This window comes from Novosphingobium sp. 18050 (assembly GCF_902706195.1).
Taxonomy (GTDB): domain Bacteria; phylum Pseudomonadota; class Alphaproteobacteria; order Sphingomonadales; family Sphingomonadaceae; genus Novosphingobium.
In genome coordinates, this window is sequence record NZ_CACSJO010000015.1 from 1 (window position 1) to 57,671 (window position 57,671).

Annotated in this window: 45 protein-coding genes (1 of these 45 running past the window's edge); 22 read left to right on the plus strand and 23 right to left on the minus strand. The window is 65.1% G+C overall.

Annotated elements, in window-relative coordinates:
* The coding region (treF, locus tag GVL61_RS15005) for an alpha,alpha-trehalase TreF (RefSeq protein WP_235037716.1) at positions 1-1,520 on the plus strand (1,520 nt) is incomplete at its 5' end.
* 13 nt (positions 1,521-1,533) lie between these two features.
* Here the strand turns inward: treF and GVL61_RS15010 are convergent.
* The 5 genes from GVL61_RS15010 to GVL61_RS15030 form a co-directional block, all read right to left on the minus strand.
* Complete coding sequence (locus GVL61_RS15010) at positions 1,534-2,397, minus strand: BadF/BadG/BcrA/BcrD ATPase family protein (protein ID WP_159981471.1); 864 nt, start codon at positions 2,395-2,397, stop codon at positions 1,534-1,536.
* The gene (gene dld, locus GVL61_RS15015) at positions 2,394-4,109 is read right to left on the minus strand and encodes a D-lactate dehydrogenase (protein WP_159981472.1); all 1,716 of its coding nucleotides are present in this window, start codon (positions 4,107-4,109) and stop codon (positions 2,394-2,396) included. The genes GVL61_RS15010 and dld overlap by 4 nt, the downstream gene beginning before the upstream one ends.
* 109 nt (positions 4,110-4,218) lie before the next feature.
* On the minus strand, positions 4,219-5,298 hold the full coding sequence (locus GVL61_RS15020) for a beta-N-acetylglucosaminidase domain-containing protein (protein WP_159981473.1): 1,080 nt from the start codon (positions 5,296-5,298) through the stop codon (positions 4,219-4,221).
* On the minus strand, positions 5,295-6,446 hold the full coding sequence (gene nagA / locus GVL61_RS15025) for an N-acetylglucosamine-6-phosphate deacetylase (protein ID WP_159981474.1): 1,152 nt from the start codon (positions 6,444-6,446) through the stop codon (positions 5,295-5,297). Before nagA ends, GVL61_RS15020 begins: the two co-directional genes overlap by 4 nt.
* Positions 6,443-7,480 (minus strand): SIS domain-containing protein, encoded by a 1,038-nt coding sequence (locus GVL61_RS15030; RefSeq protein WP_235037717.1) that lies wholly within the window; start codon positions 7,478-7,480, stop codon positions 6,443-6,445. Before GVL61_RS15030 ends, nagA begins: the two co-directional genes overlap by 4 nt.
* Positions 7,481-7,636: 156 nt before the next feature.
* On the opposite strand from GVL61_RS15030, the gene GVL61_RS15035 reads away from it, so the two are divergent.
* From GVL61_RS15035 to GVL61_RS15060, 6 genes are all read left to right on the plus strand, one after another.
* On the plus strand, positions 7,637-8,494 hold the full coding sequence (locus GVL61_RS15035) for a protein phosphatase 2C domain-containing protein (protein WP_159981476.1): 858 nt from the start codon (positions 7,637-7,639) through the stop codon (positions 8,492-8,494).
* Positions 8,494-9,609, plus strand: a complete 1,116-nt coding sequence (locus GVL61_RS15040) for an anhydro-N-acetylmuramic acid kinase (protein WP_159981477.1) — start codon at positions 8,494-8,496, stop codon at positions 9,607-9,609. Before GVL61_RS15035 ends, GVL61_RS15040 begins: the two co-directional genes overlap by 1 nt.
* Before the next feature lie 133 nt (positions 9,610-9,742).
* Complete coding sequence (locus GVL61_RS15045; protein ID WP_159981478.1) at positions 9,743-12,475, plus strand: TonB-dependent receptor; 2,733 nt, start codon at positions 9,743-9,745, stop codon at positions 12,473-12,475.
* Positions 12,476-12,581: 106 nt separating this feature from the next.
* Positions 12,582-14,159, plus strand: a complete 1,578-nt coding sequence (locus tag GVL61_RS15050) for a sodium:solute symporter (protein ID WP_159981479.1) — start codon at positions 12,582-12,584, stop codon at positions 14,157-14,159.
* Positions 14,160-14,187: 28 nt separating this feature from the next.
* On the plus strand, positions 14,188-15,078 hold the full coding sequence (locus GVL61_RS15055; protein WP_200844803.1) for an N-acetylmuramic acid 6-phosphate etherase: 891 nt from the start codon (positions 14,188-14,190) through the stop codon (positions 15,076-15,078).
* Between the two features lie 6 nt (positions 15,079-15,084).
* The gene (locus tag GVL61_RS15060) at positions 15,085-15,813 is read left to right on the plus strand and encodes a GntR family transcriptional regulator (RefSeq protein ID WP_159981480.1); all 729 of its coding nucleotides are present in this window, start codon (positions 15,085-15,087) and stop codon (positions 15,811-15,813) included.
* A gap of 36 nt (positions 15,814-15,849) precedes the next feature.
* On the opposite strand, the gene GVL61_RS15065 is transcribed toward GVL61_RS15060, so the two are convergent.
* From GVL61_RS15065 to GVL61_RS15085, 5 genes are all read right to left on the minus strand, one after another.
* A complete protein-coding gene (locus tag GVL61_RS15065) occupies positions 15,850-16,545 on the minus strand; it encodes a spermidine synthase (RefSeq protein ID WP_235037718.1) in 696 nt (231 codons plus the stop codon).
* A gap of 25 nt (positions 16,546-16,570) precedes the next feature.
* Complete coding sequence (locus tag GVL61_RS15070; protein ID WP_159981482.1) at positions 16,571-16,906, minus strand: DUF6481 family protein; 336 nt, start codon at positions 16,904-16,906, stop codon at positions 16,571-16,573.
* Positions 16,907-16,988: 82 nt separating this feature from the next.
* Entirely contained in the window at positions 16,989-17,195 is a 207-nt protein-coding gene (locus tag GVL61_RS15075) for a cold-shock protein (RefSeq protein WP_007684000.1), read from the minus strand.
* Positions 17,196-17,438: 243 nt separating this feature from the next.
* Complete coding sequence (locus tag GVL61_RS15080) at positions 17,439-18,464, minus strand: LacI family DNA-binding transcriptional regulator (protein WP_159981483.1); 1,026 nt, start codon at positions 18,462-18,464, stop codon at positions 17,439-17,441.
* Positions 18,461-19,714, minus strand: coding sequence for an MFS transporter (locus GVL61_RS15085; protein ID WP_159981484.1), 1,254 nt, complete (start codon positions 19,712-19,714; stop codon positions 18,461-18,463). Before GVL61_RS15085 ends, GVL61_RS15080 begins: the two co-directional genes overlap by 4 nt.
* Positions 19,715-19,864: 150 nt before the next feature.
* Between GVL61_RS15085 and GVL61_RS15090 the strand changes: the two genes are divergently transcribed.
* From GVL61_RS15090 to GVL61_RS15115, 7 genes are all read left to right on the plus strand, one after another.
* Positions 19,865-22,312, plus strand: coding sequence for a TonB-dependent receptor (locus GVL61_RS15090; protein ID WP_159981485.1), 2,448 nt, complete (start codon positions 19,865-19,867; stop codon positions 22,310-22,312).
* 24 nt (positions 22,313-22,336) lie between these two features.
* Positions 22,337-23,899, plus strand: coding sequence for a tryptophan halogenase family protein (locus GVL61_RS15095; protein WP_159981486.1), 1,563 nt, complete (start codon positions 22,337-22,339; stop codon positions 23,897-23,899).
* Entirely contained in the window at positions 23,896-26,172 is a 2,277-nt protein-coding gene (locus GVL61_RS15100) for a beta-glucosidase (RefSeq protein WP_159981487.1), read from the plus strand. Before GVL61_RS15095 ends, GVL61_RS15100 begins: the two co-directional genes overlap by 4 nt.
* 19 nt (positions 26,173-26,191) lie before the next feature.
* On the plus strand, positions 26,192-27,502 hold the full coding sequence (locus tag GVL61_RS15105) for a cation:proton antiporter (protein ID WP_159981488.1): 1,311 nt from the start codon (positions 26,192-26,194) through the stop codon (positions 27,500-27,502).
* A 53-nt stretch (positions 27,503-27,555) separates the two neighbouring features.
* The gene (locus GVL61_RS15110; RefSeq protein WP_235037726.1) at positions 27,556-29,994 is read left to right on the plus strand and encodes an exo 1,3/1,4-beta-D-glucan glucohydrolase; all 2,439 of its coding nucleotides are present in this window, start codon (positions 27,556-27,558) and stop codon (positions 29,992-29,994) included.
* 44 nt (positions 29,995-30,038) lie between these two features.
* Positions 30,039-30,191, plus strand: coding sequence for a hypothetical protein (locus GVL61_RS25015; protein ID WP_159987286.1), 153 nt, complete (start codon positions 30,039-30,041; stop codon positions 30,189-30,191).
* Positions 30,192-30,276: 85 nt separating this feature from the next.
* Positions 30,277-31,263 carry an aldo/keto reductase gene (locus GVL61_RS15115; RefSeq protein ID WP_159981490.1) on the plus strand — a complete coding sequence of 329 codons (987 nt, stop codon included), beginning with the start codon at positions 30,277-30,279 and terminating at the stop codon, positions 31,261-31,263.
* Positions 31,264-31,328: 65 nt separating this feature from the next.
* Here the strand turns inward: GVL61_RS15115 and GVL61_RS15120 are convergent, their stop codons facing one another.
* The 8 genes from GVL61_RS15120 to GVL61_RS15155 form a co-directional block, all read right to left on the minus strand.
* Positions 31,329-32,540, minus strand: a complete 1,212-nt coding sequence (locus GVL61_RS15120; protein WP_159981491.1) for an NAD(P)/FAD-dependent oxidoreductase — start codon at positions 32,538-32,540, stop codon at positions 31,329-31,331.
* A 149-nt stretch (positions 32,541-32,689) separates the two neighbouring features.
* Complete coding sequence (locus tag GVL61_RS15125) at positions 32,690-33,232, minus strand: Rrf2 family transcriptional regulator (RefSeq protein WP_159981492.1); 543 nt, start codon at positions 33,230-33,232, stop codon at positions 32,690-32,692.
* Positions 33,233-33,309: 77 nt separating this feature from the next.
* Positions 33,310-34,941, minus strand: a complete 1,632-nt coding sequence (locus GVL61_RS15130; protein ID WP_159981493.1) for a Na+/H+ antiporter — start codon at positions 34,939-34,941, stop codon at positions 33,310-33,312.
* A 246-nt stretch (positions 34,942-35,187) separates the two neighbouring features.
* Positions 35,188-36,339: a glycosyltransferase gene (locus tag GVL61_RS15135; RefSeq protein ID WP_159981494.1), complete on the minus strand. Its 1,152-nt coding sequence runs from the start codon at positions 36,337-36,339 to the stop codon at positions 35,188-35,190.
* Positions 36,340-36,346: 7 nt separating this feature from the next.
* Entirely contained in the window at positions 36,347-36,871 is a 525-nt protein-coding gene (locus GVL61_RS15140) for a DUF2141 domain-containing protein (protein WP_200844802.1), read from the minus strand.
* Complete coding sequence (locus GVL61_RS15145; protein WP_159981495.1) at positions 36,868-37,800, minus strand: hypothetical protein; 933 nt, start codon at positions 37,798-37,800, stop codon at positions 36,868-36,870. The genes GVL61_RS15140 and GVL61_RS15145 overlap by 4 nt, the downstream gene beginning before the upstream one ends.
* Positions 37,801-37,817: 17 nt before the next feature.
* Complete coding sequence (locus tag GVL61_RS15150) at positions 37,818-39,023, minus strand: glycosyltransferase (protein WP_159981496.1); 1,206 nt, start codon at positions 39,021-39,023, stop codon at positions 37,818-37,820.
* 169 nt (positions 39,024-39,192) lie between these two features.
* Entirely contained in the window at positions 39,193-39,933 is a 741-nt protein-coding gene (locus GVL61_RS15155) for a DUF2334 domain-containing protein (protein ID WP_159981497.1), read from the minus strand.
* Between the two features lie 189 nt (positions 39,934-40,122).
* On the opposite strand from GVL61_RS15155, the gene GVL61_RS15160 reads away from it, so the two are divergent.
* The 4 genes from GVL61_RS15160 to GVL61_RS15175 all read left to right on the plus strand — a co-directional run bounded on the left by GVL61_RS15160 (position 40,123) and on the right by GVL61_RS15175 (position 45,068).
* The gene (locus GVL61_RS15160) at positions 40,123-42,441 is read left to right on the plus strand and encodes a TonB-dependent receptor (RefSeq protein WP_159981498.1); all 2,319 of its coding nucleotides are present in this window, start codon (positions 40,123-40,125) and stop codon (positions 42,439-42,441) included.
* Positions 42,442-42,779: 338 nt separating this feature from the next.
* Positions 42,780-43,754, plus strand: coding sequence for a DUF6607 family protein (locus tag GVL61_RS15165; protein WP_159981499.1), 975 nt, complete (start codon positions 42,780-42,782; stop codon positions 43,752-43,754).
* Positions 43,755-43,773: 19 nt separating this feature from the next.
* Positions 43,774-44,217: a hypothetical protein gene (locus tag GVL61_RS15170; RefSeq protein WP_159981500.1), complete on the plus strand. Its 444-nt coding sequence runs from the start codon at positions 43,774-43,776 to the stop codon at positions 44,215-44,217.
* Between the two features lie 5 nt (positions 44,218-44,222).
* Complete coding sequence (locus tag GVL61_RS15175) at positions 44,223-45,068, plus strand: ferredoxin--NADP reductase (RefSeq protein ID WP_043970421.1); 846 nt, start codon at positions 44,223-44,225, stop codon at positions 45,066-45,068.
* Positions 45,069-45,139: 71 nt separating this feature from the next.
* Here GVL61_RS15175 and GVL61_RS15180 read toward each other — a convergent pair whose 3' ends face one another.
* On the minus strand, positions 45,140-45,736 hold the full coding sequence (locus GVL61_RS15180; protein ID WP_159981501.1) for an isochorismatase family protein: 597 nt from the start codon (positions 45,734-45,736) through the stop codon (positions 45,140-45,142).
* 83 nt (positions 45,737-45,819) lie between these two features.
* Here GVL61_RS15180 and GVL61_RS15185 point away from each other — a divergent pair, with 83 nt between their 5' ends.
* The 3 genes from GVL61_RS15185 to GVL61_RS15195 all read left to right on the plus strand — a co-directional run bounded on the left by GVL61_RS15185 (position 45,820) and on the right by GVL61_RS15195 (position 49,178).
* On the plus strand, positions 45,820-46,545 hold the full coding sequence (locus GVL61_RS15185) for an NUDIX domain-containing protein (RefSeq protein WP_159981502.1): 726 nt from the start codon (positions 45,820-45,822) through the stop codon (positions 46,543-46,545).
* A gap of 100 nt (positions 46,546-46,645) precedes the next feature.
* Positions 46,646-47,950, plus strand: coding sequence for a nicotinate phosphoribosyltransferase (gene pncB, locus GVL61_RS15190; protein ID WP_159981503.1), 1,305 nt, complete (start codon positions 46,646-46,648; stop codon positions 47,948-47,950).
* 133 nt (positions 47,951-48,083) lie between these two features.
* Positions 48,084-49,178 (plus strand): AI-2E family transporter, encoded by a 1,095-nt coding sequence (locus tag GVL61_RS15195; protein ID WP_159981504.1) that lies wholly within the window; start codon positions 48,084-48,086, stop codon positions 49,176-49,178.
* 86 nt (positions 49,179-49,264) lie between these two features.
* Here the strand turns inward: GVL61_RS15195 and GVL61_RS15200 are convergent, their stop codons facing one another.
* The gene (locus tag GVL61_RS15200; protein ID WP_159981505.1) at positions 49,265-51,661 is read right to left on the minus strand and encodes a TonB-dependent receptor; all 2,397 of its coding nucleotides are present in this window, start codon (positions 51,659-51,661) and stop codon (positions 49,265-49,267) included.
* A gap of 257 nt (positions 51,662-51,918) precedes the next feature.
* Between GVL61_RS15200 and GVL61_RS15205 the strand changes: the two genes are divergently transcribed.
* Positions 51,919-53,613: an arylsulfatase gene (locus GVL61_RS15205; RefSeq protein WP_159981565.1), complete on the plus strand. Its 1,695-nt coding sequence runs from the start codon at positions 51,919-51,921 to the stop codon at positions 53,611-53,613.
* Between the two features lie 129 nt (positions 53,614-53,742).
* On the opposite strand, the gene GVL61_RS15210 is transcribed toward GVL61_RS15205, so the two are convergent.
* The 3 genes from GVL61_RS15210 to GVL61_RS15220 all read right to left on the minus strand — a co-directional run.
* The gene (locus GVL61_RS15210) at positions 53,743-56,076 is read right to left on the minus strand and encodes an arylsulfatase (protein ID WP_159981506.1); all 2,334 of its coding nucleotides are present in this window, start codon (positions 56,074-56,076) and stop codon (positions 53,743-53,745) included.
* Positions 56,073-56,723, minus strand: a complete 651-nt coding sequence (locus GVL61_RS15215; protein ID WP_159981507.1) for a TetR/AcrR family transcriptional regulator — start codon at positions 56,721-56,723, stop codon at positions 56,073-56,075. Before GVL61_RS15215 ends, GVL61_RS15210 begins: the two co-directional genes overlap by 4 nt.
* A 221-nt stretch (positions 56,724-56,944) precedes the next feature.
* Positions 56,945-57,671, minus strand: the 3' portion of a protein-coding gene (locus GVL61_RS15220) for an MFS transporter (protein WP_159981508.1). 572 nt of this gene lie beyond the right edge of the window; 727 of the gene's 1,299 nt are visible here — the last part of the coding sequence; its start codon lies off the right edge, out of view; its stop codon occupies positions 56,945-56,947.

Sequence of the window (57,671 nt, forward strand, 5' to 3'; positions counted from 1 at the left end):
CCCGTGTAGAGACCCCCCCCGGTTCCCCGGTCGAGCCCCAGGATAGCCCGGCCCTACGTTACGGTGCGCTGTTTGAGGCGGTGCAGAGCGGGCACATCTTTACCGATGGCAAAACCTTCGCCGATGCCGTTCCCCGGCGCGATCCAGATGCGATCATGGCGGACTATCTGGCCAAGAAACCTGCTGGCGAGGCGCTGAAGGCCTTCGTTCTTGCCAACTTCACCGTGCGCGGCGAAAACGACCGCGGGAGCCTTCGCGACCATGTCCGACAGCTGTGGCCACAGCTGGTCCGTCAGCCTGAACCGGCGCCCGTGGGCGGCTCCGCCCTTGCGCTGACGGCGCCTTACGTGGTGCCGGGCGGGCGGTTCCAGGAAATCTACTACTGGGACAGCTACTTCACGATGCTGGGCCTGCGGCTCGACGGCCAGCAGCCCCTCGTCGAATCCATGATCGAGAACTTCACCGGCCTGATCGAACGTGTCGGCCATATCCCCAACGGGACGCGCACCTATTACCTCGGCCGCTCGCAGCCGCCGTATTATGCGCTGATGCTGGACTTGTCACAGGACAGCGACCCCATCGTCGCCGCGCGTCGCCTCGCCGCCCTGCGCGCCGAGTACCAGTATTGGATGAAGGGCGCCGGATGCGTGAAGGGCAAGCCAGCGTGCCTGCGCGTTGTGAACATGCCTGACGGCAGCCTGCTCAATCGCTATTACGACGACCGCGACACCCCGCGCGACGAATCCTGGGCCGAAGATGTGGCTACGGCGGCGCAGGCTGCACCCCGCCCCGCTGAGCAAGTATACCGGGATCTGCGCGCAGGGGCGGAAAGCGGCTGGGACTTCTCCTCTCGCTGGCTCGCCAAGCCCGGCACGCTGGCGACGATCCACACCACCGACATCGTACCGGCCGACCTCAACAGCCTGATGTGGGCGATGGAGCGCCGAATTTCGGAGCGATGCGCGATAGCAGGCGACAAGCCCTGCGCCCGCCAGTTCGAAGCGCTGTCCGTGAAGCGAAAGAAGGCGATCAACCGCTACCTGTGGCAGCCCGGCGAATCGCGGTTTGCCGATTGGGATATGACCACCCGCAAGGCCACAGCCGTGACCAGCGCCGCCACATTGCAGCCGCTGTTCGTCGGCCTTGCCTCTCCCGCGCAGGCCAGGGCCGTCGCGGCAACCACGCAGCGCGTGCTGCTGGCTGAAGGCGGCCTGCGCACGACCGTCCTTTCCACCGGCCAGCAGTGGGACGAACCCAATGGCTGGGCGCCACTGCAGTGGGTCGCGATCGAGGGGCTTTCGAAAACCGGCTATGACGATCTGGCCCGCGACATCGCGGGTCGCTGGATCGGCACGGTACGCAGCGCTTACAGCGAAACCGGCAAGATGCTGGAGAAGTACAACATCGAAACCCGCACGCCCGGCGGCGGCGGAGAGTATCCGGTTCAAGACGGCTTCGGATGGACCAACGGCGTCGCCAGCGCCATCCTCGACAAATATCCCGAACTGGATACGCCCTGACGCGCTCGCCGCGTCAGGCGGGCGAGAAACCGGCCAGTCGCATTGCCCCGTCCAGCGAATCGCCCAATGGATCGCTCAGCTTTTCCACCGTGCGCCAGCGCAGCCAGCGGCTCATGCGCGGGGCAAGGCCGCCGACCAGCGTGCAGCGGGTGGCGCCGCGCTCGAAGATCGTCTCGATGAAGCGCTCGATGTGGCCAGCAGCGTGTTCGACGATGGAGCGGGCGATGGCGTCGTCGGCCTCCGCATAATCCATTACCAGCGGCGCGAACGTGCCATAATCGCGCGGGCTGGCATGGTCCATCCAGGCGATGGCGCGGACGGTGTCATGGTCGAAACGTTCTGTCACGGCGGCGCTGAGCGGGGTCTTGCGGGTGCGCCCGTCCAGCGCGCGCAGGGCGTGGCGCATGGCGGAAAGGCCCAGCGCCGCGCCGCTGCCCTCATCGGAAATCGGGAAGCCGTAGCCGCCTATGGTGAAATCCTCGCCGTTCAGGCGGACCTGCGCGGCGCTGCCGGTGCCGATGATGAGGATGGCGCCGTCCTGTCCGCCGTGTGCGCCCAGATTGGCGATCAGCGCATCGGTGGAATAGGCTGCGGATGCGAAGCCGAAGTCCAGCGCCTCCAGCGCCTCGCGCACGCCGGGCCGGGTCATGCCGGCGATGCCCATGCCGGCGTGGATCTGCGCGCGCTGGGCAGTGGTCAGCCCCGCTTCGGCGACGGCCTGGTCAGCGGTGTCCTTCAGCGTTTCGTACAGCGCATCCATGCCGATCCGGGCATTGGCGGTGCCGGACTTGCCATGACCGATCACCGCGCCGGCAGCATTGATCAACCGGGCGCGGCAATTGCTGCCGCCTGCGTCGATGCCGAGGAAATAGGTCATGGATGGTCTCCGGTTGCCGCAGCGGGCGAGGCAGTTTCGGCCCAGTCGCGCTGGCGTGATGTTTGACCGATTCCGGGGTTGAGCTGGTTGTGCGGATCGATGCTGCGGTAGAATTCCTGAAGGCTCGGCCGCGCGACGTAGAGGTGGCCGACATTGTGTTCGGCTGGATACTGCGCGCCGCGTTCGTCGAGCAGCGCCCACAGCGCATGTTCGAAGGCCAGCGGATCGGTCCCCTTCTTCACGACATAGTCCTGATGGAACACCTGGCAGAAGAAGTGGCCGTAATAAAGCGCATGGATCGTCTGCGCTTCGAGCGCGGCTGGCAGTTGCTCTACCCATTCGCGGGTGTTGCGCGGCAAAGCGATGTCGAGCGCGACGATATCCTCCACCTCATCGGCGTGGACGGCGCGGTAGCGCACGGCGGCGCCCGCCGCGACGAAACGGTGAAGGAACGCCTTTGCAGCCTCCTTCGCGGTGCATTCGAAATGGTCGCCCTCTTCGCCGCCGGGGAACAGGCGGCCCAGCAGTTCGCGCGCGGCCTCCACCTGCCCGCGCGGCACTTTGAGGATCAGGTGATGCGCGAAGCGGTCGCGGTAGAGGCGCATCATTTCGGGGAGATGGTCCGGGATGAAACCGCTCGACCATTGCATCAGCCTGTCGCTGAGGCCGCCGCCGATGGCCGCATCGACCCGTGCCTTGGCAGCAAACAGCGCTGGCAGCCGATCGGTGCCGAGGCGCTCGATGGCGAAGAACATATCCCGCCCATAACGGTCAGCCACGTCGAAGGCAGTACGGTGCATGTACTCGCCCGCGATCGGCAGCGTATCGAAATCGCGCAGCATGGTACGGCGCAGTTCGGTCAGGCGGCCGGGCTCGGTGGTGCCGATATAGAACGTGGTGGTTTCGTCCTCGCGCGCGAATGTGTCGAGGCGCACGGCAAAGACGATCAGCTTGCCCGCGCTTCCGGCGGCTTCGAACAGGCAGCGCGGGTCGGCGTTGAAACGGGCGGGCACTTCGCTTTCGATGTCGCGGACGTGATCGGCATAGCTGTGGTCGTGCGCCCATTTGCCTTGGGCGGGGTCTATATCGGCTTCGGTGAACGTGCCGGTGTCCAACCGTGAAAGGATCGTCTCGGGATCGTCCCCCAGCGCGATGCCAAGGTGGTTGACCAGACGCAGTGTGCCATCCGGCAGGACCTCGCCGAACAGCGCAAGCTGGGTATAGGCCGGCCCGCGCCGGATCAGCGAGCCGCCCGAATTGTTGCACACGCCGCCCACCACGGACGCGCCCAGGCAGGACGATCCGATCACCGAATGCGGCTCGCGGCCGTAGGGACGCAGCGCCTGCTCCAGCCGGTGCAGCGTGGTGCCCGGCTGGCACAATACCTGCTCTCCCTCGCGGATGACCTTGAGAGTGCCGAGCCGCGTGGTGCTGATAATGACCAGTCCGCCGGGATAGTCCGCGCCGTCCGGCGTCGATCCGCCAGTCAGGCCCGTGTTCGAGGCCTGCATGATGATCGAGACATCCGCCGCCACGCAGGCGCTCGCCGTGCGCCAAAGCTCGACCAGGCTGCCGGGGCGCACGACTGCGATGGCAGGCCCCTCGCCGGTGCGATAGCCCTTGCGGAACCGCGCTGTGGCGCGCGCAGATGTGAGGACATGGCGCTTTCCCACGGCAGTGCGCAAGGCGGCGAGGAGCTGAGGTTGGGTCATCCGGTAATGCCTTCGGGCGGATCAACGAGGCGGGATGCTCCGCCTGAACGCGTCACTTCGGCCCTGCGCAGCGGGCAGGCTTTGCGCGCACCGATGCGAAGGCGGGGTTTCACTGCGTCTGGACCTCGTCGTCGGTCATCAGGTCTTCGCCGTCCAGCCACGTCATGATCTCGCGCGCGGCGGGGTGGTCGATGCCGCCATAGCGCGCGCGCAGGCGCTCGGTCCGCGTGCCCAATCGCTCGTAGCCCACGTCCTGCAGCGCGGGAAGATCCTGCTGCAGCATCGCGGCGAATTCATCGCCCAGCAGGTGCCGCGCCGCCACGCCGAACGCCTCGCCATAGGCATAGTCGTCACCGTCTGCGTAGAGCATCGGCAGGGTCAGCGCCGGGATGCAGCCGAGATGCGCCTGGATCGCCGGGTTGATCGCATGGCCCGAGACATGCTCCCCGATCCGCGCCGGACGCCCGGTGAAGGCGCGCAGGTGCAGGAAACGCGACATGCGCGCGCCGTCGTTCACCGGGTAGTTGTCCCAAAGGCACACCGGCCGCCCGAGTTCGTCCGCCACCCGCTCAAGGTGAGAAGACCCGATCTCGCGAGAGCACACCTCCTCGCCGGTCCAGTAGACCTGCACGGCGGGATCGAGCGCGCGGCCCAGATCGCCGAGATAGTCCTCGGGCCGGTCGCCGAACACCAGGTCGAGCACAGGATCGTCGGAATAATAGGTCGGGCAGGTGTAGACGCGCGTGGCCCGGGTCAGCCCGGCGCAGAAGTTCACCACTTCCGCCTGCCGCGCCGCAAGCTGCGGCATGTCGCCGCGCAGGTCGTCGAACAGCACGGCAAGGTCGTCGACCCCGATCGCGTCGAGGTCCGCCACCCGGCGCGTCAGGTCGGCGCGGGCTTCGTCGTCGAAGGGGTGGGTCGATCCCACCGGGGTGATCGCCATGCCGAACCGCATTCCCAGCCCCCGGCACTCGGCCGAGAGACGGACCAGCGCATCGGTTTTCGCGGTGTCGTGGCCAGTGCGCCATTCACGGCGCATCGGGCGGTCGGCCTTGGGGCCATAGTGGTAGAAAGCATAGCCCGCCTCAGCGAGCGAGGACACCACATAGCTGCGCTCCGCATCGGTCCAGATGCGGCCGAAACGACCTTCGATCAGCCCGAGTTCGGGCACTTTGAATTCAGAGGTCATTCGCGGGTATCCTCACGCGTGCCGCCGATCCACGTCGCCCGTACCAGCCGGTCGTCCGAGAGGTGGACGAGGTCGGCGCGCAGGCCCGGCGCAATGCTGCCGGTTTCGTCATCGAGCCGCAGGAACGTCGCGGGGTTGCCGCTGGCCATGCGCGAGGCGGTGACGATATCGCAACCCAGCATGTCCATCGCATTGCGCAGCGCCTGCGACATGCTCAGCGCCGATCCGGCCAAAGTGCCGCCCGGCCCGCGGCAGGTGCCGTCGACCACCGCGATATCCTGATCCATCAGCGAGAACCGGCCCATCTGCCCGCCCACCGGCGGCATCGCATCGGTCACCAGCATGGCGCCGTCGATCCCGCGCGCCAGCAGCGCCACGCGCAAGGCGGCGGGGTGGACGTGAAGGCCGTCGACGATCAGGCCGAAGTGGCTCGCCCGGTCCTCCAGCGCCGCGCCGACCATGCCGGGATCGCGGCTGAGGAACTGCGTCATCGCGTTGAACAGGTGGGTGAAGCCGACCAGCCCTTCGGCCAGCGCCGCGCGGGTCTGGTCGTAATCGGCAAGGCTGTGCCCGGCGCAGACCAGCACCCCGGCCTCGGCCAGCGCGCGCACGGTGCCCTCGGGCGCCAGTTCCGGCGCGATAGTGACGATCCGGCGGCCGGTGGTGGGCGCTGTAAGCCGTGCGATGACACCCGCGTCGATCGCCGAAAAGCGCGTCTGGTCGTGGATGCCCTTCTTCGCGGCGTTGAGGTGCGGGCCTTCGATATGCACGCCCAGCACGCCGGGAACCCCGGCCTCCAGCGCCGCCTCGCCCGCTTCGATCGCGGCTTCGACGACCTGCGGATAGTCGCTGATGAGCGTGGGCAGGATGCCGGTGGTGCCATAGCGGCGGTGCGCGGCGGCAATCGCGCGGATGCCCTCGAGATTGGGCATGTCGTTGAACAGCACGTCGCCGCCGCCGTTCACCTGCGTATCGATGAAGCCCGGCAGCAGCCAGCCTCCGCCCAGATCCTGCACTTCGCAGCCCTCGGGCAGCGCGCCTTGCGCGGCGAGGCCGACGATGCGGCCTTGGTCGAAGAGCAGAGCCTGCCCCTCAACCACCCGGTCGGCCAGAACGATGCGCGCGCCGGTAAGAGCCTGAACGGTCATAGGGTGCGCGTTACCTTGTTGAGATGCGGAGGGCTGTCCGGGTTGCGGCCGCGCGCCAGCGAAAGCGCGTTGGCGAGGCCGTAGAAGCTCTGGATCTGGGCGATGGCGCCCAGAACCGGGTGCACGTCGGTGCGCGAAGGCAGCACCAGACCGGCAGGTGCCACGTCCTCGGGCGCACCGGCGGCGATCACATGCGCACCGCGCGCAGCAAAGTCCGCAAGCCGGTCCCGCAGGCCGGTGCGTGCCACGTCGAGCGGCGCCAGCGCCAGCACGGCGCTGCCTTCGCCAACCAGCGTCATCGGGCCATGCGCTACTTCGGCGATGCTGAAGGCTTCCGCGTGCAGGCTCGAGGTCTCCTTCAGCTTGAGCGCGGCTTCACCCGCGATCGGAAGGGTCGGGCCGCGGCCCAGCACCAGCATCTCGCTGGCATCCTGCAACAGTGTGACGGCATCGGTCCAGTCGGCAGTTGCGGCCGCTTCCAGTACTTCGCCGGTGCTTTCCAGCGCCGCGAGCAGGGCTTCGTCCTGGCTCCACTCGGCCACGAGGTGGGTGAGCGCGACGAGCGTGCAGACAAAGCTCTTGGTCGCGGCCACACTGGTTTCGGGTCCGGCGTGGACGGGAATGACGATCTGCGCCAGTTCGGCCAGCGGCGATCCCGCATCGTTGACCACGGCGATGACGATCGCGCCCTGTTCGCGCGCATCCTTCGCGGCGGCCAGCAGGTCGGGGCTGCGGCCGGACTGCGAGATCGCGATCAGCGGAACATTGCGGAAATTCGCCGAAGTCGCATGGTAAAGCGAGCCGATCGAAGGCGCATGGCTGAGCGTCGGCACCTTGGCATGGATTTCCAGCAGGAACTTGGCGAAGGCGGCAGCCTGGTCGGAACTGCCGCGCGCCAGAGTCGCCGCGAAAGGCGGGGCCAGATCGCGCAGTTGCCGGCCGGCATCGCGCACGAGATCAGCATTGAGGCGCAGTTGCTGCGCACAGAGCCCCGGTGCTTCACGGGCTTCGCGGGCCATCTGCGTCTGGTCCATAAGTGCCTCCAAGGTCGCGTTAGGTGTCGTCAATGTCATATCCGAGACAGATACCAGTTTAGGATTTTGGCACAAGTGGCATTAAAGTGGTTTTGTTTTTCGAGCGCATGATGATACCGGTATGGTCGACATCAGGGTCAAACCTTGGGAGCAACCATGCTGAAGATCGAAATCGCCGTGTCCGATGGACAGGGCAGCGTCAACGAGGATGCGGTGGGCCACCACGGCAACGCGGCCTGGGTGATCGACGGCGCCACCGGCATCGGCGCCTCGCTGCTGGATGCACCCTCGGACGCCGCATGGCTGGCACAGACCGCGAGCCGGCTGCTGGGTGAAGTGCTGGCGCAAAGCCCCGATCTGCCGACCGTCGAAGTGCTGCGCACCGTCATGGCGCGCTGCGCCGAGGCGCTGGAACGCGAGCAGGTTCGCCCCGCAGACTGGCCGCACGAACACCCTTCCGCCGCTTTCGCCATGGTGCGCATCATCGATGGCGAGGCCGAGTTCACAACTTTGGCCGACTGCCGGGTCGCCGCGCTGGACGAGGCCGGTAATGCGCAGCTTTTCGGTGTTTCCACGCTCGACGCCATCGAGGCACGCACACTGGCAGCGGCAAAGGCTATCCTCGATGCCAACCCCGCTGTCACGCCTGAGGCCCTCAAGGCGCAGCTTATGCCGGGCCTGCGCGCCAATCGCAGCCTGATGAACCGCGAAGGCGGCTACTGGGTGCTGGGCACCGAGCCCGCCGCCGCCGACCATGTGTGGCAGGTACGGGTTCCGCTGCGCGCGGGGCAGCGCTTCGCCATCGCCAGCGACGGTTTCCTGCGGCTTGTCGAGCTTTTCGGCGCCGCTACGCCTGCCGACATGCTCGCCATTTCCGGCGCCGGGGATGCGGCGGGCTGGATCGAACGGCTGCGCGATCTCGAGCGGCAGCCCGATTCGCTGCGCCGTTTCACGCGGGTGAAGCCGCATGACGATGCCAGCCTCGTCGTCTGCATTTGGGAGGGTACGCACTGATGCTGGTCATGGGTTACATGAGCGGAACCTCGCTCGACGGCGTCGATGTCGCGCTGGTCGAGACCGACGGGGAGCGGATCGAAGCCTTCGGACCGTCGGCGATGATGGCGTTTTCGCCCGCCGAATGCGCCGCGATAGAGCGCGCGACCGCCGATGCACTGGCGTGGAATGGCTACGGCGACAGGCCCGCCTCCTTCGCCTCTGCGGCGCAGGTTATCGAGGGCGCGCATGTCCGCGCCGGGCGCGCGGTGATCGCGCAGGCCGGGCGTGTACCCGACCTCATCGGCTTTCACGGGCAGACCCTGCTGCACCGGCCCGAGCGGCAGATTACCGTGCAGATCGGCGATCCGCAGGTCATTGCCGATGCGCTGGGGGCCTCGGTCGTCGCGCAGATGCGGCAGGACGATCTCATGGCCGGCGGGCAAGGCGCACCGCTGGTTCCGGCCTATCATGCCGCGCTGGCGGAGCGGATCGGGCCAGAGTTGAACGGGGCTGGGCCTGTGGCGTTCCTCAACGTCGGCGGCGTGGCGAACCTCACCTGGATCGGCGTGGACGGCGAACTGGTCGCCTTCGATACCGGCCCCGGCAACGGGCTGATCGACCAGGTCGTGCAGGCCCGCGGCGCCGGGCGCTACGACGACGGCGGGCGCTTCGCGGCGGCGGGAACGGTAGACGCCGGCGTGCTGGCGGACCTGCTTTCCCACCCGCATTTCCGGGGAGAAGGCCCGAAGTCGCTTGACCGCTACGACTTTCCGCTCGAATGGGCCGCCGCAAAGTCGCTGGAGGATGCGGCGGCGACGCTGACGGCGTTCACGGCGGCGGCGGTGGCGCTGACGGCGCAGGCGCTGCCTAGTCCGCCAAAGGTCTGGATCGTCTGCGGCGGCGGAAGCCACAATCCCACGTTGACGCAGGCGCTTCGCGACCTCCTCGGCGATTGCCGCACGGCAGACGACGTCGGCCTGCGCGGCGACTTCATCGAGGCCGAGGCCATGGCCTTCCTCGCAGCGCGCAGCCTGCGCGGACTGCCACTGACCTTCCCCGGCACTACTGGGGTGCCTCGCCCCCTGACCGGCGGGACGGTTTGGCATCCTGCAAAGATTGTTGAATTGGTCTGATACCACCTATTTACAAATCAATGACAGGTCTACATAGGTGTCGACGATAAAAGATCACACCGTCGAGTCTTCGGGTCGCACCGGAACGACGCAGGATCTGGTTCAGGGAATATGGAAAAGTGAGGAGTTCCTAATGGTTAAGTCAAACAGGCAAACCGTGGCATTGGCAGCGCTCGCCTTCGCTCTCGCGCAAGCGCCGGGCGTTGCTTTCGCGCAATCCGATACCGCTTCGGCATCAGCGGACGACGCAGCTCAAGGCGGCGACATCGTCGTCACCGGCACCCGCATCGCGGTTCCGGGCCTCACTTCGAGCAGCCCCGTGGCCTCGACCAGCGAGCAGCAGATCAAGCTCCAGTCGGCGCTGACCGTCGAAGACTTCTCGACCAAGATTCCCCAGCTTTCCGGCGGCGTTCGCCAGGGTTCGCAGGGCAGCGACGCGTTCGGCGCCCAGGTGCTGGAACTGCGCAACTTCGGCCAGAGCCGCTCGCTCGTCCTGATCGACGGCACTCGCGCTGCGCCTTTCAGCTTCCGTAACTCGGTCGACGTGAACGCCATCCCCGCCTCGCTCATCAAGCGCGTCGACGTGCTGACCGGCGGCGCCGCCGCAGTCTACGGCGCAGACGCGGTTGCTGGCGTGGTGAACTTCATCCTCAACGACGATTTCGTAGGCATTCGCGGCAGCGCGACTTCGCGCCTGTCCGAGCATGGCGGCGCGCAGTACGGCGGCTCGCTGATGATGGGCACCGGTCTTGGCGACCGAGGCAACATCGTCATCGCGGCGGACTACACCCAGCGCGACTTGATCCGCGCCGGCAAGCGCGACTGGGCGGCAACCCCGAACCAGACCATCCCCAGCCTCGGCGGCGTCTTCACCGACGTGGCGAGCGGACGCAAGTTCGGCTTCAGCGACAGCGGCGAGTTCAGCACAAACCCTTCGGCGACCTCGAACGTCTCCGACACCTATCCGCTGGTTTCGCCGCTCAAGCGCATCAACGTCGCCGCGCTCTACAAGTACGAGATCACGCCGCAGATCGAAGTCTACGGCCGCGCGATGTACACCAATTCGCGCACCGAAGAGACCGGCACCCCCGGCGCTACCCCGGCTTCGGTCAACCGCACGGTCTCGATCAGCGAGAGCAACCCGTTCCTCACCGACGCGATCCGCAACCAGCTTACGTTCGTCAACGGCGCGGCGCAGGTGAACGTTGCCCGCTCGCTGGGTGAACTGGGCCTCGTCAACTACGAGACCGAGCGCAACACCCTGCAGCTCCAGACCGGCCTGCGCGGTCCGCTGACCAGCGCGATCAAGTGGAACGTCTACGCCCAGTACGGCCGTTCGACCGAGAACACGCTGATCACCGGCGACGGCCTTGTCAGCAACGCGGCGGGCGCGAACAACTTCGCCTCGATCGTAAACACCGTGAACATCTTCGGCCCGAACCCGGCGCTGGGCGATGCGCTGGGCAGCTCGATCAACGGCTTCAACCGCAAGCGCGACCAGTTCGTGACGGCGGCGACCCTGAGCGGCACGCTGGAAGAGCTGTTCTCGCTCCCCGCCGGCCCGATCGGCTTCGCCATCGGCGCCGAGTACCGCCGCGAGACCGCGAGCATCGATCAGGACACCGCGCTGCTGACCGGCAACACCTACCGCCAGGGCGTGCAGGCTGCTTACAGCGGCTCGTTCGACGTCAAGGAACTCTACGGCGAAGTGCTGATCCCGGTCCTTCGCGACCTGCCGCTGATCCGCAAGCTGGACGTGGGCGGCGCCTACCGCCTGTCCGACTACAACCTGTTCGGCACCCACGGCACCTGGAAGGTCGAGGGCAACTGGGAAGTCGACCGCAATCTGCGTCTGCGCGGCACCTACCAGCGCGTGCTGCGTACCCCGAACTTCGGTGAGTTCGCGGCCAGCACTTCGTCGCTGCCGTTCAGCAACCTGGTCACCGTGGACCGCCTGAAGCCCCGTTACGGCGGCGACCCCTGCGTTCTGGGCACCGGCGACGCCGCACAGTGCGCACGCATGGGCGCGCCGGCAGCGGGTTCGGCGAACTCCAACGCTGCCAGCTACCTGACGGGCAACTACTATTACGGCGGCAACCCGGACATCAAGCCGGAGACGGGCTACACCACCACCATCGGCGGCGTACTCACCCCGACGTTCCTGCCCGGCCTGAACATCACGGTCGACTGGTACGAGCTGGACCTCAAGGGCGCCGTCGGCGTGATCCAGCCCATCGCCGCGATCACCAGTTGCTACATCACCAACCCCACCGCCGGTAACCCGCTGTGCGGACTGGTGACGCGCAACTCGGACGGCACCTTCAAGGACGCCTACGTCAACAACCAGAACCTGGGCCGCCTGCTGCAGCGCGGTCTGGACATCGGCGCCAGCTACACGCTGCGCCAGGACTGGCTGCCGGGTGAAGGCCTGCGCCTGAGCTATCAGGGCAACATCGTTACCTCGTACAAGATCCAGGCGAACTCCACCGTCGCCGCGATCCAGTGCAAGGGCACGTTCGGCGCCACCTGCTCGAGCGATGGCACCACGCTGGTCCAGCCCGACTACCGCCACACGGTCGGCGTCGGCATGCTGTTCGACAAGGGCGTGATCCAGTTCGACTGGCAGCGCATCGGCAAGGTCAAGTCGAGCACGGCCGGTTCCACCGAGACGATTTCGGCGCAGAACACCTTCGACCTCTCGGCATCGTATGACTTCACCGACACGGTGACGATGAGCGCGGGCGTCTACAACCTGTTCGACAAGAATCCCCCCCGCGTGTCGACGGGAGGCGTGTTCAACACCTTCCCCGACACGTACGATATCCTTGGACGCACGTTCGGCTTCTCGCTGACCGCGCACATCTAAGGACGTCAAACCTGCGTAGCGCCCGGTCATCCTCCTCCGGCCGGGCGCTCGCTTCTTTATTCGCGGGCCTGATGACGTAGTTCTGGCCTGACCGGAGAATAGTTCGATGATGCTGCCGTTCTCGATGGCGGACTGGCTGGTTATCGCCGCCTATCTCCTGCTGCTCCTTGCCGGGGGCTGGATCTTCACGCCGCGCAAGACCGAAACCGCGAACGACTATTTCCTCGCCGGCGGCAACGTGCCCGCATGGCTGGCGGCGATCTCGGTGCTTTCGGCCACGCAGTCCGCCGCGACGTTCCTGGGCGGCCCGGACTACGGCTACCACGGCGATCTCACCTACCTCAGCGGCAACATCGGCGGCCTGATGGGCGCGATCTTCGTGGCCCATGTGATGATCCCGCGTTTCTACGCGATCAAGGCCACCACCGCCTACGAACTGCTGACGCTGCGCTTCAGCGAGAAGGCTACGCGCTGGGCGGGCGGCATGTTCCTCGTCGGCCGTGTGTTTGCGGGCGGTGCGCGCGTGTATCTTGCCGCGATTGCGCTGGCGATGGTCATCACCGGAACCGTCGAGGCGCAGGGGATCATGATCGCGGCGGCCGTGCTGGTCGTGGCGAGCGTGATGTTCACGTTCGTCGGCGGCCTCAAGTCGGTCCTGTGGAACGACCTCATCCAGTTCGTCGTCTATCTCGGATCGGCGATTGCAGTGCTGGTGTTCCTGCGCATGTCGATCCCGGCTTCGACCGGCGACATCATCGCAGGGCTTTCCAGCACGCCCGAGGGGATCGACAAGCTCAAGGTCTTCGACTTCTCGTTCGACCTGTCGCGTCCGTTCTCGATGCTGGCGATCGTGACCGGCCTCGCGCTGCTTTACATCGCCAATGCCGGCATGGACCAGGACACCACGCAGCGCCTGCTTTCGTGCAAGGACGCGAAGACCGGCGCGCGCAGCCTTTACCTTTCGGTGATCGCGACGGTGCCGGTGGTGGGCATGTTCATTGTGATCGGCCTGCTGCTTTACGTCTTCTACGACCGGCCCGACCTGATGGGCGGCGCCACCGCCGCCGCGGGGAACGAGTTCGGCGGCGAGAAGATCTCGATCTTCATGCACTACATCCTCACCCAGCTTCCCGGCGGCCTGCGCGGTCTGGTGACCGTGGGTATCTGCGCGGCGGCAGTGGCGACCACCAACTCGGCGCTGAACGCGATGTCTTCGGTGCTGGTGCAGGACTTCTACCGCCCCTGGCGCGAGAAGCGCGCTGCCAATGTCGCGCCGGTGGCCGAACACCACTACGTGCAGGCCGGACGCGCCGGCATGGGCGTGATCGGCTTTGCGATGTTCCTGATGGCGATCGTTTCGTTCTACTGGCAGCGCTATTCCGACATGGGCCTGCTGGAATTCGCGCTGCAGGTGATGGTGTTCACCTATGCCGGCCTGCTGGGCGTGTACTTCACCGCGCTGTTCACCAATCGCGGCAACACCGGCTCGGTCATCGCCTCGCTGCTGGTGGGCTTCGTCACCATCCTGCTGCTGCAGCCGGGGATTGCCCATGCGCTGGGCCTGCCGACCATCCTGAACGGACTTTCGTTCCCCTTCCAGCTTTGCATCGGTACGGTCGTGGCCTTCGTGGTCTGCGCCGCGCCTGCGGGCACGGGGCAGCGCGCGCTTACCTCCAAACATTGATGCGCCCCACAGGGACACCAGGAAAATCATGAAGACCGAAACCCTCGACGCCCGCTACCTCGACCTCGACCTCTGGCCGACCGAACTGGCCGTGGAAGCGATGCTCGAAGGCCAGATGGCAGCCATCGCGGCGATCCAGTCGCAGACCGCAGCCATCGCCCGCGCGGCTGAGGAGGCTGCGAAGCGCCTTGGCGAAAACGGCAGGCTCGTCTTCGTCGGCGCCGGCACTTCGGGCCGCCTCGCCGTGCAGGACGGCACCGAATTGTACCCCACGTTCGGCTGGCCTATGGAGCGGATGATCTTCCTCATGGCCGGCGGCGCAGGCGCGCTGACCGAAGCCTATGAAAACGCCGAGGACGATGTCGAGGCGGGGCGCACCGAGATCATCGGTCACGCGATCGGCCCGGCAGACGTGGTGATCGGCGTCGCCGCCAGTGGCCGCACGCCCTACACCGTCGCCGCGATCGAGCAGGCCCGCGCGGCCGGCGCGCTGACCATCGCCATCGCCAACAACGCAGGATCGGTGCTGGGCGAAAAGGCAGAGCATGCGATCGTCGCAGTCACCGGCAGCGAAGTCGTCGCCGGGTCCACCCGCATGAAGGCGGGCACTGCGCAGAAGGCCGTCCTCAACCTGCTCTCCACCGCGATCATGATCCGCCGGGGCCTCGTCTATCAGGGCCGGATGGTCGCCATGCGCATATCCAATGCGAAGCTCTTGCAACGGGGGCGCGGCATGGTTCAGGATATCGCCGGAGTGGATGCCGGTGTGGCGGCCCGCGCACTCGAGACGGCAGGAAGCGAAATCCGGCTCGGCGTGATCGTTGCCATGGGGGTTCCCCTCGAAGACGGACGCGCTCTCCTCGAGGCGCACGGGGGTAGTCTGCGCGAAGTCCTGAAGGTCCTGGAAAGGCGAGATTGACCGAAGATGCGTGACATTGCCTGGACTCGCAGTGACGAAGGGACGCCGCTGTACCTGCAGCTCGCGCGGTCCCTGCGCGAGCACATCAGCAGCGGCGGCATCGATCCGGGCAGCGCCCTTCCCTCCGAACGCGATCTCAGCGAAATGGCGGGGATGTCGCGCGTTACAGTGCGCAAGGGCATCGAACAGCTGATCGACGAAGGTGTTCTGTTCCGCAAACAGGGCTCAGGTACTTTCGTCGCGCGCCGCATCGAGGCACCGGGCGCCAAACTCAGCAGCTTTTCCGACGACACACGATCACGCGGCGAAGACCCCGGCGTGGTATGGATATACAAGTCCTACGCCCAGCCCACGGAAGAAGAAGCCGCCGCGCTCAATGTCTCGACGACGGCAAAGGTCGCTCGTCTGGGCCGAGTGCGCCTGGCCGGCGGTGAGCCGCTGGCGATCGAACATGCGGTGATCCCCGCCACCTTCATGCCCGACCTCGAAAGCCTGGGAGATTCGCTTTACCAAGCTTTGGAAAGTCACGGTTTTCGCCCCACCTCCGGCACCCAGCGCGTGCGCGCTTCGCTGGCGACGCCCACCGAAGCTGGCATTCTTTGCGTAGAGCAGAATTCCGAAGTGCTGCGGATCGAACGCAAGACGCGGATTCCCGACGGGCGCATCGTCGAATTCACCCGATCGGTCTATCGCGGCGACCGCTACGAATTCGTGACCGAACTCAACGAAGTCTGAAGTCTTGCGAGCCGGTTCGCACCGGCTCGTCTATATTCAGGCCTTCCGGGCGAACCAGATTACGTGATCGTGGCCCTTGCCGTTGGTGTAGGCCTTCACTTCCAAAGCCTCCACCTCAAAACCGGCTTCCGCCAGTTCCACGGTGAACTTGGGCTCGGGAGTAGCTGACCAGATGGCAAGGACACCGCCCGGCTTGAGCGCCACCATGGCAGCCTTCAGGCCATGCGGCGAATAAAGATGATCGTTCAGGCGCCGCGTCAGCCCTTCGGGCCCATTGTCAACGTCAAGCAGGATCGCATCGTAAGCGTCCCGCGCCGTGTCGATCAGCATCGCGACATCATCGCTGACGAGCACGACTCGCGGATCTTCCAGGCAATTGCCGGTCAGCTCCCGCATCGGGCCGCGTGCCCATTCGATGATCTCGGGGACGATCTCCACCACCGTCACGCTCGCATCGTCACCCAGGGCGGCGAGCGCAGCGCGCAGGGTGAAGCCCATGCCGTAACCCCCGATCAACAGCTGCGGCGCTGCGCGGTCGCCCAGACGCTCGCACGTCATCGTCGCGAGCGCTTCTTCCGACGCGATGATATCCGTGCTCATCAGCTCGTTACGGTCGAGAAGAATGGCGAAATCATCACCATTGCGCACGAGCTTAAGCTCCACGCCATCGGGCACGCGAGCGGTGCCGATCAGTTCATCTTCGGCCGTTGGCTGCAGCATTGGCTCGATCATCACGGCACCTTTCGGAAGTGTCAGTTTACTTCCGGCGTGCCTTACGCGCAGCATACTTCGCATCGCGAGCCGCCTTGCGTTCGGCTTCGGTAAGTTCGGGGGGCGGAGCAGCCGCAATCGCGTCAAGCTTCGCCTGTTCGGCCTTCGCAGCCTTTTCGGCAATCTTCGCTTCGCGGGCGGCCTTGGAGGCCTCGCGCTTGGCGGCCTGAGCGGCCTCACGTTCGGCGGCCTTCGCCAGACGCTCTGCCTGCACGGCCGGGTCGATCGGGGCCTTCGACTTCAGCAGCTCAAGAGCTTTCGCCCGAGCCTGCGCGGCGGCATTCACCCGGTCCTGAATGCCCGGTTCCTTGTATCCTGCCATCAACTGCTACCTAATTCTCTTCTGATCATCTTGAATCGGAAAAGCGGCGCACCTGAAAGGCGCGCCGCTTCCGTTAAACCGTTCAGGCCGGCTGAAGGTTGACAGCCGAGGTCTTGCCACGGCGATCGGTTTCCAGCTCGTAAGAAACGCGCTGTTCCTTGTCGAGCGTGCGCATGCCAGCGCGCTCAACGGCCGAGATGTGCACGAAAGCGTCGTCACCGCCGCCCTCAGGCGCGATAAAACCATAACCCTTGTCGGCGTTGAAGAACTTTACTTTTCCGGTAATCATGGGACGCATTCCTTGTCCGAGGTTGGCGGGCATACACCAACGTGGTGCATCCCGGCTTCGCGAAGCAACTAAGGGACAAAGGGAGCAGCTGAAGCGGCCCGATATCCGTCGATGGCGACATCAGCGTCGACGCCCATAGCACATTCTTTGCAGATAGCCATGACTGGTGTGAAATGGTTCGCGGGACGTGGAAAACATCTGGCCCCATCCTGGGGGGCCATCTGCTCCTCGCCAGAAGCGGCGTTACGCCGCAGGCGCCCTTGCAGTACTGCCCCGCACTATCAGTTCGTGCGGCAAGAGCAGATGCGACTGCGCGCCGCCAGCCTGTTTGCGGAACTGCGGGTCCACCAAAATGTCGACCGCCGCCCCGGCCATTTCCGCCTTGGGCTGGCGAATAGTGGTCAGCTGCGGCCAGGCTGCGCGCGACGAGGCGGCATCGTCGAAACCGCAGATCGACAGTGTCTCGGGCACGGCGATTCCCAGTTTCATCGCAGTGATGAGGGCGCCCAGCGCCATGTCGTCGTTCGCGGCGAAGATGGCGGTCGGTCGGTCCGGGCCCGCTAGCAGCCGCTCGCCCAGTTCCAAGCCGGCGCGAAAAGTGAAATCGCCGCGCAGAATGGCGTTTTCGTCCACTGCGACACCTGCCTGCACCATGGCATCGCGAAAGCCATCCTCGCGCCTCACCGAGGAGCGGTGGCTCTCCGGCCCCTGAATGAAGGCGATGCGGCGGTGCCCCAGCCCTAGCAGGTAATCGGTCATCTCGCGCGCTGCGCTGCGATCGTCCATACTCACGCTGCCCGATGACAAGGCCTTCGAGCCTGGCGCGACGAGCACCATCGGCAACCCCGCCTCCGCGAAGAGGGCGGTCAGCGCCGCTTCGTCGCAGATGGGCGGGGCGATGATGGCACCGTCGAGGCGCAGCGCCGCGATGCTGGAGCGCACCTGCCCCTCCCAGCCCGCGCCGGCAAGGTCGACCGGCTCAACGACGAGGTGATAACTGCGCTCACGGCAGCGCATCAGCGCGCCATGCTGGACATCGGCGGCATAGCCCGAAACCGGATCGTCGATGAACAGGCCGAGCAGGTAGGACCGCGAACTGGACAGGCTGCGGGCAAAGGCATTGGGCCGGTAATCGAGTTCGGCAACGACCCGCTCCACCCGTTCGCGCAGCTCCGGGCGGACATGCGCCTCGCCGTTGATAACGCGTGAGACGGTCTTGGCCGAAACGCCGGCCCGGGCAGCCACGTCCTTGATGGTGATGACGCTCATGCCGGCATCTCGCGCGGGGGGGCACAGAATACTGCAAACGCCCCGATGGCGACATAGCACGCCGCCGGCAGCATCAGTGCGGGCAGAAGGCCGATCGCGTCGGCCAGTACCCCCGTCAACATGGGGACGACAGCCCCGCCCACCACCGCCATACACAGCCACATCGAGGCCAGAGGAGCCAGCCTCGCATCGCGCGGCATCGCCATCGCATAGATCGTCGGATACATGATCGCATTGCACAGCCCCACCGCGATCAGGGCGGCGGAACCGGCCAGGCCTGGCAGCACGATCGCCGCAGCCGTCAGCAGGACCGCGCCCAGCGCAGCATAAAGCAGCAGCGCTGCTTCGCCCATGCGCGTCATCAGCCAGGCCCCGGCGAAGCGGCCCACCATCGCCCCGGCCCAGTACAGGCTCACCATCCGTCCGGCACTGACGGGGGATAGCGACAGGCGCTCGGGCAGCATCAATACGTTGGTCATCAATGTCCCGATCGTCACTTCTGCGCCCACATAGACGAAGATGGCGACGGTTCCCCATAGCAGGCGTGGATCACCCAGCACGGCGAATATCTGCCGGCTCGATCTTTCGGGCAGACCGTCGGACGCAGCAGCGGCATCGTGAAGCAATCCGCGGTAGCCCAGATAAAACGTGGAGAGGGCCGCCAGCACAACTCCGGAAAACACGAAAGGCAAAGACGCCCTGACTGCCGCATCGCTACCGGGCGCGACTTCCGCCAGCAGGAAAGGCGCGCTCACCAGCGGCCCCATCACCGTGCCGAGCGAATTGAACCCCTGCAGCAGCGTCAGCCGAAATGCCGCACTGCGCGATGGCCCTATCACGGTAACCACGGTGTTGGAGGCGATCTGCAGCACTGTCTGCCCCGCCGAAAGCAGCAGCAGCGCGCCCAGCACCAGCACGAACTGCCGCGCGCTCTGCGCAATTCCCAGCGCCAGGCAGCCAGCGGTCATGACCGAAAGCCCGAAAGCGATTGCCCGCATGTAGCCGATTCGCACCACGGCCAGTGCGGCAGGCAGTGCGAAAAACAGATAACTGGAATGAAAAGCGAGCTGGATGAGCAGCGCGCCTTTGTAATCCAGCGTCAGGATCGCCTTGAGCTGGGGCACCAGCAGGCTGACCGCCGAGCTGAGAAAACCGCCGATGAAGAACACCCCGATCGACAGCCAGAACAGCCGTTTCGCCACGCACTCCGGGGACTTAGGCGGTAAAATCGACGGCTTTGAAACGGTCATGGAAGACACCTAGAGTACCCTTGGCCGCATTGCAAAAGGTCGAAGCGGATAGAACACAGTTTCTGACATCGATGTCAAATCACACATTGACAACGATGTCAGGATTTGGTTTCTGCACTGCGACAACACGACACATCTGGGAGGATGAACATGACGAGGCACGCACTCGTCGCGAGCACAGCGCTTGCGACTTGCCTATTTTCCGTATCCGCCGCGCATGCACAGGACGCCGCCACACCGCAGGCCGCGCCGCAGGCTGCATCCGACAGTGACATCATCGTCACTGCGACGCGCCGCGAAACCACGCTGCAATCCACCCCGATCGCGGTTTCGGCCTTTAGCCAGGATACGCTGAACAAGAACCAGGTGAAGGACGTCACCGACCTGGCCCGCTTCGTTCCCTCGCTGCAGTTCAACCAACAGGGCGACCAGTCGGCCGTGCTGCTGACCCTTCGCGGCATCGGCAACGACAGCGCCTATACCGAAGTCGCCGATCCCGAAGTGGCAATCTACATCGACGGGATCTATTCGCCCCGCTCGCAGGGTGCCTCGGTGCTGATGTACGACATGGAGCGCGTCGAAGTGCTGCGCGGGCCCCAGGGCACGCTGTTCGGCCGCAACGCCACCGTGGGCGCGCTCAGCCTGATCTCGGCCAAGCCCAAGCTCGGCAAGTTCGAAGGCAACGTCGAGCTGACCGCCGGCAATTACCGCCGCTTCGGCGTGCGCGGCGCGATCAACATCCCCGTGACCGACACCCTGGCCTTCCGTGTCGCCTTCGTCAGCGACCGCCACGACGGCTACGCCTCGTACCAGCCAGCGCCGGAGATCGCCGGTATCAACCGGTCGGCCTTCGTCACCACCGGCAAGAAGTACTACGCCGCCGACCAGCAATCAGGCCGTGTCTCGATGCTGTGGCAGCCCAGTGACCGCTTCAGCTGGAACCTCTCCGGCGAAGGTTTCCTCGATAACGGCGCCCCGGTGATCGGCCTGCTGCAGACGCCCCGTGCAGGCACCAAGCGCTGGTCGACACTTTCCGACACCGCACCCGACACCAACCGCTACTCGGTCGCCGCGCGCAGCACGATGAACTACGACCTTACCGACGGGATCCAGCTGAGCTACATCGCCGGCTGGTCGCGCATCGGCGGCAGCACCCGGACCGACGCCGATGCGGGCGCCCTGCCCCCGACCGGCCTGATCGATGCCGACGGCAACGACCTGCCGCTGGGCGCCTTCAACGAGAACCGCACGCTGTCCTCGCGCTATGATTTCCAGAGCCACGAGGTCCAGCTGAAGTCAACTGGCGAACAGGCTGTCGACTGGATTCTGGGTGCCTACTACAGCCACGAAAAGAACAAGATCCGCTTCGATATCGACCAGCGCAACGGCTACCGCGACGGCACCTTCAGCTGGGCCGGCAGCTTCATCCAGGCCGACCGCGAGATCGACAGCCGCGCCGCGTTCGGCCAGGCCGTGTGGCACGCTACTGACTGGCTGCGCCTGACCGGCGGCCTGCGCTACACCTCGGACAAGAAGCAGGACATCGGCGGTCGCAATGTCACCTTCGACAGTTGCCCCGCAACCCTGCCGGCCGACGCCTGCCAGGGCGGCATCTTCGGTGCCTATCCCAATGCGAGCGCTGCCGAACTGGTCGCCCTTCTGCCCGGCTTCTCGATCTCGAACAACGACGTGAAGGGCAAGTGGGACAAGCTGACATATCTTGCCCGCGTCGACGCCGACCTGGCCCCCGATACGCTGGGCTATGCCAGCCTTTCCACCGGCTTCAAGTCGGGCAACATCCAGGATAACGCCGGCCTGACCGACCCGGAAACCCTGACCAACTACGAAGTCGGCCTCAAGACCCGCTTCCTCGATCGCCGCGTGACGTTGAACCTTGCTGCCTACTATTCCGACTTCAAGGGATACCAGGTCAACCAGGCCGTCACTTTCCGCGATGCCGAGGGCAACGTGGTACGCAGCCAGATCGTCACCCAGAACGCCAAGGGCGCGAAAGCTTACGGTCTCGAAGCGGAACTCAACGCCAACCTGACCAATGCCGACCGCCTGCAGTTCTCCGGCACGCTCCAGAAGACCAAGCTGGAATATCTGGAGAGCGTCGACGGACGGCTTTACGATGGTGGCAAGGCGTCCTCGATCGCGCAGCTCCAAGGCAACGAACTGGCGCACGCACCGCGCTTCTCGGCCAGCATCAGCTACGAACACGACTTCGAGCTGGCGAGCGGAGCCACGATCACCCCGCGCTTCACCACGCACTACGAGACCAAGAGCTGGCTGAGCTACTTCAACGGCGACGCCAACCCCTTCGTCAACGCCAACGATCCGGCGGACAACATGCCCGATCGCGGCACCAACGGCACCAGCTGGGATCGCCAGAAGGCCTACTTCCGTTCGGACGCATCGCTGCGTTTCACTTCGGCGGACCAGAACTACACGGTCGAGGCGTTCATCCAGAACATCGAGAACGGCAGGATTCGCACGAATGCCAGCGCATTCGGCGCGCCGCGCTACGATCCGGTGTTCCTGTCCAACCTTCAGCCGCCGCGCACCTGGGGCGTCCGCGCCCGCGCGAGCTTCTGACCCTGAGCCAGAGAGGCGCAAGGTATGACGATCGACAATCCCTCCTCCTGTCGTGTCGTCATACTGGGCGGCGGCACGGCCGGATGGCTGGCCGCCGCCTATCTTTCCCGAACGCTGAAGATGACGGGCATCACGCTGGTGGAATCCAGCGAGATTGGCATCATCGGCGTGGGGGAAGGTACATTCCCGACCATCCGCTCGACCCTGGCCGGGCTGGGCATCAGCGAGGCGGAGTTCCTCGTGCGCGCCGACGCCACCTTCAAGCAGGGCGTCCTGTTCGAGGGCTGGGCCACCGGGGCGGACAGCTATTTCCACCCCTTCAACATGCCCATCGGCGGCGAGGACGAGGCGTTACTGCCGCACTGGCTGGCCGATACCAGCCCGCAGCGGCTCGCCTGGGCCGATGCCGTCACCGTACAGGAGCAGGTGATCCGCGCCGGACGCGCGCCAAAGCGGCCCGAAGACCCCGACTTCTCCGGCCCGATGAACTACGCCTATCATTTCGACGCGGCCCGCTTTGCCGATTACTTGCGCGAAATCTCCATCGCCGCCGGGGTCGAGCGGATCGAAGGCACTGTCGCCAGCGTCCAGCGCAAGGCCGATGGCGACATCGCCGCGCTGGAACTGGCCGACGGCCGCACCGTCTCCGGCAATTTCTTCCTCGATTGCTCAGGCTTTCGCGCCCTGTTGATCGGGCAGACGCTGGGCGCCGATTTCACATCTTGCGCAGGCAGCCTGTTCAACGACCGCGCACTGGCGATGCAGGTGCCCTATGCCCAGCCCGGCGCCCCGGTGCGCCCCTATACGCTGGCGACGGCGCACGAGGCCGGCTGGACCTGGGATATCGGCCTGACCGAGAGGCGCGGCATCGGCTACGTCTATTCCAGCCGCCACTGCTCCGACGAGGAAGCCGAGGCGACGCTGCGCCGCTATGTCGGGCCGCAGGGCGATGCGCTGAGCCCGCGCCAGCTACGCTTCGAAACCGGCTACCGTCAGCGCCAGTGGATCGGCAACTGCGTGGCAGTGGGCCTCTCCGCCGGATTCTTCGAGCCGCTGGAATCGACCGGGATCATGCTGATCGAAGCCGCGCTTCGGATGGTCGGTGATTTTCTGGCTCCCGATCTTCTCGCAGGCGCTGCCCGTGATGCCCGTGACGCCGCCGCGCGCAGCTTCAACCGACTGATGAGCGCACGGTTCGAGCGGATCGTCCACTTCCTCAAGCTCCACTACTGCATCACCCGCCGCACCGACACCGCATACTGGCGCGACAATGCAGACCCCGCGACCATTCCCGAAACCCTGCGCGACATGCTCGCACAGTGGCGCCATCGCCCGCCCTCGCGGTTCGATTTCGTGGTCGACCTCGAGACGTTCCTGCCGCCCAGCTACCACTACATCCTCTACGGCATGGGGTTCGAGACACACCTCGGCGCGGCCCGCTATCCCGGAGCTGCGCAGGCGCGCGAGGTGTTCGCCCGCGTGCGCGCGGCCCATGCCGGCGCGCGTGGCGGCCTGCCCGATCACCGGGCGCTCCTGAACCACTATCATGCCCGCACCGGCATCCCGTCCAGCAAGGTTTCCCGATGAGATTTCCCCAGCACGCCGCCCTGATCGCCGCCCTCTTGGCCGGGGCATCGCTTGCCGCGCCCGTCTTTGCACAGCAGCAGGCGGCCAATTCCGCGCAGCCATCTTCCGCATCCGGGGCTGAAGCGCGGGCGGACGCACTGGTCAGGGCGATGACGCTGGAGGAGAAGCTGCAGCTGGTTCACAGCTATTTCCCGCCCCTCGCCAAGCCGCAGCCGCCGATCGCGATGATCCCGTCTGCCGGGCACGTCCCCGGCATCCCCCGGCTCGGCATCCCCACCCTGCGCGAAAGCGACGCCAGCCTCGGCGTGGCCAACCAGGTGGAGCAGCGCAAGGGCGATGTCGCCACCGCCCTGCCCGCCAGCATCGCCACCGCCGCCACCTTCAACCCGCGCCTGGCCTATGAAGGCGGCGCGATGATCGGCGCAGAGGCGCGCGCCAAGACCTTCAACATCCTGCTCGCAGGCGGCATCAATCTGACCCGCGATCCGTGGAATGGCCGCAACTTCGAATATCTGGGCGAAGATCCACTGCTCGCAGGCGTCATGGCCGGAGAACATATCAAGGGCGTGCAAAGCAACGCCATCGTCTCCACCATCAAGCACTTCGCGCTCAATTCGCAGGAGACCGGCCGCACCGTTCTCGACGCGCGGATCGACAGGGCAGCGCTTCGCGAAAGCGACCTGCTGGCGTTCCAGATCGCCACTGAAATCGGCAAGCCCGCCTCGGTCATGTGCGCCTACAACAAGGTCAACGGCGACTATGCCTGCGAAAACGACTGGCTGCTCAATACCGTCCTGAAGCAGGACTGGGGCTACAAGGGCTGGGTCATGTCTGACTGGGGTGCAGTCCATTCGACACAGAAAGCGGCGATGAACGGCCTCGACCAGGATTCCGGTCAGGAACTGGACGATGCAATGTACTTCGACAAGGCCCTTGCCGGCGCAGTCAAGGACGGCAGCGTGCCGATGGCGCGGCTGGACGATATGGTCCGGCGCATACTGTTCGGGGTTATCGACAGCGGCTTGATGGACAAGCCCGTGCCGGACAGTGCCCAGCCGATCGACTATGCCGCTCATGCTGAAGTCGCCCAGCGCGCAGCCGAGGAAGGCATCGTCCTGCTCAAGAACAAGGGCGATCTGCTGCCGCTGGCCAAAACCGCGAAGAAGATCGTCCTGATCGGCGCCCATGCCGATGTCGGCGTGCTTTCGGGCGGCGGCTCCTCGCAGGTCCGCTCGGTGGGCGGCGCTCCGGTGGAGATTCCCCTGACCAAAGGCGCGGCCGCATCCTTTGCGCGCATCACCTGGCACGCATCCTCGCCGCTTCAGGCGATCCGCGCGCTGGCGCCGCAGGCCAGCGTGACCTACCTCGACGGCAGCGATCCCAAGGCGGCGGCCAAGGCGGTTCGCGGCGCCGACATGGCGATCGTCTTCGCCTGGGCCTGGCGTACCGAGGCGCAGGACCCCGAAAGCATGGCCCTGCCCGATCAGCAGGACGCACTGATCGAGGCCGTCGCCGCCGCCAATGCGAAAACGCTGGTCGTGCTCGAAAGCGGCGGGCCGGTGCTAATGCCCTGGGTAGACCGCGTGCCCGCCATCCTGTCGGCATGGTATCCCGGCCAGCGCGGCGGCGAGGCGATCGCTCGCATCCTGTTTGGCGGAGTCGATCCCTCCGGCCGCCTGCCGATCACCTTCCCCGCCAGCGTGGATCAGGCCCCGCGCAGCGAACCCGCAGGCCTTGCCGAACTGCACGCCGCCGATGCGCGCCGCAGCGCCGGTAACAAGACCGTCTACGGCATGAGCGGCGGCGTCGCGCCCTTCACCGTCGACTACCCGGAAGGCGCCGAGGTGGGCTATCGCTGGTACGCCGCGAAGCAGCGCAAACCGCTGTTCCCCTTCGGCTACGGGCTAACCTACACCCGCTTCAGCTATGCCAACCTGAAGATCGAAGGCGGCGCAGGGCTGACCGTCGGCTTCGACGTCACCAATACCGGCAAGCGCGCGGGCGCCGATGTCCCGCAAGTCTACGTCGAGGCGAAAAGCGCAGCCGGAACCCGCGCCTACCGCCTGGCCGGCTTCGAGAAAGTCAGCCTTGCGCCGGGCGAGACACGCCATGTCTCCGTCACGGTCGACCCGCGCGTGATCGCCCGTTTTGATGAAGCCGCGCCGGGCTGGAAGGTCGATGCGGGCGCCTATCCCGTGGTTGTGGGCCACTTCGCCGGCGATACCGCGCTAAAGGGCACCGCAATGCTAGACGCGCTGTCGGCGCGGCCCTGATCCAGCGCGCTGATCCGCCATGACGGGTTCCACCCACCAGACCGAGATGCTGCTCTTCACGGTGCTACTGCAACTGATCGTGATGATCGGCGCGGCGCGGCTGATGCACGGGCTGTTCCGGCGCATGGGACAGCCCGGCGTCGTGGGTGAGATCGTCGCCGGGCTGCTGCTTGGCCCGTCGCTGTTCGGGTACTTCTTTCCTGGCGTCTCCCTCGCCCTGTTCGGGGCTAAGCCGGAGCCTGCCGTCACGGTGCTGAGCCAAATCGGCCTGATCCTGCTGATGTTCCAGATCGGCGGCGAGTTCGAATTCGGCCGCCTGAAGATACCTCGCCTGCAACGAACGACCATCGCCGTGGCCCTCGCCTCGATCCTTGCGCCGTTCCTTGCCGGGGTAGGCATCGGCCAGCTTTCGGCCGCCAGCCTGGCGCCGGATGTCGACCCGTTCGTCTACAGCCTGTTCTGCGGAGTGGCTGTGGCGATCACCGCCGTCCCGATCCTGGGCCGTATCCTGGGCGAGTACGGGCTGACCCGCAACGACGTAGGCATCGTCGCCATTTCCGCTGCCGCCGTGAACGATGTAGTCGGCTGGATTTTGCTCGCCGGGATCGCCGCATTCGCCGCCGCCCAGCTTTCCGTGACTTATCTGGCGTTACATCTGGGCGGCCTTGCGCTGTTCCTGTTCTCCCTGCGCTTCGTGGCAGCGCCGCTGTGCGACCGGCTGGTGGCCCGCCTGCCGCTGAAAGATGGCGCCATCCCGCCGCATCTTCTGGCGATCCTGCTGATCGTCATCTTCGGGCTGGCGCTGTGTACTTTCGCACTGGGCATCTTCGCGATCTTCGGCGGTTTCGCCGCCGGCCTGCTGTTTCATCGCCATCGCCCGCTTGTGGAGGCGTGGAACGCGCAAGTCGGGCAGTTCGTGCTGGTCTTCTTCCTGCCGATCTTCTTCACGTTCACGGGCCTCCGCACCAATTTGCTGGGGCTTTCATCCGGGCCGGAGCTGGCCTGGCTGGCCGCCGTCTGCGTAATCGCCGTGCTGGCCAAGATCGTCCCGGTATACTGCGCCGGACGGGCCAATGGCTTCGCCCATCATGAAAGCCTCACCCTCGGCGCGCTGATGAACACGCGCGGACTGATGGAGTTGATTGTGCTCAACGTCGGCTACGATCTGGGCTTCCTGCCCCGGTCGATGTTCACGATACTGGTCGTCATGGCGGTCGTCACGACTGTTATGACCGGCCCGATCCTGCGCGCGCTGCGTGACATGCGCGCCCATCCCCCTCACATCCCACATGCGCCGCCGCAGCTTTACGGCGCACAGGAGCGACCATGAAAACGAACCGATCGAGCGCCTCTCTCCTGATCCTCGCCCTGACGCTGACGGGAATGCCGGGCGCCGGACTGGCCGAAACCGCGTCAGCAGACCAGCCCGCGGCTTCCATCGCGAACCCCGGGATCTGGCCGAAAGTCCGCGCCCGCCCCAGCCGCGATCCGAAGGTCGAAAAGAAGATCGACGCCCTGCTTGCCGCGATGTCGATCGAGGACAAGGTCGGCCAGATCATCCAAGTCGATATCGGCTCGATCAAGCCGGCCGACGTCGTGACGTACAAGCTGGGCTCCATCCTCAACGGCGGCAACAGCGGCCCTTATGACGACGAATATGCCTCCCCCGCCAAGTGGCTGCAGCTGGCGGACGAATTCTACGACGCCTCGATGACCCGCAGCGACAGCCGCCCGAAAATCCCGATCATCTGGGGCACGGATTCGGTCCACGGCAACAACAACATCGTCGGCGCCACCCTTTTCCCGCACAATATCGGCCTTGGCGCCGCTAGGAATCGCGACTTGATCCGCCAGATCGGTGAAGTGACAGCGCTGGAAACAGCCGCCGCCGGCCTCGACTGGACCTTCGCACCGACCCTTGCGGTGGTGCAGGACGACCGCTGGGGCCGCACCTACGAAAGCTATTCCGAGGAACCGCAGATCCCTGCCGACTATGCAGGCGCGATGATCGAGGGCGTACAGGGCAAGGTCGGCACGAATGACTTCCTTGCCCCGAACCACCTGATCGCGACGACCAAGCATTTCCTTGGCGACGGCGGCACGGGCGGGCGCGACCAGGGCGATACGCGGGTGCCCGAAACGGTACTGCGCGATGTTCATCTGGGTGGCTATCCCGCTGCGATCGAGGCGGGCACCCAGTCGGTCATGGCCAGCTTCTCCAGCTGGAACGGCGAGAAGATGAGCGGCAACAAGAGCCTGCTCACAGGCGTCCTCAAGGAGCGCATGGGCTTCGACGGCTTCGTCGTGGGCGACTGGAACAGCCACGGCCAGGTAAAGGGTTGCAGCAACGAGGATTGCCCGCAGGCGATCAATGCAGGGCTCGACATGTTCATGTATTCCGGCCCCGGCTGGAAGCAGCTCTACGATAATACCCTGGCCGAGGCAAAAGCGGGCACCATCCCCGCCGCACGGCTCGACGATGCGGTGCGGCGCATCCTGCGCGTGAAACTGCGCGCCGGAACGTTCGATCGCGGACAGCCATCCTCGCGCGCCTTCGCGGCCAAGTTCGACGTCATCGCCTCCCCTCAGCACCGCGCCATCGCGCGTGAGGCGGTGCGCGAATCCATGGTGCTGCTCAAGAACGATGGCGTGCTTCCCCTCAAGCCCGCTGCCAACATCCTGGTCGTCGGCAGCGCAGCGGACAGCATCAGCCAGCAGGCGGGCGGCTGGTCGATCACCTGGCAGGGCGCGGACTTGCCCAATTCCGCATTCCCCAATGCCACCTCGATCTGGAAGGGCATCGAGCAGACCGTGAAAGCCGGCGGCGGCACCGCCACTTATGCGCCCGATGGCAAGTTCAGCGCCAAGCCCGACGCCGCTATCGTCGTTTTCGGCGAGCAGCCCTATGCCGAATTCAAGGGCGACATTCCGAACCTGGAATACAGTCCCGGCGACAAGTCCGATCTCGAAAAGCTGCGCCGCCTCAGGGCAGCGGGTATTCCGGTTGTGGCGGTATTCCTTTCTGGCCGTCCGCTATGGGTGAATGCCGAAATGAACGCCTCCGACGCTTTTGTGGCAGCCTTTCTCCCCGGCAGCGAGGGCGGCGGCGTTGCCGACGTGCTTTTCGCAGGAGCGGACGGCAAACCGGCCCACGACTTCCGGGGCAAACTCAGTTTCTCCTGGCCCAAGCGGCCCGACCAGTATGTCCTCAACCGCCGCGATGCCGGGTACGATCCGCTGTTCGCTTTCGGCTACGGCCTTTCCTACGCCGCCCCCGGCAAGGTGGCGCAACTGGACGAGGCCCGTCCCGCCGGCATGGCCGAGGCGACGCCCGGTGTCTTCTACGGCAAGGGACGCGTTCCCGCAGGATGGTCGATCGACACGCAGACGGTCACCCAGATCGGCGTCGACCGCCACGCACAGGAAGATGCGCTGCGCTTCACGTGGCTTGGCTCGGGTCCTCACGCGGGCCGAGTCGCTTTGGTGCCGCCTCGCGCCATCGACCTTTCGCGGGAGAGCAATGGCGAGATCAGTCTGGTCATCGAATACCGGGTCGATGCCAGGCCCAACGGGCCGGTGGCGTTGGGCATCGAGAGCGGCGGCAAGACCACTTCGGTGCCCATCGCAACCACCCTTGCCCGCGCACCTCTGGGTGAATGGGCTCGCATCGCCGTCCCGCTACAGTGCTTCGCCAGCCGCGGCGCAGACATGGCCGCGATTACCGCGCCGTTTGTGCTCAGCGCAAACGGTCCGCTGGCGGTGTCCCTCTCAGACGTGAAGATCGACTACGTAAGCATGCCGATGAACGCCTGCGGCGATTGAAAGCCCGGCAGGAAGCTGAACGCCCCGCCGGCGATGACATCGACATGATCGAGCAGCGCGCATTCCCTGCCTGCCGCGTTTCGTTTGGCAGCATCAGCCGAATGACCCGCGCAGCCTTGTCCTCCCTGCCCACCTCGATGGTGTCGCTCGGTTCGACGCCTTGCGTGCAGGCAGAGGGGCTTGGTGCAGCGGGCTGAACTCGTCGGCGGCCAAGGTGCTTGACTGCTACGTCGTCATCGGCGAACTCGCCTGCAATCTCGAACAACAGGACGGCTGGAGCTGATGACACAACGCATTCTCGCGGGCCGGCAGGTCCATTCCGTGGGCCTCGGGTGCATGAACGTCGCTTGGGCCTACGGCTCTGCCCCTTCCCGCGAGGATGCGGTGGCGCTGTTCCGCCATGCGCTGGACGCCGGCTGCGATCACTTCGACACCGCGAACATCTACGGCGCCGGCGTAAGCGAGGAAATCCTCGGCGAAGCGATCATCGACCGGCGCGGAGAATTCCTCCTCGCCACCAAGACCGGCATCGTCGTCGAGGGGCCGAACCGCGGCATCGATTGCCGCCCGGAGTCGATCACCGCCTCGCTCGACGGCAGCCTCAAGCGGCTCGGCACCGATCATATCGACCTGTTCTACATGCACCGTTTCGACCCCAAGGTGCCGATCGCCGATTCCGTCGGCGCCATGGCCCGCGCGATCGAGGCGGGCAAGATCGGCTCCTACGGCGTCTCGGAATGGTCCAGCGCCCATATCCGCGAAGCCCACGCCGTCCACCCGATGGCGGCGGTGCAGACCGAATATTCGCTGTGGACCCGCAATGTCGAACTGGGCGTGCTGGAAACCACGCGGGAACTCGGCATCGCGCTGGTCGCCTTCTCCCCCGTCGCACGCGGGGCGCTGGGCGGCGAGCTGCATGATGCAGCAGCGCTCGCCGAAAAGGACATCCGCCGCTCCATGCCCCGCTTCCAGGCGGAAAACTGGCCCCGCAACATCGAACTGATCACCCAGTTCAACGCGCTCGCCGCCGAAGCGCAGGTCACGCCTGCTCAACTAGCGCTGGCCTGGGCCCTGTCGCGCGCGGAGCATGTCCACGCGATCCCCGGCACCCGCACCATCCCCCACTTCGACCAGAACCATGCCGCTGCCGGGCTGGCCATCGCCGCCTCGGTGCTGGAACAGGCCGGGGCGCTGATCAGCGAGCATACTATCAGCGGCCGCCGCTATCCCGACGCCACACAGGCCAGCATCGACACCGAAGACTACTGAAACGGAGCGCGCATCCCGGCTGCCCTTGCTGGCCGGGACGCGCGCAATTCACGGCGAAAATCCCATCAAGGAACGATGACGAAGTCCGGGTTGGACACCGCGAACACGGCTTCGCGGTCCGGTGCGGGCGGGTAGATCCAGATGCCGTTGATCTCCTGCTTCACCTTCTTGCCCTCATCGCGCGTGAGGCGGACCTGCCGGTCCCAGCCCTCGGTATAGAGCGCGCCCCAGGCCCCCAGGTCGAGGCAGGTGACGTACTTGGGCTGACTGTAGGGGTGCAGTTCCAGCCCGGCGAGTTCGGCAGCAGCATTGTGCCCCGCCACCCGCCCAAGGCTGAGCGCGTGCTGGCAGGACATCACCGTGAAGTTGCCGGCATCGTCGGTCGCCGCCTTGACGCTATCGCCGGTGACGAAAATACCCTCCGCCGCCGGAGCGCGCAGGAAGGCATCGCCGATCACACGGCCCACCGCATCATGCTCGCCGGGGACTTGCGCGGCAAGCGGATGGGCGCGCAGCCCCCCGCTCCACACCACCGTACCGGCATCGATGCGCGAACCGTCGGAGAGCGTGACGCCGCCCGCATCGACCGCCGTGACGCGCACGCCGGGCCGCTGCTCGATACCCATTTCCACCAGTGCGGCGCGAACCGCCTCGCCTGCCTCATCGCCCATGTCGGCGCCGATCTGCGGGGCCGGATCGACGATGACGACACGAGGCTCCGCGTCCTCACCCAGTACCGCGCGCAGCCGTTCGGGCATTTCGGCAGCGCCTTCGAGGCCGGTGAAACCGCCGCCGACGACGACCGCAGTATTGCGCACCGCCGTTTCGGCCCGCGCTCCCAGCGACTTGATGTGAGCATCCAGACGGTGCGCGGAAGCAAGCTGGTCGACGTCGAAGGCATGGTCGGCAAGGCCGGGGATCGCAGGGGCCGACAAGCGGCTGCCGGTGGCAAGAACGAAGCGGTCCCACTTGATCGACTGCACGGCACCATCGCCGTGCAGTACCGTAGCCTCGCGGCCATCCACGCCGATGTCCTGGATCAGACCGGCGATATGGCGCACTCCCACGGCGATCAGCAGTTCGGAAACGTCCGGGTCCATGTTCTCGAGTACGGCTTCATACAGGCGCGGGCGGATCACCAGGCGGGGTTCGGGCGATACGATCACCACTTCCAGGTTACCCTCACGCCCTGCCAGCGAAATGGCGCGGGCGGCGGACAGCGCGGCCCAGACACCGGCAAAACCGGAACCGGCGACAAGAATGGTCTGTTTGCTCATGGGTGTTCTCCTTCAGGTTCACCGGACGCAAAGTCTCGATCCGCCGGGCACTATGCCCTGTCAGGCAGGCGCGAGGCACGGCTTTCCCGGCAGCGTCCGGCGAGGACGACGAGAAAGAAGTTCAGGTTTTCAGGGGGAATTGAAGCGGATCAGGAAGGCCCGTCACGCACAGGGCGCCCGGTGCGGGCCGTTCGCGTCGTCTGACGCTCATCCGCCCATTCCTTGAAGTCGGCAAAGAAGCTCTCCGGCGCCTTGCGGCTGAAACGGCTGGCGACTTCGCCCAGCGTCTGGGCGGCAAGCGCATCGCGCATCGCCTTTTCGGCCTGCTTCATCACCGCGTGGATCGCGCAGGTCCCCGAAGTTGCCCAGCCCGGCACGCCGCCTGTGAACAGAGCGCAGCGTTCGCGCACTTCCTGGCAGTCGAACAGCGGCTTCTCGCCTTCGATCGCATCGACGATCTGGAGGAACGTGATCTCATCCGCCGCGCGCCCCAGCCGGTAGCCACCGCGCACGCCTTCGCTGGCGGCGACGATCCCGGCCTTCTCCAGCTTGGGGAAAATCTTTGCGAGAAAGCTGGGTGAGATGCCCTGAATTTCGGCGATCTCACGGCTGCTCAGCGCCTTGCCGTCATTGCCGACGAGCCAGAGCAATCCGTGGATGCCATATTCGACGCTGGTAGTTATGTGAGCCATGAACGCGGAGTTACTCTATCCGCGTTATAGCAGTCAACGATTAAACGCAGACTAAGTTAGTCCTCGTTAATTTTCCATCAGCCTTGGTAGCGCGTTTCTGACAGGTCCAGCTCCCGCGTCAGCTTCTTGGCCGTCTCGCTGCCGATACGGCGGGTCCGCACGAGCTGGAGTACTGCCGCCCGTTCCGCCTTGACGCCCACGAGGCGAAATTCGCGCAGGAGCCGGTCACCGGCGCGGCTTTCAGCGGACTGCTTGCCGCTCAGCCCCTCAACCCGCTCGCGGTAGAGGTTCATCACCTGCCCGCCCGCTTCGGCGTAGATATCCGCGTCCACCTTGTCTGCCGCCAAAGCGTGCTGGTGTCGTTCGATCGCCTGAATGGCAGCTTCGGCAGTGGCGATCCGGGCATTGTCCTCCTCGGCTTGCTTGGCCGGTTCGGCGGGCATCGTCAGCCCCTTCAGCAGGATCGGCAGGGCGACACTGGCCAGCACGAGCGAGACGACGATGACGCCTGCAGCCAGGAAGATCGCAAGGTCGCGCGCGGGGAACGGGGTTCCGTCGTTAAGCGCCAGCGGCAGCGTAAGCACACCGGCCAGCGTGATCGCGCCGCGCACACCGGCGAAGGATGTCGCCGCGACCAGACGCCAGTCCGGGCTCTGGAAACCGTCACCCTTCTTCGCCTTGCGCAGGATGGTGAACTTGAGCGAGGCCCACACCCATATGAACCGCAGCGCCGCAAGGCCCGCGACAATCGCCAGAACATAGGCGCTTAGCCACCACGGCGAGGCGTGGCCGGTCAGCGCGACCGTCTGCTTCGCACCGGCAAGGATGCTCGGCAGCTGCTCACCCAGCAGCACGAAGATGATGCCGTTGAGGGTGAACTGGACCATGTCCCACACCGAATTGCGGCGCATCCGCGTGGCCGCAAGCGCCTGGCGCGAGATTTCCGCGAAGCTCATCGTCACGCCCGCGCTCACCGCGGCAAGGATGCCCGATGCGTGCATGTGTTCGGCCAGCAGATAGGAGCCGAAGGGGATTAGCAGGCTGACGAGGATCTGCGATCCGGTATCTTCACCCCAGCGCTTGGTCACCCAGGCCTTGGCGCGCGTGACTGCGAGGGTGACGATAACGCCGATCGCCAGTCCGCCAAGCGCGACCCAGGCGAAGTTCAGCGCCGCTTCCCCGGCCGAGAACGTGCCCGTAAGCGCCGCCGCCACGGCGAAGCGCAGGCAGACCAGGCCCGAGGCATCGTTGAGCAGCGATTCGCCTTCGAGGATGTGCATCATGCGCTTGGGGATCGGCACACGCGCGGCGATGGCGGAAACCGCGATCGGGTCTGTCGGCGAGACGACAGCGGCAAGAGCGAATGCCACCGCCAGCGGCATGGCCGGGATCATCCAGTGGATGAAGAAACCCATGCCCACCACGGTCATCAGCACCAGCCCGAGGGCCAGTTCGACGACGGTGGAGGCATCCTTGAGCAGTTCATCCTTGGGGATGCGCCAGCCGTCGAGGAACAGCAACGGCGGCAGGAAAAGGAACAGGAAAAGCTCGGGATCAAGCTCGACCCCGTGCGAGGTCGACAGACCGATCGCCGCGCCAAGGACGATCTGGACCAAAGGAGTAGGAATGGAGACCGGCAGCATTCGGGCGAAGGCTCCGCTGACGACTACCGCCAGCAAGAGGAATAGCACGATAGAAACTGTCTCCAAAACTTCACTCCATGTTGCGGTGCACCCAACTTAGGGGACTCGATGCAAAAGACACAACCCCCAGATGTCCTCCTGAACCGTAAAAATGGCCATATTGAGCCAATCGCCATGGCAACGTGATAGCCCGCGCACCGGCGTGCGGTGGTTGTACGCGCAGCTTCGAGGTTCGGGATCGGCCAGCGCTAATCGTTTTGAGACCCTGCCCTACAATAGCGGGTGCCCGTTGCCGGGGCATCCGGTTTTGCGTCAGGCTGCCGCACGCAGACGGATGCGCGTCTGTTCGTACAGAGCAAAAAGCTCGGTGAAATGCTGGGTCATCGTACGCGCTTCCTGCGGCTGCTGCCGCGGGCTGCGCAACACAGTCGCGATGGCACGCGCAGCTGCCGCCGGGTCGCAGGCGGCATACGTCATGCCCGCGCCGTCGCCGGCATGATCCGCTGCCCCGCCAGCATCGGGTACGATGACCGGCGTACCGCTCGCGCGCGCTTCGGCAGCGGCCATGCAGTAGGTTTCCGCCTCGCAGCCGTGGATCAGCGCATCAGGGCTGGCGAGGATGCGCGCGAACATCTCGCGGTCGCGCTCGGGCTCGAACAGGCGGACATGCGGGTTACCGGCGATGTGCTTGATGATCGTGCGCCGCTCGCGCCCCTCGCCGAACATGACGAGACCGATCGGTGACTGCTGGCCCGCGGCGTTGACCGCATCGATCACCATCGGCCAGCGCTTTTCCGGCGAAAGGCGCCCGCAGCCGAGCAGCAGGCTGGCGCTTTCCGGCAGGTCGCAGGCAGCCAGCAACCGTGCGCGCAAGGCAGGATCGCGGTTGACCGGCGAGAAGCGGCCCGGCTCGACACCCATCGGCAGCGTCACCGTGCGCGGCACGCCGCCTTCGGCCAACCGAAGCGAAAGGTCGCTGTTGGCGCATACGACATGGTCGAAGCGGCGGGAGTGGCGGCGCAGATGCTCCCAGTAGACCGAGAACTGCCAGTCGATCGTCCTGCGCGAGAAGACCTGCCCGAACCAGCGATAGGCGAAAGCGGAAAGCGGGTCAGCATGCATCACCAGACTGCGCGGCGCGGCGCCCGCCCAGTCGGCGACGAGGCCGGCGCTGCGCCAGGGCGAGGTCGCCTCGACGAAATCGGGCGCCAGTTCGTCGAGGGCACCGTGCAATTGCTCGGCCGAAGCGAAGTAGCCGTACTTGCGGTCCAGCGGGAAGCGCGGGCTTTTCAGCGTGACGATGCGGGCGTTCGGTCCGCGTTCGACCACGCCGTCCTCGTCTCCGGGGGCGAGGATCACGATTTCGTGTCCTAGTTGCGGCCCGATGCGCAGCTTCTGTTCCACATAAGTGCGCACACCGCCGCCATGCGGGGTGTAAAAGGCGCAGACATCCACGATCCTCATCGCCCGGTCACCTTGCTGCTAGCGGGGCGACACCGAGGCCCCTGCGGTAGTTGAGCACGATCGAAAGCCGGGTCGGTGCGCCGCCCGCGCTGGCGGCCGCGTTGACCGCGCGCGGCTTGCCGAGGAACAACCGGGGGTTGCCCGCGAAACCGATGCCGTCGACCTTCCAGTTGAACTTGCGGTCCTCATCCCGGTCGTGGAGCAGGCTCACCGCATATGTCCCGGGGCCGGGCACCCGCACGCACAGGCGCACGGGGCCGCTCGCCGGGACCGGCAATTCCACGCGGCGGAATGTCTTGCCCTCGCCAATGAGCTTGTTGTCGTCGGCAAGGAAGTCGCGGTCGTTGGCAGGGTATATTTCCAGCTTGAGATTGCCGGTGCGGTCCTTGAGGCCTTCGACCTCGACGATGAAGGCAGACCCGCTCTCGCCGGGCCGGCAGCGGGCTTCGGCCTTGCCGAGATCGGGGGTGGAAGCCACGCTCGCAGCTGCCGCCAGCGGCAGTACGACACCGAGGGACAAGACGGAAATCATGGGCGCCTCTCCAGGTTGACGAGATCGTGCAGGGCCACCAGCGCACCCAGCACAAGGTGCGCGGCAAGGATCAGGCCCGCCATCAGGGCCATCAGCGTGCCGATATCCCGCTCCTCGCCCAGCACCACGACGGTGATGCCGGCAAAGAGCAGGTCCTTGTTCGGGATAAGCGGCAGGCGCGAAACAAGAAGGCGCAGCGTCGCGAGGTAGAACCACCATGACAGCGCGACGCCGGGCAGGACCAGATGCCACAGGATCGCCGACAGCAGGGTCGACAGTATGATGCGGGCCAGGTGCATCCGCCCGATCATCCAGAGGTCGGGCCTGGGAAGGCTGAACACCCGGCGGCGAAACGCCATCGCCGCGATCGAGATCACCAGGATCACACCCAGCGAGAGCATCAATACCCGCGCATCAATGCCCAGCGCGTGGGTTCCCAGCAATGGCAGGACCAGCGCCAGCAGTACCACGGTGACTAGGTTGCCGGTCATCGCGGACAGAATGGCGACGTCCTTGACCGCCCCGAAAGGCGCAGCGGCCAGCGTCACCCGTCGGCGCGCCCAGGTGTAGAAATAAGCCTCGCCCAGATAGCCAAGCAGAAGCTCGTTATAGACCTTCTTGCGCACCAGCGCGAGGAAGCCCGTCGCCGGAATGCCCCAGAGACGGCGGAAGATCAGCCACTCACTGGCGGGAGTGATGAGATAGGATGCGGCAAAAACCAGCCAGAACGCTGGTGACGAGGGGATCATCGCCGGCAGGCGGCGCAGTTCGAGGCTGCTCGTCTCGTGCACCACGGCGGCGATCACCGCGAGCGAGAGCAGGATCGAAAACACAGCGTTGCGCCCGCGATGCGAGGGCCGGTCCTGCGGGGTAAGCTGGATCGCGGGCAGATCGAGGCTGCCTGCAGCAACGGTATGGGACAAGGACATCTCCTGGATGGTCCGAACTACTGTGAGCGCCGCAGCAAACGACATGGCGCCAGCGCGCTGAGGGCAAGGCCAAGCCTGCGGTCATGATCGCGCCGCCGGGCAACATCCTGCATGAGTTCGATGTAGCGATGCGCCGCGCCTTCGACTTCGTAGATCGAGGCCACGGAGCGGGCGCGCTGCGGGTCTCCGCGCATCTGGCGCAGCTGCACCAGCCCTTGCGCGAAAGTTTCGATACAGCCGGGGGGAACGATCAATCCGGTGCGTTCGTGGTCCACAAGGCTGGTCATGCTGACGCAGCAGTCGGTCGCCAGCACGGGCAACCCAGCCGCCAGCGCCTCGACGACGACGCCGGGAAGGCCCTCGTAATCCGAGCTTAGGACCATCGCATCGGCCTTTTCCAACAGCGGATCGATGCTGGTAACGTGACCGGCGAAATGCACCTGCCCGGCGATGCCCAGCCCGTCCACCAGCGCTTCAAGGCGGGCGCGCTCCGGCCCTTCCCCGGCGATGGTCAGTTGATCGTCCGCCCGCGCTGCGCCTGCGAAGGCGCGCAGCAGCAGGGGATAATTCTTTTGCGCCACCAGCCGCCCGGCAGCGAGATAGCGCATGCCCCAGGCAGAAGGCGCGCGCCGCTCGATCCGGCCCAACTGGCGCAGTCGCTGCCGGGTCAGCACCGGATTGGCGATGACGCTGACCTGCCGGGCGTCGGCCAGCATGCACTCCCGGATTTCGCGGCGCATCGGCTCGGACAGGGCGACAAGAGAATCGAACACGGCGCCCTGTGCCCGCAGCCAGGTGCCATAGCCGCTGCGGATTGGCTGCGGCATGTCGGGCCGATGCAGCGCGTTGCTGACCTTGAGCATCATTGGCGGCGCATGACCGCCCAGCAGCAGCTTCATCGCAGCGGCGACAACAGCATAGGTATTACCGGGGCAGAACAGTACATCGACGCGGCGCTCGACCAGGAAGCTGTAGAGGCTGTGGATCATCCACGGCGTTTCCCAGGATGCGGTCGATAGCCGCGTGGGAACGCTCCAGTAATCGAGCGCAGGCGCGCTGCACAGGCCCGAGCCTCCCGAACGGCCAAGCACAACCGTCACCTGATGCCCGGCGCTGCGCCACTGCGTCGCCAGCCCCAGCGCGACACGCTCCACGCCGCCCGGCTCCAGGCTGTGGATCGGAATCGCGATCCTGAGTGGTCCATGTCCAAGCGCTTCGTGCATTTTGTCAGACGCCGCCCCGCCGTCCTTGCCCCTCCAGTCCGCACCGGGCGGGAGGGGAATGAGTTCGTTACCAGCGGCCCTCTATGGAAGGATGATTTCGGGTTTGTGACGACGATACGGCCGGTCGCCTCACCGACACGCCAGCGCCTTTGAACCGTAATGGGGACTGTCAGACAAGGATCTGCACATAGCGGGAAGGCTCATGGCTGCGCGCGAACCGAGCCAGCGTGGCATCGATGCTGGCCACCAGCTCGGGCTTGGTGACGTCGCCCGGATGCACCGCGATCCGCACCGTCGGAAGCATTGGCAAAACCTGCCGCGCCAGCCCGGCAAAGGCGATCGACGAGGCAGTGCGCCCCGCACTGCGACTGGCCCAGGTAATCACCGGACCGCGCACCAGGACTTTGTCGCTGGCCGTGTCCCAGACCCGCCAGTGGTCCTCCGCCAGCGTCAGCCCGCTCCTGCGCAGCGCCGCGCGCGCACCGGGACCATAGAGCCACGCCGGAGCGATAAAGCCCGCCGCTGCGCGGCCCGTCACGTCCTCGACAAGTGCCCTGCCCTTTTGCATTCGGCGCAGCGCTTCGGCTTCCTCGAGTCCCAGGAACTCACCCTCCGATGCCGTCATGTGCCGTGCCTTGATGCGGGCAAGGCCGCGATGCTCGGCGTAATCGCGGTGGAACCAGCCGTGCACGAACATCTCGACCCCCGCATCGGACCACGCCCGCAACCGGGCCTTGAACGCCGGAGCGCTGTCCAGCGGGTGGCGGCCCCAGTGATCGGGAACCACCAGCATGGCAAAGCGCGGGCCGCCCAGCCGCCGCTCAAGCAGCGCGGCAAGCTGTTCCACCTCCCGCTCGAAACCGGGGCCGACATCATGGATCGAGGCAAGAAGGCGCTTGGTTTCGGTCATGGCTATCCCGATGCAGATCGCGGCAGCCAATGCGCTCAGCCAGTTACAGTGTGAAGACGCCGGTCGTCACCGAAATGTCAGAAGGCCGTCAAGATAAAGACCCGGAACTGTCCCTAAACTGTCTGCACCGCGTCAGAAAACACGCCCAGATGCTGCGTCGCACAAGAACTGGCACAGGGGGTTTCAGCCATGCGCACTACATCGATCCGTAATTTCTGTATTCTCGGCGTCAGCCTCGCCGCAATCGCCGCCGCCACGCCCGCTTTCGCCGACGAAGCGGAAGACGCAGACGCCGAGGCCATCGTCGTCACCGGCCAGCGCACGACCTACAACAACGCCGCTCTCGACGAGAACCTGCTGGACGACAAGTCGCCGGTCGCCTCTGCGATCGACCTCATCGGCACCCTGCCCGGCGTACAGGTGAACGAGGGCGACGCCTTCGGTTTCGACGACTGGTCGACCACCTATTCGATCCGCGGCTACCAGACCAACCTCGACACGCAGCAGGTCGGCCTGACCATCGACGGACTGCCCAACGGCGGCTCTGGCTACGGCGGCGGCTCGAAGGCCAATCGTTTCGTCGACACCATGAACATCGGCACGGTTGAAGTCTTCCAGGGCACTGCCGACATCGCCTCGCGCTCGAACGAAGCGCTGGGCGGCACGATCAATTTCGTAACCTCGGACCCTAAGGACGAATTCAACGTACGCCTCTCCGGCTCGGTCGGCGACTATGACGCAAGCCGCTATTACGGCCGTGTCGACACCGGCCTGATCGGCGGCGTCGCCAAGGCGTGGATTTCCTATTCGCACCAGCAAGCCACCGACTGGATGGAAGGCTCGGCGAACAACCGCCGCGACAATTTTGCCGCCAAGTTCATCGTCGACACGCCCGTCAAGCTGACCGGCTACGTCGATTACGACGAGGCGTTCGAAAGCAACTACGACCAGATGTACTCGCAGGCGCAGTTCGCCGCCAATCCCAATTCCGACGGGCTCGTCGGCGTGTGGACCGGCGTGCCTGCGGCCGACCAGCAGTACCGCAAGGTCTGGAACACCAAGCGCAAGAACTTCTTCGCCTACCTCAAGGGTGAAACCACGATCGCCAATACGATCGACCTCAAAGCCTCGGTCTACTACCACGACATGGCTGGCCGCGGTGACTGGGCGCCGCCTTACATCGTCGATGTGATTCAGGACGGAGCCGGCCCGCAGAGCGAAATCTCTGGAGGCTCGGTCAAGGGCACACCCGCATGGTGGGCCGGCCTGCCCGCAGGCTCCGGCACTCCGGTTTATTATGCCACCAATGCGTCCGGCGCGGCGGTCGATCCGACCACGGCGGCCAGCTTCCTGTGGCAGCAGTCCTACCGCCATACCCATTACCGCAAGGACCGCCTCGGCGGCACCGCCGACGCGGCATGGAACGCGCAGTTCGGGATGGTCGAGAACACCCTGCGCGGCGGCCTGTGGTACGAGGACACCAACCGCCGCGAATGGCGCGACTGGCACCACCTCACCGACACCCGTGTCGGCCCGGCCTATGACGCCGCACCGTACTGGACCCAGTACGACCGCAAGTATCCGCAGACTACCTTCAAATGGTACGTCGAGGAGCAAGTCCAAGTCGGCCCGGTGACGGCCAACGTGGGCGCCAAGCAGTTCATCAACCACATCGACCGCGAGGACCTGTTCGGCGAAACCCCGAACCTGAAGACCAAGTCGAAGTCAAAGGTCCTGTGGTCCGGCGGCGTCAAGGTCGAACCGCTCGACGGTCTCGACGTGTTCGGCGGCTATTCGGAAAACTTCAAGGCGCTGAGCGATACCCTGCTCGAATACAGTGCCGACGCCATCGAGAACATCGAACCGGAGACCGCCGAGAACTGGGAAGCGGGCGTGCGTTACGCCAGCCCGATCTTCAACGCCTCGGCCACCTGGTTCAAAAGCAAATTCTCCAATCAGGTGATCTTCGTCCCGTCCTCGACCTCGGCCGGGCCGGATTACCTGAGCGAAGGCGACGGCCGGTTCTTCAATGCCGGCGGCATCGACTCCGAAGGCTTCGAACTGCTCGCCAACGTGCGGCCGGTGGCGGGAGTCAGCCTCTACGGTGCCTATACCCACATCGACGCGACCTACCGCGGCACGGGCAGCACCGAACTCGACGCCGAGCAGGGCGTGACCGCCGGCAACCGCGTTGCCGGAATTCCCAAGGACATGTGGGTACTCTCGGGCACCTACACCTACGGACCGGTCAAGCTGGGCCTGACCGGCAAGTACACCGGCAATCGCTTCGTCAATGCGGACAACAGCTGGACCGCGAAAAACTACTTCCTCACCGACCTCTCGGTCGCGGTGAAGGGCGAGGCGCTGAGCGACCGTTTCAAGGCGCTGGAGTTCTCGCTCAACATCACCAACCTCACGGACGAGAGCTACCTCGGCGGTATCTCGGGCAACTACGCCTGGATCGGCACCCCGCGCACGATGATCTTCAGCGCTACCGCCGACTTCTGATCCTCCTTTTAAACTACTGGTAAAAAGCCGGGCCGGCGCAGCGATGCGTCGGCCCGCAACTTTTCCTGCGGGCTCCGGCGAGCTGCCCCCCAACCGCATTCCCCACATCGACAAGGCTTGACTGCCTAGTCCCGGACAGGCAGAGACGCTTTATATGCGATTGCCTCGCAATAGCGTTATTGAAGCAATGGGGACGACGATTTTTCATGCCGATACCTTTGCCGAACATCGGTCTTCTCGGGGCATATTGCGCAGCCGGGCGTCGGGCTTCGCAGCGGGGGGCAAGGCAATCGCTTCGAACGTAGGATGCGACTGAAATCACAGGAAACCACAGACCGATGAACCGCATCACGACTTTTCTGGCAACCGGCCTCCTCTCGATCGCCCTGGCCACCAGCCCGGCGCTGGCTCATCCGCCGATCAGTGCCGAGAAGGCCGCCGCCGGTTTCGAGCAGGACCGCGCCGACATCCTCGCCATGGCAGGCACCTTCAAGGTGCGCTTCGACATGCAGGAATCGACCCCCTGGGCAACGGGCTATACCCCGCTGGAACGCAAGATCTCCGGCGGCAACGAAGTGGTCCGCGTAGTCGAGGATACTGGCCGCAAGATCGTGCTCCAGCACATGCTGGTGGCCGAACACGACGGCCAGACCATGGTCATCAAGCACTGGCGCCAGGACTGGGAATTCGAGCCGACTCGCGTCCTCGTCTATGCCGACCGCAACACCTGGAAGTGGGAAGATGTACCCGAGAAATTCCGTACCGGCCGCTGGTCGCAGACGGTCTTTCAGGTCGACGATTCCCCGCGGTACAGCGGCTGGGGTCAGTTCGAGACGCAGGGAGGGGTGCGCCGCTGGCGTTCCAGCTGGACCTGGCGCCCGCTCGCCCGCCGCGATGCCGTGCGCGATCCGGTATATGACCGCTACCTCTCCATCAACCGCCACCAGAACACACCCGACGGGTGGATTCACTGGCAGGATAACACCAAGATGGGCCTCAAGGACGGCAAGCTAGCCCCCATCGTTCAGGAATACCTGCTCAATACCTACACCCGCTTCGACGGCTACGACGTCAAGGCAGCTGACGACTACTGGGCCGCGACCAGCGACTACTGGGCCCAAGTCCGCGCCGAATGGTCCCGCGTGGCCGAGGCGAACGGCGGCATCGCCGTGGACGAAAAGGCCGATACCGGCACTGTCATCAGCGGCCGCCTGATGGAACTCGCCGACGATATCCAGGCAGGCAAGATCAAGACCGCCAAGGCAGCGGCCGAAGCCCGCAAGCTGATCGCTGCCAACACCCGCAAAATCTAGGTTCAGGAGCGCCCGCCCCATGTACGACTTCATCGACCGCCCCGTCACCGAACTCGACAACGACGGGCGCTTCCTGCTCTGGGCGATGCGCGGCTGGGCCCATTGTGCTGCCAAAGGCAACTGTCCCGCCCAGTCGCTCGGCCGGGCGTTCGCCGGATTCAATGCCCAGGCCGTCCTGCCTGACTTCCATATCGCCATGTCGCTGCTCAGTCGCCGCGCCAGCGAACGCGTCATGCTGGCCCCCATGGGTTGCTGCCGAATTGCCGAACACGAGGCCATGCTGCTTGCGCTTTGGCGCGATGTCGGTATAGGGCGCCGCGAGAACGTGCGTGCGACTCTGTCGCACGTCGTGCCGGCGGACACGGTGGCCGCGGTAGCGCAGGCAATGTCCCGTGCCAGTGCCGCGATGACTATCGCCGGCTTCGGCATATCCCTGATTAACCCGCAGAATATCGAGGACTGAAGTTGATGAGCGATCACAAGGCCGAGGCGGCTACCCTGGCTTCCACCACGCTGGAGCCGATTGTCCTTGAGCCTACTGCCGCCCTGACCGTGGAAGAGGTCCTCTCGGTCCACCACTGGAACGACCACCTCTTCAGCTTCAAGATCACGCGGCCCGCCTCGTTCCGCTTTCGCTCGGGCGAGTTCATCATGATCGGCCTCCAGGGCGACAACGGCAAGCCGCTGCTGCGCGCCTATTCGATCGCCAGCCCCTCGTGGGCAGAGGAAATCGAGTTCCTCTCGATCAAGGTCGAAGACGGTCCGCTGACCTCCAAGCTGCAGAAGATCCAGCCGGGTGACCACATCTACCTCGGCCGCAAGCCGGTCGGTACGCTGGTGACCGACGCGCTTTCGCCGGGCAAGCGCCTGTTCCTGTTCGGCTCGGGCACCGGCCTCGCGCCGTTCCTCTCGCTGATCCGCGACCCGGACGTCTATGAGGCGTTCGAGCAGGTGATCGTGGTCCACTCGGTACGCACCGTCGCCGACCTCGCCTTCCGCGAAGAGCTGGAAAGCCAGCTTGCCGGCGATCCGCTGGTCGAGGACCAGGCGCTGCTCCAGCTGACCTACGTGCCCACCGTCACGCGTGAGGAATTCCACACCACCGGCCGCATCAATACGCTGATCGACAACGGCCGCCTGTTCGAGGGACTCAAGGGTGAAGCCCGCCTCGTCCCCGAAAGCGACCGCGTGATGCTGTGCGGATCGATGGCCATGAACAAGGACATTGCCGCAATGCTCGAAGGTCTCGGCTTCGTGGAAGGCTCCAACAACAAGCCCGCCGACTTCGTTATCGAGCGCGCCTTCGTCGGCTGACGAACCGGCCTTACCGAATGCAATACGGGCCCCGGCGCGACATCGTGCCGGGGCCCGCTGCGTTTGGAATGCTAGGCTTCCGTCACCTGCAAGGGCGCTCCGGCGAAGTCCTGCGCCGCCACCGTATCGATCTGCCGTTCGATCCCGCGCGTCAACGCAGCCGGGACGGTAACCGCGAAACCGCGTGCGATCAGACCGTCGATTGCCCAGCGCACGCAGTAGTCGGCAGCGACCCCGATCACCGTGACCTCGTCCACCCCGCTCGCCTTCAGGTCAGCGAAGAATTGTTCGCGGGGTACCGGCACTGCCTGCAGGTCGCGCGCGTTTTCTATTTCAAGGGCCGGCTCCGCCCACATGTCGAACACGCCCTTCTCGATGCGCCATGCCGCGATCGCGGGATCGATCAGCGTCGCATCCAGCAGGTTCGCCCAGCCGTCGCTACCGCGCACGCAGTGGATCGGAAACGCCTCAGCCTCGGGCGAGCCGGCGTAGATTGCAGGCTCGTGCGTGTCGAAAGTGAACAGCACCCCTGCGGTATCGCGCGGATCAAGCGCCGAGAGCCAGGCGTTCATGGGCTCCACCAGAGCCTCCGCACCGGCGACCGCGAGCGCGCCCTGCGCCTTCATGAAGTCCTTCTGGGTATCCACCGCGATCACGAAGCGCGCCATCAAACCATCCCTAATTACCTGCCGCTTGACATATATCTATATTGAACATAAGTAAAGTTTATCTTGCATATAAGGCTTATTCGATGACGGAATCCCAGTTCCTCGAAGAGTATGATCCCGCTGCCTACGAAAGGCCATCGGTCACTGTCGATCTCGTCCTGATAGGACTGCGCGGCGGCCGTCCGGCGGTGCTGCTGCAGGAACGGCGCGATCCTCCCTTTGCCGGGCGCTGGGCGCTGCCCGGCAGCTTCGTCGGCGTGGAAGAGGCATTGGAGAGCGCGGCCGTGCGGACACTTCACGAAAAGGCCCGGCTTGAAAAAGCTCATCTGGAACAGCTTTACACCTTCGGTACGGTGGACCGCGATCCTCGGATGCGGGTCATAACCGTCGTCTGGCTCGCCCTGCTGAATGAGCAGGACTTCACCGCCGCGCTGGCGGCAAACCCGGCGCTTCTGCCCGCCGCCATCGACGTAACCTGGACGGGCGAGGCAGGTGGCCCGATCAAGGTGGCGACGCCGAACGGCGCTCAAATCGACCTGGCGTTCGACCATGCCGCCATAATCGCCGTTGCCGTGCAGCGGCTGCGCGGCAAGCTGGACTATTCCGAGGTCGGCTTCGCGCTGCTGCCGGAACTGTTCACCCTGCGCCAGCTTCAGGACGTACACGAGGCGATCCTGGGCACCGCGCTAAACAAGCCCGCCTTCCGGCGGCGGATGCAGGACCGGGGCTGGCTCGCCGCTACCGGCACGCGAGAGGAAGGCACGTCCTACCGCCCCGCCGAACTCTTTCGTTACCAAAGACCGCTCTGACCTCAAAGAGGGGGCCATCATCGCCTCGACCGGGGCCGCGGGGTACACATTTCACCCGCGCCCCGTTGCCTCCACCTCGTCATCGGGTAAGGACAGTTCCATGGCCGTCACAGATCTCGCAACCCGCACTTACGACCACAATTTCCGGCTCGACCCGATAGTGCGCAGCCTTCTCGACACCGACTTCTACAAGCTGCTGATGTTGCAGATGATCCGGCACATCCATTCCGACGTGCAGGCGACCTTTTCGCTCATCAACCGCACCACCTCGGTGAAACTGGCTGAAGTGATCGACGAGGCGGAACTGCGCGCGCAGTTGGACCATGCCCGTTCCGTGCGGTTCTCCAAAAAGGAGCTGATCTGGCTGGCCGGCAACAGCTTCTACGGCAAGCAGCAGATGTTCGCGCCCGATTTCATTGCCTGGCTGGCCGAGTTTCGCCTCCCGGCCTATGACCTGCGCAAGGTCGACGGGCAGTACGAACTGCGCTTCGACGGCCCCTGGACTCACACCACCATGTGGGAAATCCCGGCGCTGGCGATCATCAACGAGCTGCGCTCGCGCGCGGCGATGCGCGACCGGGGCAAGTTCGCGCTCGACGTGATCTACGCCCGCGCCAAAACCAAGCTGTGGGACAAGGTGGAACGGCTCCGCAAGCTGCCCGACCTCGTGATTTCGGACTTCGGCACGCGTCGCCGCCATGGCTTCCTGTGGCAGCGCTGGTGTGTCGATGCCCTGAAGGAGGGGCTGGGCAACCGCTTCATCGGCACCTCCAACGTGCTGCTGGCGATGGACGCAGACCTTGAGGCGATCGGCACCAATGCGCACGAACTGCCGATGGTCGCCGCCGCCCTCGCCGACAGCGACGAAGCGCTCCTCAACGCGCCCTATCAGGTGCTGGAGGAGTGGCAGGCCCACTACAACGGCAACCTCCTGATCGCCCTGCCCGACGCCTTCGGCACCACTGCGTTCCTGAAGAACGCGCCGGACTGGCTGGCCAACTGGACCGGCTTCCGCCCCGACAGCGCGCCCCCGATAGAGGCCGGCGAACAGATCATCCGCTGGTGGCAGGATCGCGGCGTCGACCCCGCCAAGCGGCTGCTGATCTTCTCCGACGGCATGGACATCGATACCATCGAGCAGACCTACCGCCACTTCCACGGCCGGGTGCGCATGAGCTTTGGCTGGGGCACCAACCTCACCAACGATTTTCGCGGCTGCGACCCGGACGGCGTTGCCGGTCTCGAACCGATCTCGCTCGTCTGCAAGGTGACGAGCGCGAATGGCCGCCCGGCTGTCAAACTGTCAGACAACCCGTCGAAGGCGACCGGCCTGCCCGAGCAGGTCGCGCGCTATCGCCGCGTCTTCGGCACGGCCGGCCACGTCGCCGCTCCCGTCTACGTCTGAGCGGTCTGCACGAAAACAGCATGGCCGCTCCTTTCTGACGGACCTTTCCTGCCTGCTTCCACTTCAGCTAGACCAGTCCGCGTGATCGGCGTAGCCATTCGGCTTGTTCCTCAAAAGCAGGATACGCCGGGCCATGGCAGCAAACGACACGCAACAGGCGTCCTCGCCAGCGGGCACAGACGAACGCGTTCGCCAGCGACAGGTCTGGCTGACCATCCTCATTGTTGCGTTGTCGATCTGGGTCGCGCTGGAGTTTCTGACACCGATCGCTTGGGCAGCAGTTCTCGCCATCGCACAGTGGCCCCTGTTTCGCCGTGCGCTGGCACGCTATCCCGAACGGGCGGGGCTGCTGGCTTTCGCTTTCACGGCTGCCACTGCATTGCTGGTCATCCTGCCGCTGTCGCTGGCGGCCGTGTCGTTGGCGAAGGAAAGCGATACCGCACTTGCCTGGCTCAATCACGCGCAGCAATCGGGCATCCAGATGCCGACCTGGTTGCCCGCCCTTCCCCTGCTGGGAAGCCGCCTTGCCAGTTATTGGCAGCAACATCTCGGGACGCCGCAGGCCGCGCACACTCTTCTCGGGACGGTCAGCGCCGCTTCGGTAATCAGTTGGACCCGCTCGATCGGTAGCGAAGTTGCACGGGAATCGGCCCTGTTTCTCATAACTCTCCTTGCGCTCGTATCCCTGCTGGCGCGGGGGCAGCAGATTGCCGAGAAAACCCGGGTGATCGCGATCGGCATGTTCGGCAATTTCGGCGCTGATTTCGTTCAGCGCATTGCGGGTGCAGTGCGCGCGACAGTCAACGGCACGATCATGGTGTCGGTGCTCGAAGGTTCCATCCTCGGCGTTGGCTATGCTGTCGCGGGCGTGCCCCAGCCCCTCCTCTTCGCGACGTTCACCATGATCCTCGCGCTGATCCCGTTCGGAGCCTGGGCAGCCTTTGGCCTGGCCAGCCTGATCCTGATGGGCACCGACCATATCCTGGCCGGAGGGTTGCTGTTCGCATTCGGCGCTGTCGTGATGACGGTTGGTGACAATGTCGTGCAGCCGAGCATCATCGGTAGCGCGGTGGAACTGCCATTCCTGATGGCACTTGTCGGCGCGTTTGGCGGCCTTGCCGAGATGGGGCTGGTCGGGCTTTTCGTCGGCCCTGTGATCATGGCGGCCCTGTTGCTGGTTGCCAGAGAATGGCTGGAGCAGGCACCGGTCCGTCCATCGCCGAATTAGCGCCTCACCGGGGATAAACGGCACGCCCTCTATTGGCAGCGGGCGAACGGCGGAGCGCGTTCCTGCTCTCCGCCTTCGATACCTCGTCAGAACCTTGTCTTCACCGTCACGCCATAAGTGCGGGGATCGCCGAGGGTGCCGGTGATCGAGCCGGTCGTTCCCGCCGACAGGCTGAGATAGTAGAGCTTGTTGGTCAGGTTGCGCCCCCACACCTGAATGTCGACGAGGCCATCGAGCGCCCTTACGCCAAGCCGCGCATTGACCAGCGAAAAGGCCGGGATCTGGGAATAACGCGAGAGACTGACGGTAGTGTAGAAATTCGAGCGATAGGAGTAGTCGCCGCCCGCATAGACCTCGCTGTCACGTCCGAACACCGATCCCACTTCGGAATGCGCCTCGCCGCCTGCGGAAATCGCCCACTTCGACACGCCCGGCAGGCGCCTCCCGCTCATATCGCAGGTGGACTGGCCGGTGATTTCGATAGGGCAAGGTGCATCGGCATAATTGACATATTTAGCATCGGTATAGGCACCCGAGGCGTAAAGCGAGAGCCACGGCGCAGGATTGGCGCGAAGGTCGCCCTCAAAGCCGCGTGTGCGGACTTTGCCGACATTGGTGAAGTACGAAAGGTTGTTCCGGTCCACATCGACTACCGTGGTCTGGTAATCGGCATCGTCGGTCCAGAACGCGGCGAGGTTGGCGGTCAGCCTGTTCCCGAACCAGGCGGTCTTCACGCCCAGTTCGTAGCTGTCGATCGTCTCCGGCTTGATGACCGGATCGGCCGCATAAGTGCCGGTCGTCGTGATGTTCGCCAAGTTCAGGCCGCCGAACTTGTGGCCATGCGCATAAGTCGCATAGATCAGCGAATCCGGCGTCACCTTCCAGGACAGCGTAGCGCTGCCTGAGAGGCGCCCCTCGCTGGTGCTGGCGCTGTAGTAGTTGGCGACGCCGTAACGCCCGCGAATGGTGTTCGCGGCCGTGAGCTGGGCAGCGGTCAGACCATCAAGACTGGCGCCTGTTGCGGTCTGGTCGAAATAGCCGGTCTTGGTTTCGTATGTGTAGCGAAGCCCGCCGGTAAAATCGATCGTGGGCGTGACGTGCCAGATAGCCTGTCCGAACGCCGCGTAGCTGTTCGTAACGGGCTTGGAACGACCGATGATGGTGTAGCCATTCAACGCCGCCGCCGCGGCGGTGGAATTGACGCTGGGGGCGACGAACCATGCCGCTGCGTCCTGCCCATAAGCGTTCACCGATTCAGCATCGATCGACTGCCACAGGTAATAGAGGCCCGCCACATAATCGATCTTGCGGGTGCCCTCCGAAGCAATGCGCAGTTCCTGACTGAACTGGCGCTGCTCATTGCTCTGGTGGAAGTCGGTGCCGGCATCGAGGCGGGTGGAATCGCCGTCGTTGTGCGGATACCAGTTCCATGCGCGGTAGGCGGTGACGGACGTGATCGTATTACCCGGGATCGATAGTTCCGCGATCGAGTTCACACCCCACTGGTTCATCTTGTACCGCGGATTGGCGTTGGTATCGACGATGCGCGCGCCCGGATCGACGGCGACCGGCGTATAGCCGACCCGTGCCGCGCGGTCGTAGTAATTGTTCGCGAAGACGGTGCCGTTATCATACTCGGCCATCACCCCGGTCAATACCGAGGCGGATGTCTTGGAGTGCTGACGCCCGTAATCGCCGATGAGGCGCAGCTTGAAATTGCTGGAGGGTGTAAACAGCAGTTGCCCGCGCAGGCCGAAGTCGTGGTAGTCCTGCGTATCGTCGCCATCGTAGCGGTTGGTCATGTAGCCGTCGCGGTCGGTCTTGGAGACATAGATACGTGCAGCCAGCAAATCGTCCACCAGGGCGCCGCTGGCATAGGCGTGGAGCTGCCGGAAGTTGTAGTTTCCAACCGTGATGTCGCCGCCGGCCTCAGGCTCGAAGGTAGGTGACTTGGTGGTGACGACCACGGCACCGGCCGACGTATTCTTGCCGAAGAGCGTGCCCTGCGGCCCGCGCAGGACCTCGATCCTCTCAACGTCGGAAAGGTCGAACACCGCCTGCCCCGGCCGCGCGAGGTAGACCTGATCGACATAGACGCCGACCGCCGGCTCAAGCCCGTCATTGTAGACCGAAACGTTGTTGCCAAGGCCCCGAATGTTGATGCTGGTGTTGCGCGGATTGGTCTGGGTGACGACGAGGCTGGGCGTCAACTGCTGCAAGTCACGCAAGTTGTAGGTGCGCGTGGCTGCAAGTTGTTCGCCGCCAAAAGCGTTGGCCGCGACCGGCACGTCCTGAATGCGTTCGTTGCGGCGGCGTGCGGTAACCATGATGTCCGTGCTGGCACCGCGATCGAACCCGATATCCTCCGCCGCAGCATCGTCAGCGGCGACTGTTCCATCGGCTTCGGCGGCCAGCACGGGCATGGCGGCCAGCGCAGTCGTCCCGATCAGGGCAAGCGTCGTGGCGCGCAGAATTCTCTTCATCTTCAAACCTTTTTGCGAATGCGACCATCGGCCGGGCGGCCATGAGAAATCTCAATTGAATTGGTAGAGATACTCACGTGACCGGCAACAAAGATTCTCTACCATTGAGATAGAGAATCTTTGTTGGGCGCATGCTCCTTTGCCGCCAAGCTGGTGACTTCCCTTCCAGCCACAACGGAATGCTCGTGACCCGACCCGTCAAATACCGCTCTGATCGCCCCATCAAGCGCAGGGCGGCCTTCATCGCCGCCGCCTTGATGAGCACTCTTCTGACCTCGCCGCTCGCAGCGCAGACACCCTCTGGACCGGCAGCCCCCGCCAGCGCACCGCAGGAAGCAAAGCGCCCCAACTTCCTGGTAATCGTCGCCGATGACCTTGGCTGGTCGGATCTGGGCGCATTCGGCGGCGAGATCGCCACCCCCAACCTCGACGCGCTGGCGACCAGCGGGGTGCGCTTCACCGGTTTCCACACCGCGCCCACCTGCTCGCCCACACGCTCGATGCTGTTGAGCGGGGTCGACAACCACGAGGCCGGTATCGGAACCATGGCGGAATCGCTGGGGCCGTCGCAGATCGGCCGACCGGGTTACGAAGGCTATCTCAACGACCGCGTCGCCTCGATTGCGGAACTGCTGCAGCAGGGTGGCTACCGCACGGTCATGTCCGGCAAGTGGCACCTGGGCCTCACCCCGGAACGCGGCCCCGCCGCGCGCGGGTTCGAGCGTTCGTTCGCGCTGCTCCAGGGCCTTGGCAACCACTTCGGCGGCGACCAGGACGGTGCCTGGAAGAAGGCCAAGGCCAACAGCGTCTACCGCGACGACGGGAAAATCACCCGCTTCCCCATCGGACGCTATTCAGCGGACTATTTCGCCGACCGCCTGATCGGATTCCTCGACGAAGGCGCGTCGGACGAACGCCCGTTCTTCGCCTATCTGCCATTCACTACGCCGCACTGGCCAATGCAGGCCCCGGCCGAGACGATCGCCAAGTACAAAGGGCGCTACGACGCCGGTTACGAGGCCCTTCGCCAGAAGCGCCTCGCACGGCAGAAGGAACTGGGCCTCGTCGCCCTCGACCAGCAGCCCCATGCGCCCGACGGTGTCAAACCATGGGACAGCCTGAGCCCTGAGGAGAGGGCCCTCGAAGCGCGCAAGATGGAAGTCTACGCCGCGATGGTCGACAGGATGGACCAGAACGTCGGCCGGGTGATCGCCGAACTCAAGCGCACTGGCAAATACGAGGACACCGTGATCGTCTTCCTCGCCGACAACGGTCCCGAAGGCAGCGAGATCGACGCACCGTTCCAGGTGCGCGGCGTCGCAGACGGTGCGAAGAAGCTGGGCATCGACAACCGGCTGGAGAACATCGGCAACGCCACCTCCTACGTCGGATACGGCGCCGGCTGGGCGCAGGCGAACAGTTCCCCGTCATGGCTGGTCAAGGGTTACCCGACCGAAGGCGGAACCAGGGTCACTGCTTTCGCCTCCGGCAAGGGCGTCGTCGGAGACAGGATCGCTCGTGGCTACCTCAGCGTAACCGATGTGGCGCCGACGCTGCTCGACCTTGCCGGCCTGCCGCAACCCGCCAGCTTCAAGGGCCGCCCGATCCTGCCGTTCGAGGGCAAGAGCCTTGTCGCGGTGCTGGAAAACAAGGCCACCGAAGTACGAGGCCCCGCTGAGCCTGTAGGCACGGAACTCTTCTACCGCCGCGCGCTGCGAAAGGGCGACTGGAAGGCGGTCTACATCCCCAAGACCGGCTCCACCTACCCGCGCGACGGCGCAGGTGAAGGCAAGTGGCAACTGTTCAACCTCGCCACCGACCCGGCGGAAAGCGTTGACCTCGCGGCCAGCCATGCCGACAAACTGGCGGAACTCGTGGCCGATTGGGATAGCTACGCCAAAGCCAAGGGCGTGATCCTGCCCGCTTCGCCAACAGGTAATCCGGGAACCTGAATGTTACCGCGGACCTCGCTCATCTCGCTTTCCAGCGGGCAGGGCGAGGTCCGCCCTCACAATACCTGTCACGGGTATCTGAAGACAAATGGCCGCCTGCGGAAAACCCGGGACGCTTCATCCTTCCCTTCAGTCGAGGCTGATGCTTACGTGGGGAATGTCGCCTTCGAGAACACCGTGAGGCGTTCGATAGTCAGTCACGGTGACGCCGATGTCGCGACCGACATCAAGCGTTTCCGTGTTGCCGCTGGGCATGAGAAGGCTCGAGGCGAGCCTGCCGCGTGCGAGTTCCTGCGTCCCGCTGCTGAGGATCACCTCGGCGGGGCCGGCCCGGCCTTCCACCGCGAAGCGCAGGCGCAGCTTGTTCGCCCCCTTCGGCAAAGCCGTATCAGCCTTGATGCGGATGATTTCAGCCGGGTCGGTAGAGCGTGCCCAGACAAACGTGGGACGACCCTCGTCAAGGAACAGGCTCCAGCCTCCTGAGTGACTGCCCAGCGCCAGCACCGCGCCGGAAGCGCCGTTCCTGTCCAGCACAAGATCTGCATCGACAGTGAACGAACGCCCGACCAGGCGCGGTTCGGCGGCGGTCGGCAGGCTGACGTCCTTGCCCCAGAAATCGAACTGCTTGCGCCCGCTGCCTCCCATCATGGCGGCGGTCGCCCGGCCGCGCCCTGCGGTATGGAACAGCGGATAGACGTTGTTCCGCTCCGCCTCTCGCCTCCATGTAGCGATCATCGCCTCGACGCGCGCAGGCTCCTTCGCCGCAAGGTCCGTCGACTGGCTGAAATCATGATCGAGATCGTAGAGCGACCACTGCAGCGCTGGCTTGAGGCCATTGCGGGGCGCCATCTCCCAGGAAAGTCGCCCATCCTCGCCGCTCAGAAACCAGCCATCCTGATAAAGCCCGACCTTGCCGCTCATCTCGAAGTATTGGGTGCGCGGTTTGGCCGCGTCGCACCGCGCAAGGCTGGACAGCAGGCTCTGTCCATCCATGGGCTTCTGCGCCGTGCCCAGCACCATTGTGGGCGCAGGCAGGTGCGCCGCTTCCAACACGGTCGGGGCAATATCGATCAGATGCCCGAACTGACCACATACTCCGCCGGGGTGAGCAACGTGCCCCGGCCACGAAAGGATCATGCCGTCGCGAATGCCGCCCAGCATCGAGGCATACTGTTTGCTCCAACGCAGCGGCGTATTCATCGCGAGCGCCCAGCCCGCGGCGTAATTCTCGTAGCTCGTCGGACCGCCCAGCTTGTCAATGCTGGCATGCGTGTAGACTTCGCTTTCATCATCCGCGCCCATCGCGCGCAGTTCGTTGAACGCGCCCTTTGGGCCGCCTTCCGCGCTCGACCCGTTGTCACCGATAACGAGCGCGACCAACGTGTGGCCAAGCTCACCCATGCGCTCCAGTTCGTCCAGCACGCGGCCGAACTGCTCGTCCTGATAGGCGAGCTGCGCCGCGGCGACTTCCATTCCGCGCGCGGAATATGCTTTTTCTTCGGGCGAGAGGCCGGCCCAGGCAGGGATCTCCGCGGGCCGGGGCGTCAGCCGGGTGCCCTTGGGCACGATACCCGCCGCGATTTGCCGCCGCAGGGTCTGTTCGCGCAGCTTGTCCCAGCCCTGGTCGAACTGCCCTTTGAAGCGGGCGATGTATTCAGGCGGAGCCTGATGCGGCGCATGCGTGGAACCGGGCGCATAGTAGATCATGAACGGCCTGTCGGGCGCCCCGGCCTTCTGGTTGTGGACCCAGCGGATCAGGTCGTCTGCGAGCCGCCGATCAAGCATCTTCCCGCCGTTGCCCACACCTCCTTCGTCCGGGTCCACCCGACTGGTGCCCCGGTACAGGTTGGGCGCGAACTGGTCGCTGTCACCCGCGTTGAAGCCGTAGAAGTATTCGAAGCCAAGCCCCGTCGGCCAGTTGTTGAAAGGTCCGGCCTCGCTGCGCTCGTCGGCAGGCGTATTGTGATGCTTGCCGATCATGGCAGTGCTGTACCCGTTAAGCCTTAGCACCTGCGCGATGGTGGCGGTTTCGGGCAGAATACCGCCGCCATATCCGGGAAAGCCCAGGCGCAAGTCGGAAAGGTATCCGACACCCGCGTTGTGGTGGTTGCGCCCGGTAAGCAATGCCGCGCGGCTGGGCGAGCAGATCGCGGTGGTATGGAAGCGGTTGTAACGCTGCCCCATCATCGCCAGCCGCTGGAAATTGGGAGTCGGCACCGGCCCACCGAACGTACTGGCCATCGAGAAGCCAGTGTCGTCCGACATGAACAGCAACACGTTGGGGGCGCCCTCCGGCGGCCGCACGGGTCGGAATTGCATGGGGGTGGAGTCCACGGATTCCTCGGCTATGGTGCCGGTGAACAGCGGCGCAGCGACTGGCAGCACCGTACGATCCTGGCCCAGAGCCGAGCCGCCCGTAATTATTGCCAGCGCCGCACAGGCGAACTTGAGATGGCTCTTCATGACAAGGGCTCCTTCGCTGCGGGCGCGCCGAAGGCAGCGGCGGCCATGATGATGGCATTTTCGAACTGGCGGCGGGCTTCGACGGACGGGACGCTGTCGTTATCCATGACCTGCATGGCGGTCGTGAGCATGGTCAGCACCAGACGCAGGCGTCGATGGCCCTCACCGCGGATATCCGGCGGCAGGCAGGAGACGAGCAATTGGGTGACCCGCTCCGATTGCGGATAGTCCTTGACGACGAGCCCTCGCGCCGAAGCCATGCCGGAACGCTCCAGGCCTCCCAGGAAGCGTGCGAAGCTGTGCTGGCCGTTGGCGCCGGTCTGTTCGAACAACGGCAGGGCGAAGACGGTCATCAACTCGAGGATCGTGGGCGTTCCGCCTCGGGCATCGACAACAGCCAGCAATTCCCCGCGCCGCCGATCGAGTTCGGGCAGCCGGCGGTGAAGCACGGCCTGGACCAGATCATCCTTACTACCGAAATGGTAGGCCACGACATTGGTGTTCAGCGCGCCGATGGCCGCCGCAATCTGCCGCGTGGATGTCGTTTCCAGCCCGCCGTCGGCAATCAGGCGTTCGGCTGCGTCGATCAGCGCATCGCGTGTGGCTTCTCGTCGCGGATCATTACGCTGGCGTCTGGATGTGTTCATCTTGCTCTCCCGCCGCGTATAATAAGGCGGGTGAGTTATTTTAGACAATCGACAACTCGGTTCTCGGCCATCTCACCGCATGAGCGATCATTGGTCCCTGAACACCATACTCGGCGCCCTTGCGCAGATACTTCAAATGGTTGGAGCTACACGCTGGCCGTCGATTTACCCGTCATCGTGTCATGTGCGGCGGGGCACCCGGCTCCGCCGCACATGCGTCGTCACCGCTGCGACACATCCTCGATCCGCACCGGCGCAAGGCGGGGGCTGAGGATATGCACCACCAGCAGGGCCAGCAGGTAAGCGCTCGCACAGATCGCGAAGAGCACCTCGTAGCTATGGGTCGCGTCCAGAATGTACCCGGCGAACAGAGCCATGCCCATACCGCCAAAAGCGCCCACGGTCCCGCCGATGCCGACCACCGAACCCACCGCACCGCGGGGGAACACGTCCGACGGCAGAGTATAGAGGTTCGCGGAAAACGCCTGATGCGCCGCCGTGGCTAGGCCGATCACCAGCACCGCCATCCACACGTTGTCGATGCCCTGCACGAACCAGATCGGCAGTACACAGACAGCGCAGATCAGCATCGTCACCTTGCGCGCAAAGTTCGGCGTGCGCCCGCTCTTGATGAGCTTCGAGGAAAGCCAGCCACCTGCTACACTGCCCAGATCCGAGATCAGGTAAATCGCGGCCAGCGGCAGGCCGAAAGTCTTGAGGTCTAGGTCGTAGCGGTCGAACAGGTAGCCCGGCAGCCAGAACAGGAAAAACCACCAGATCGGGTCGATAAGGAACTTGCCCAGGGCATAGGCCCAGGTTTCCTTGACCGTGAGCAAGCGGGCCCAACCGATCTGCTCGACAGGGTCGGCCGGGTCCTGCCGTATCCAGGCGAGTTCGCCGGGAGTGACGCGGGCATTTTCGCTGGGATGGCGGTAGACCATCCACCAC

Excerpts from the sequence above, each read along its gene's own strand:
- GVL61_RS15215 (WP_159981507.1), bottom strand. The coding sequence starts at position 56,723 with ATGAACACATCCAGACGCCAGCGTAATGATCCGCGACGAGAAGCCACA.
- GVL61_RS15140 (WP_200844802.1), bottom strand. The coding sequence starts at position 36,871 with ATGATTTCCGTCTTGTCCCTCGGTGTCGTACTGCCGCTGGCGGCAGCT.
- GVL61_RS15145 (WP_159981495.1), bottom strand. The coding sequence starts at position 37,800 with ATGTCCTTGTCCCATACCGTTGCTGCAGGCAGCCTCGATCTGCCCGCG.
- GVL61_RS15125 (WP_159981492.1), bottom strand. The coding sequence starts at position 33,232 with ATGGCTCACATAACTACCAGCGTCGAATATGGCATCCACGGATTGCTC.
- GVL61_RS15170 (WP_159981500.1), top strand. The coding sequence starts at position 43,774 with ATGTACGACTTCATCGACCGCCCCGTCACCGAACTCGACAACGACGGG.
- pncB (WP_159981503.1), top strand. The coding sequence starts at position 46,646 with ATGGCCGTCACAGATCTCGCAACCCGCACTTACGACCACAATTTCCGG.
- GVL61_RS15065 (WP_235037718.1), bottom strand. The coding sequence starts at position 16,545 with ATGATCGAGCCAATGCTGCAGCCAACGGCCGAAGATGAACTGATCGGC.
- GVL61_RS15115 (WP_159981490.1), top strand. The coding sequence starts at position 30,277 with ATGACACAACGCATTCTCGCGGGCCGGCAGGTCCATTCCGTGGGCCTC.
- GVL61_RS15070 (WP_159981482.1), bottom strand. The coding sequence starts at position 16,906 with ATGGCAGGATACAAGGAACCGGGCATTCAGGACCGGGTGAATGCCGCC.
- GVL61_RS15180 (WP_159981501.1), bottom strand. The coding sequence starts at position 45,736 with ATGGCGCGCTTCGTGATCGCGGTGGATACCCAGAAGGACTTCATGAAG.
- GVL61_RS15080 (WP_159981483.1), bottom strand. The coding sequence starts at position 18,464 with ATGAGCGTCATCACCATCAAGGACGTGGCTGCCCGGGCCGGCGTTTCG.
- GVL61_RS15160 (WP_159981498.1), top strand. The coding sequence starts at position 40,123 with ATGCGCACTACATCGATCCGTAATTTCTGTATTCTCGGCGTCAGCCTC.
- GVL61_RS15185 (WP_159981502.1), top strand. The coding sequence starts at position 45,820 with ATGACGGAATCCCAGTTCCTCGAAGAGTATGATCCCGCTGCCTACGAA.
- GVL61_RS15200 (WP_159981505.1), bottom strand. The coding sequence starts at position 51,661 with ATGAAGAGAATTCTGCGCGCCACGACGCTTGCCCTGATCGGGACGACT.
- dld (WP_159981472.1), bottom strand. The coding sequence starts at position 4,109 with ATGACCCAACCTCAGCTCCTCGCCGCCTTGCGCACTGCCGTGGGAAAG.
- GVL61_RS15055 (WP_200844803.1), top strand. The coding sequence starts at position 14,188 with ATGAAGACCGAAACCCTCGACGCCCGCTACCTCGACCTCGACCTCTGG.
- GVL61_RS15045 (WP_159981478.1), top strand. The coding sequence starts at position 9,743 with ATGGTTAAGTCAAACAGGCAAACCGTGGCATTGGCAGCGCTCGCCTTC.
- GVL61_RS15095 (WP_159981486.1), top strand. The coding sequence starts at position 22,337 with ATGACGATCGACAATCCCTCCTCCTGTCGTGTCGTCATACTGGGCGGC.
- GVL61_RS15210 (WP_159981506.1), bottom strand. The coding sequence starts at position 56,076 with ATGAAGAGCCATCTCAAGTTCGCCTGTGCGGCGCTGGCAATAATTACG.
- GVL61_RS15085 (WP_159981484.1), bottom strand. The coding sequence starts at position 19,714 with ATGACCGTTTCAAAGCCGTCGATTTTACCGCCTAAGTCCCCGGAGTGC.
- GVL61_RS15110 (WP_235037726.1), top strand. The coding sequence starts at position 27,556 with ATGCCGGGCGCCGGACTGGCCGAAACCGCGTCAGCAGACCAGCCCGCG.
- GVL61_RS15060 (WP_159981480.1), top strand. The coding sequence starts at position 15,085 with ATGCGTGACATTGCCTGGACTCGCAGTGACGAAGGGACGCCGCTGTAC.
- GVL61_RS15075 (WP_007684000.1), bottom strand. The coding sequence starts at position 17,195 with ATGATTACCGGAAAAGTAAAGTTCTTCAACGCCGACAAGGGTTATGGT.
- nagA (WP_159981474.1), bottom strand. The coding sequence starts at position 6,446 with ATGACCGTTCAGGCTCTTACCGGCGCGCGCATCGTTCTGGCCGACCGG.
- GVL61_RS15105 (WP_159981488.1), top strand. The coding sequence starts at position 26,192 with ATGACGGGTTCCACCCACCAGACCGAGATGCTGCTCTTCACGGTGCTA.
- GVL61_RS15155 (WP_159981497.1), bottom strand. The coding sequence starts at position 39,933 with ATGACCGAAACCAAGCGCCTTCTTGCCTCGATCCATGATGTCGGCCCC.
- GVL61_RS15120 (WP_159981491.1), bottom strand. The coding sequence starts at position 32,540 with ATGAGCAAACAGACCATTCTTGTCGCCGGTTCCGGTTTTGCCGGTGTC.
- GVL61_RS15205 (WP_159981565.1), top strand. The coding sequence starts at position 51,919 with ATGAGCACTCTTCTGACCTCGCCGCTCGCAGCGCAGACACCCTCTGGA.
- GVL61_RS15195 (WP_159981504.1), top strand. The coding sequence starts at position 48,084 with ATGGCAGCAAACGACACGCAACAGGCGTCCTCGCCAGCGGGCACAGAC.
- GVL61_RS15165 (WP_159981499.1), top strand. The coding sequence starts at position 42,780 with ATGAACCGCATCACGACTTTTCTGGCAACCGGCCTCCTCTCGATCGCC.
- GVL61_RS15090 (WP_159981485.1), top strand. The coding sequence starts at position 19,865 with ATGACGAGGCACGCACTCGTCGCGAGCACAGCGCTTGCGACTTGCCTA.
- GVL61_RS15135 (WP_159981494.1), bottom strand. The coding sequence starts at position 36,339 with ATGAGGATCGTGGATGTCTGCGCCTTTTACACCCCGCATGGCGGCGGT.
- GVL61_RS15175 (WP_043970421.1), top strand. The coding sequence starts at position 44,223 with ATGAGCGATCACAAGGCCGAGGCGGCTACCCTGGCTTCCACCACGCTG.
- GVL61_RS25015 (WP_159987286.1), top strand. The coding sequence starts at position 30,039 with ATGATCGAGCAGCGCGCATTCCCTGCCTGCCGCGTTTCGTTTGGCAGC.
- GVL61_RS15010 (WP_159981471.1), bottom strand. The coding sequence starts at position 2,397 with ATGACCTATTTCCTCGGCATCGACGCAGGCGGCAGCAATTGCCGCGCC.
- GVL61_RS15035 (WP_159981476.1), top strand. The coding sequence starts at position 7,637 with ATGCTGAAGATCGAAATCGCCGTGTCCGATGGACAGGGCAGCGTCAAC.
- GVL61_RS15100 (WP_159981487.1), top strand. The coding sequence starts at position 23,896 with ATGAGATTTCCCCAGCACGCCGCCCTGATCGCCGCCCTCTTGGCCGGG.
- GVL61_RS15040 (WP_159981477.1), top strand. The coding sequence starts at position 8,494 with ATGCTGGTCATGGGTTACATGAGCGGAACCTCGCTCGACGGCGTCGAT.
- GVL61_RS15020 (WP_159981473.1), bottom strand. The coding sequence starts at position 5,298 with ATGACCTCTGAATTCAAAGTGCCCGAACTCGGGCTGATCGAAGGTCGT.
- GVL61_RS15030 (WP_235037717.1), bottom strand. The coding sequence starts at position 7,480 with ATGGACCAGACGCAGATGGCCCGCGAAGCCCGTGAAGCACCGGGGCTC.
- GVL61_RS15150 (WP_159981496.1), bottom strand. The coding sequence starts at position 39,023 with ATGCACGAAGCGCTTGGACATGGACCACTCAGGATCGCGATTCCGATC.
- GVL61_RS15050 (WP_159981479.1), top strand. The coding sequence starts at position 12,582 with ATGATGCTGCCGTTCTCGATGGCGGACTGGCTGGTTATCGCCGCCTAT.